Origin of the sequence: Ruminococcus sp. (assembly GCF_019423705.1) — a bacterium.
Classification (GTDB): Bacteria; Bacillota; Clostridia; order Oscillospirales; family Ruminococcaceae; genus Hominimerdicola.
This window is the reverse complement of sequence record NZ_JAHZAX010000012.1, coordinates 1-57,671: the sequence shown is the minus strand read 5'-3', so window position 1 is coordinate 57,671 and position 57,671 is coordinate 1. Positions and strand designations below refer to the sequence as shown.

Below are 57,671 nucleotides of genomic sequence, written 5' to 3'. Positions count from 1 at the left end.
GACGGCACAGGTGAAAAGGACGGCGTTTACTTCCAGTATTGGGACGATGAAGCAGGCAAGCCTGTTGTGAACGAGGGCGAGGACGGTCTCAGACACCTTGATTACGTCATCAAGCAGGCGGAAGACCACAATATGAAGCTCGTTATAACTTTCACAAATTACTGGGAAGCATTCGGCGGAATGGGTCAGTATGTAAAGTGGTATCAGATGTCACAGGGCAAGAGCGTTGGCAGCAGCAAAGTTGACGAAAAGGACACCTGCGATTTCTACACCAACGAGACTATCAAGGGCTGGTATAAGGACTATATCAAGACCCTGCTCAATCATACGAATTACTACACAGGCGAAAAGCTTATGGACTCAGAAGCCGTTTTCTCTTGGGAGCTTTCAAACGAGCCAAGATGTACTGTCGACGAGTTCTGCAAGGACGATATCCTTTACAACTGGGCAAAGGAAATGTCAGCATATGTAAAGTCTATCGACCCATATCATATGGTGTCTGTCGGCGATGAGGGCTTCTATAATCTTGGCTATCAAGAAGCTGCAAAGCAGAATTTGCCTTCAGCAGCATATTCGGGCTATTATGGCGTTGACTTCAACAAGCTTATGACTATCGACACAGTCGACTTTGGTACACCGCATATGTACGTTGACCAATGGGGCTTCGACCTCGGCGACGACGACCTAGAGTGGATAAAGCGCCACGCACAGACCACAGCTTCCGCCGATAAGCCTGTTATCTTTGAAGAGTTCGGCCTTACCGACAAGACAAAGCGTGACGCCGCTTATTCAGATTGGCTCGATATCGTGACAGGCGATTATTACGACGGTATCGAATATCAGGGCTTCAATTACTGGATGATAGCTTCCTATCTCGATGACGGAACGCTTTATCAGGACTATGACGGCTACACAGTTTATGGCCCTGAGAACATTGAAAAGACAGACAGCACAAGAACTCTTATGATGAACGCTGCTGCCAAAATGGAAAAGAAGAATATTGTCAACACTACTGACAGATCTACATACAGCTTTGACAGAAGCAAGTCTGAGGACGTTGTTATAAACGTTTCGATGAAAGAGGGCAGCATAAGCGGCGTTGAAGTCGGCGGCACAAAGCTTTCATCAAGCGATTACACCATAAGCGGAAATACTGTAACTATCAAGGCTTCCTACCTCAAAAAGCAGGAGCTTGCAAAGTATTCCTGCAAGATACTCACAACGGGCGGCAATCAGCCTAAGTTCAATCTTACAGTCAGCGACAGCTCTATCCCGAAGCCTGTTATCTCCCCTGAGATAATCTCAGTTGACGTAAATCCTAAGAAGTGCAGCGATGTTGATATCACTATCGACCGCAAGACAAGCGAGTTCAGAGGCATTATCTGCGACGGCAAGGCACTTTCAGAGGGCACAGATTACACAGTTTCGGGCGATACAGTAACCCTCAAGAGCGCATATCTCAAGACCCTTTCAGCAGGCACAGCGACTCTCACATTCGATTTCTATGAGGGCGAGGACAGAGAGCTTACAATAAATGTTTCCGATACCACAGGCCTTGACGAGCTTGACACATTTGAGAACTATTCGGACGATAAGGCACTTTGGTCGGCATATTCAAGAAACACAAGCGGCAACGAAGTTTCACTTTCACTCGTTACAAAGAACGGCTCAAAGGCGCTTGCTTTCGGATATGATATCGGCTCGCCGAACGGCTACTGCGGATTAAATCACCCGATCGCAGTTAGAAACGCTTCCCAATTCGCAGGCGTAGAGCTTTGGGTAGAGGGCGACGGCACAGGCAACAGCCTTACAGTTCAGCTTAGAGACGCAAACGACAATTACTTTGAAGCACAGATCGCACTTGACTTTACAGGTGGAAAGACTATCAAGATACCATTCTCAGACTTCAAGGCACCAAGCTGGCAGTCGGGCGGAACGCTTGATACATCAAAGCTTGATCAGTTCTCATTCTATATGGGTGGCGATTCCTCGACAACAGGAACAGTTTATATCGACGATGTTGTTTTCTATGAGGACGGACAGACTGAGAAGCCACATCTTTCCACAAAGTCTGGCACATTTGACGCTGACGCTCCAAGCGGCGTGAGAACAGACCTTGTGCTTTATGGCAAGAGCGTTGATTCTATCACAGTAAACGGCAAGAAGCTCGCTGGCGGTTCTGATTATTCCACAAACGGCAGTCAGATTATGCTCAATGAAAGCTGGCTCAAGGCCCTTGCAAACGGCAATTACACGCTTACATACACATTCTCAGACGGCAGCACAGATACTTTTGCGCTCACAGTCAAGAACGTTAAGTCATCGCACACCCACAGCTACACTCTCACATCAACAAAGACTGCGACTTGCGAAGCTGACGGCGAAAGAGTATACACTTGCTCCTGCGGCGAGAAGTACACAGAGACTATCCCTGCAACAGGCCACAGCGAAAGCGCTTGGATAATCGGCAAGGCAGCCACAGCAACAGAAAACGGCTCAAAGCATACAGAGTGTACAACTTGCGGCAAGGTCCTCAAGACAGAAGTTATCCCTGCAACAGGCGAAGTGAGCGACAAGAAGGAAACTGTTATCTTCACAGGCTCGGCAAAGACATCTGGCTGGGGTCAGGCTATCACACTTTCCACAACAAAGGAAGGCGGCAGCTTTGACAGCTCCGTTATCGAAAAGGACGGCTATTTTGAAGTTCAGTTCAAGGGCGGCTCAGACAAGGCTGAGGTCATTCTTCAGAGCTGGTCAGGCGGCGCAGGCTGGGCAAGAGTTTCCCCGACAGAGGTAACGGAAAAGGACGGCGTTGTATACGCAGAATACAGCTATGACGACGTTGCGGCAGCATTCGGTACAACAGATTTCTCAAAGATCGACCGCTTCCACGTTGGCGCAGCTAACGGCGACATCGAAGTTCTCAGCGTTAAATACATCGTTGAAAAGTCGACAGAGCCGGTAGATCCGGTAGACCCTGTTGACCCGGTCGATCCAGACCAGCCGGAGCAGGATCCGTTCGTATCTATATTCTGGGGTGCAAAGTCCTGCGGTTCTTGGGGTCAGGCGGTTTCAGTTATGACTTCAAGAAATTACGGCAGCTTTGACGTTTCAAATCTCTCAACAAAGGGCTATTTCTATGTTGAGTATTCGGGCGCAGAGAACGAGCTTGAGCTTATCCTCCAGAGCTGGTCAGGTGGCGAGAGCTGGGCAAGAGTTCAGCCAAGCGAAACAGGCAGCGCAAACGGCCATTACTATGCAAAGTTCACCTATGCAGACTGCATAAAGGCATTGGGCGCAGGTCTTGACAAGCTCGACCAGCTCCACGCAGCAGCAAGAAACGGCAGCATTACAGTTTACTCGGTATGCTATTGCACACCTTCTAAATAATTTTGCTTTATCCATTAAGGCGCCACCGCACAAGGATTGTGCGTAAGATACGAAAGCAGATTGCGTGCCTTGTGCGGTGGTGCCTTAAATACCTTTGTGCAATCACTTGCAGGAAAAGACAGAGAGCGTAACAGCTTTCTGTCTTTTTTCTTTGGTGACATAAACGGGCGAACGCTGTTCGCCCCTACCGAAATGGCTCTATTCTTTGCATATGATACTATATCTGACGAATATTATTTCACATATGGTATTTGCGAGACTTTATATTATACTATATATAGCGTATAGACAAATATATATGTGATATCCTACAAAGTTGGCACATAAGTGCGAACTAACTGTAAACAAAGGCGTTTGCATATTGAACGGGCTGAGAAAATAATATATAATGGTTGTTGTCGGCCGAGGCAGGGCGGCACATATTATAATAGTATATAGGAGAGAAGAGTATGAAGAAAATATTGGATATATTCCTGCGAGCGTTTATGACGGGAATAGCTATCGCTATCGGCGGCACGGTCTACCTCAATTGCCCTAATAAGTATCTCGGTGCGTTCCTGTTCGGCACGGGGCTGTTCGTTATACTGAGCTTTGGGTTCAATCTTTTTACAGGCAAGGTGGGCTATGCGGTGGAGCGTGAGCCTGCATACTTGGGTGAACTTGGTATCATATGGCTCGGCAACTTTGCAGGTGCGGCGATGTCGGCTCTGCTCATAAGCTGCACAAGGATATCGGGCATAAGCGAGACCGCCAAAGGTCTTTGCGATATAAAGCTTTCTGACGATCTGCTGAGCATATTCATCTTAGCATTTTTCTGCGGAATCTTGATGTTCATTGCGGCAGACGGCAACAAGAACATCAAAAATCCTGTGGGGCAGATACTTGCCATATTCCTGCCCGTTGTGGTCTTTATTCTCAGCGGCTTTGAGCATTGCATTGCGAATATGTATTACTTCACCCTCGCAGGAGTTTGGAGCGCAAAGGCTTTCGGCTATCTGATAATAATGTCCCTTGGCAATGCTTGCGGCGGAATGTTGATACCGCTGGTTAGGAAAGGGTTTGTTAAGGAATAAAATATGATGTCACGGCGTTGGCGAACTTTTATTTGTCTGCCAACGCCTTTTTGTTTAATTATTTTTCTAATCGTCGTTATTCACAAAATATCGAAAAATCGACAAAAATTTCAAACTTTAACTTGTAATGAATTGAACATTGGTGTATAATTAAAGTGACACCTTTAGCAATAAATAACTTGTCGAGGTTAAATGTTCAGAGATCGTAGAACGGGAGCAAAGATTATGAAGAAAAAAAGGGTAGCGGCTCTGCTTACGGCAGCGGAAAAGAAAAGGAAAGCACCAAGAGTTACGATAACGTGCTCAATAAGGATAATCCTGTAACTATCACCATTTGGCACTATTATAACGGCGTACAGCTTATGGGCTTTGACGAGGCCGTGGAAGAGTTCAATAACACAGTCGGGCTTGAAAAGGGCATTATCGTTGAGGCTTATTCAAAGAACTCCGTGTCGGAGCTTGCCGACAGCGTTGTGTCTGCCGTTAAAAAGGACAGCGGCGCAGATACTCCGCCGGATATCTTCCAGACCTATGCCGAGACCGCCTATGTTGTCGATCAGCTTGACGGCCTTGCCGATATGAGCAAGTATTTCACAGACGAGCAGCTTTCCGAATATATAGACGGCTATATTTCCGAGGGCGAATTTGCCGGCGACGGTTCGCTGAAAATTTTCCCCATAGCAAAGAGTACGGAAGTTATGATGCTCAACCGCACTGATTGGCAGAAGTTTGCCGATGCAACAGGCGTTACCACTGACGACCTTAAGACTTGGGAAGGTATTGTGGACGTTTCCGAGAAATATTATAACTATACCGATGAGCAGACCCCTGACGTGCCAAACGACGGCAAAGCTTTCTTTGGCAGAGACTCTATTGCAAACTATATGAGCATTGGCGCAAAGCAGCTTGGCAGCGAACTTGTTACCTTGGATAAGGACGGCAACGCTACCCTCAATGCGGATAAGACCGCCCTCAGAAGGCTTTGGGATAACTACTATGTTCCGTATGTAAAGGGCTATTTCACCTCGCAGGGACGTTTCAGAAGCGAGGACGCAAAGATAGGCACTATCATCGCCTTTGTCTGCTCAACAACAGGAGCGCTCTATTTCCCGACGGAAGTGACCATCGGCGATGATGACACATATCCTATTGAGTGTACAGTTCTGCCTGTCCCAAACTTTGAGGGCACAGACCCTTATATCGTCCAGCAGGGCGCAGGCCTCAGCGTGCTCAAATCTGACGAAGCACACGAGTACGCAAGCGCAGTTTTCCTTGAGTGGTTCACACAGAAGGATAGAAATATCAATTTCTCTGTTGAGTCGGGCTATATCCCTGTCAAAAAGGACGCATGCGACTATTCACAGATAGAAAAGGTGTCAGCCGACGCAGGCAAGGAGCTTTCGGATATCTGCAAGGACACACTCAGCCTCGCTATCGACGAGATAAAGGATTATAACCTTTACACAATGCCGCCTTTCAAAAATTCCGCAGACGTGAGAACTTTCCTCGAAAGCCGTATCCAAGATACCGCACAGGCAGCCTATGACGAAGCTTCCGAAAAGATAAGCGGCGGTGAGGATAGGGAAAAAGTTCTTGCAGAGTACACAGGCGATGAAGCATTCGATAACTGGTATGAATCATTCTGCAAAGACCTTGAAGCCATAATCGAAAAATAGGAAGAATTGATAAATTGATTTTTAGGGGCATATTTGTTTTATGAAAAAAACGACTGATACAAGCAGGCTGACATTTAGAAAAAAGCAGAAAAAGCAGCACCCTTTCTTTGTTACGCTCTTTTTGTCAACGCTTATCCTTTCAATATTGCAGTTTGGCGCTTTTCTCGGCACGTTGTTCATCGGTGGCGAATTTTCCTATATCAAAAAATACGCCTATGACTCGATCTCCGAAAAGACCGAGAACAGAAAAAACTATGTCGAAAACACCATCGCAAATAAAATGCCCCTTGTTTATGAAGCCGAGAAGGATATCAACAGCATTACTGAAAAGGTCCTTGCGGAAAAGAACGTGGGCTTGGAAGCACTTTACACAGACAAGACCATAAGCAAAGCCATACTTAATAACAGCACTGAGACCCTTGTGACAATGCTGCGCCGTGGACTAATAAACGACGCTTTCATCGTCCTTGATACGGGGGACCTTTTTGACGAGGAAGGCAGCGACGGCGATACTTTGCCAACGGTCTATATCCGTGACGTCAATGTAACGAACGGCGCTGAAACAGATAACAAAAAGCTTTTCCTAGAAGCTGGCAGCGCCGATATTTCTAAAGACTATAATGTAATGCTGGACTCCGCTTGGACTGCATATATGCAGCTTTCCGGCGGCGAGGACGGCGATTTCGACTTCTACTATAAGACTATCAACACCGCACGGAACGATCCTAAGATAGACGTCGCCGACCTTGGCTATTGGAGCAGCTTTTCGTCTATATCCAAAACAGGCAGAAAAAGTATGCGTTATACTCTGCCCCTTGTGGCGGACGACGGCACAGTTTACGGCGTTGTGGGCTTTGGCCTTATGGAAAAAACTATCCTAAGCTATCTGCCGGGCAACGACCTGCCTAACGACCGCTCCTGCTATATCTTGGGCGTTGATACGGATAATGACGACAATTATCACCCTGTTTTGCACTCGGGCGCAATGTATAAAAGGCTGGTGGGTGAGGGCACAGTTTTAGGTCACGGCAATCAGATAGCAAAGAACGTGTTCGATTTCAACGCAAACAGCAGTATTGATGTGCCGACTGTTGGCTCCATAAAGGATATAAACATCTACAAATCTGACTCGCCATACAAGTATTGCAAGTGGGCGATAATATCGATTTCCGAAAAAAGCGAAGCGCTGAATATCTACAACAGCCTTGTAAAAATGTTCGTGATATCGTTTTTGATCTCTGCCGCTGCCACTATAATCGGTACTATAATAATGAACCGACACGTCACAAAGCCTGTTTCGAAGATAATAAAGACCCTTGACAACAGCAAAAACAGCGATAATGTTATCGAGTTCGCTTCTTCGGGAATACGAGAGATCGACCACCTGACAGAAGCCATCATCCAGCTTGAAGTCAACGTGAGGGAGCAGTCATCACGAGTTTCAAAGATGATCAGTATGTCCACCGCAGGCATTGGCGCATTTATGTACGACACAGCTAAGAAAACCGTTTTCATAAGCGAAAGTATGATGACCACCCTTGAATGTGATACTCTGCCGACAAAGGATACTACCATAACATTTGACAGGTTCGCAAGCCTTGTGGACAGTATAGATCAGAAAAACGGCACAAAGATAGGTGATTTCTTTGATGAGATATGCGCAGCCGCTGACGAAGCCGTTATCACAAGACAGTTTATGCTCCGCACCGATGAGAGCAGTCAGAAATGGTATAGGCTCAGCCTTCGCCGTGACAAGACCAATATATTGGGTCTTGTGCAGGACGTTACCCAGTCTGTAATGGAAATGAAAAAGGTCAAGTATGAGCGTGACTATGACGTGACGACAGGGCTTCTCAACAGGCGTGCATATTATCACAAGATAGAGAAAATGTTCCGTGAGCCGAAAAAGCTCAAAACTGCGGCGTTTATAATGTTCGATATCGACAACTTGAAATACGTCAACAATACCTACGGCCACGATTTCGGCGATGATTATATCTCCGCCACCGCAAATGTGCTGAAGAATTTCAATTATCACGGCGGCGTTGTGGCAAGAATGTCGGGCGATGAGTTCAACGTTTTCCTCAGCGGCTTTGACAGCAAGGACGAGATAAGAGCCATCGTTGAGGACGTGCGAAAGAAGCTTGAAGCAGGATATTGCATACTGAGCGACGGTTCGCATTACAGGCTGAGAGCCAGCGGCGGTATCTCTTGGTATCCCGACGACTCCACCTCATATGAAATGCTTATACGCTTTGCAGACTTTGCGATGTACACAATAAAGCACTCCACAAAGGGCAATATCGCCGAGTTTGACATTTCAAAATACACAAAGGACTCTATCCTCATCACAGGCGTTGAGGAAATGAACCGCATAATCGACACCGAGAGCATAAAGTACGCATTCCACAGCATAATCTCGGTCAAGACGGGTAAGATCTACGGCTATGAAGCCCTTATGCGTCCGCAGTCGGAAGTGTTCAAAGCGCCCCTTGACTTCATAAGGATAGCAAAGACCAGCGCAAAGCTTTACGAGATCGAGCGGCTGACTTGGAAGCTTGCCCTTAGAACGTTCCGTGAGCTTGTGGCAAACAAGTCCTTGTCTGGCGACACAAGGATATTCATAAACTCCATTTCAAACTGCATAATGAAACACGATGATATAAAAGAACTTGAGACGGAAAACAAGGATATACTGAAAAATATCGTCCTTGAAGTTCTCGAAAGCGAGGAAGCCAACATTGATTATGTGAACGCAAAGCAGGGCTGGATAAAGAGCCGTGGCGGACTGACCGCACTTGACGATTTCGGCAGCGGCTATAACAGCGAGTATGCGCTCATAACATTGAAGCCTGACATCATCAAGATCGACCGCTCCATAATAAGCGGCTGCGACCGTGACGAGGGCAAGGCTGACATCATCACAAAGCTTGTGCAGATAGCTTCTACAAAGAATATCCTAGTCCTCGCTGAGGGCGTTGAGACACAGGCGGAGCTTAAAAAGGTCATAGAATGCGGCGTTGACCTGCTGCAAGGCTTCTATTTCGGCAAGCCGACCTTTGAACCTTTGCCGTGCTCAGAAGATGCGACGGAGGAGATATTGAAGTTTGCGGGAGAGTTGGGGAAATGATATAATAGGTGTATTGGTCATATCTTGACAAAACTGCAAAAATGTGATATGATTTTTAGGTAATAATTTTAGGGCAAAGACGCTCCGTGTTTATCCACGGGGCGTTTTTTATTTTTAGGCTTTTAGGCGGTGATAAAAATGACAAGCAAAACAAGCAGCAAAAAGCGGCGAAGAGCGCTCAAAAGCCGCAATATCACCATTTGCGCAGTTGTGATATTCCTGCTCATAACCGTGCTGACACTTATCAGCGCAAGATATATGAGCGAGTGTATAAGCCGTGAAAACGCCGCCCAAGTCAATCGTGGGGAGCTTTCCGATTTGGGGCAGGAGCTTGCAGACGCCTCTGACTATCTCACCGACGAGGCAAGAAAATTCTCCGTGACAGGGGATGTTAAGCACCTTTACAACTATTGGTTCGAGGTCTATGAGGACAAGACCCGTGACCGTGTCATAAACAGCCTTTCAGCCCTCGATCCTCCCGAAAACGAGAGCCAGCTTCTTGCCGAGGCGAAAAAATATTCCGACACCCTTATCAAGACCGAAACGATCTCGATGAAGCTTATGCTCACCGCCGAGGGCATAACCGCTGACCAGTATAAAAATGGCAATGGCGATATCGACAGCAAAATAGCGGAATATATCGCACTTGTGGAAAACACCGAAATGCCCGAAGAATACAGCGGACTGACCCCTGCGGAAATGAAAGAGCGCTCCCGTGAAATGCTTTATGACAGCTTTTATAATGATTCCAAAACGATGATAATGTCGCCTATCGACCGCTTCCGCCACGCACTTAACAGGCGGCTCGATGCCGAGGTGGAAAACGCCGCCGCAGGCCGTGAGACCGCCTCGATGATACAGCTTGTGTGCTCCGTCAGCGTGCTTGTGATAATCGGCATAGTGCTTATCGTTTTTGAGCAGCTTTACGTCCGCCCCATAAACGATTATTCCGAAAGCCTTGATACCGCCGAACTCGATCTTTCAAACGTCCGTGTGTCGCCAAAGGGCGCATATGAGCTTTTCCATTTCGGCGAGCTTTTCAACCGTCTTTCTCAAACGCTGCAAAACGAGCTGAAAAAGCGTGAGCAGGCGGAAGCTCAGATGAAGCAGGCAAAGGACGAAGCCGACCGTGCAAACAGCGCAAAGAGCGACTTCCTCGCACAAATGAGCCACGAACTGCGAACGCCGCTCAACGCCATAACAGGCTATCTTTATCTGCTTTCAAAGACCGATCTTGAGGACAGCCAGCAGCGCTATGTCAAAAATATCGACACCGCTTCCGAAAATCTGCTGGGGCTTATAAACAATGTTCTTGATTTTTCAAAGATCGAGTCGGGCAATCTCCAGCTTGAATATACCGATCTCGACCTTGTAAAGCTGCTGGGCGATACCTATTCCATTATGGAAAGCGCCGCACTTTCAAAGGGCATTGCCCTGCGGCTCGATATTTCGGGGGATATCCCCAGCTTTGTCAGCGGCGACCCTCTGCGGTTGCAGCAGGTGCTTGTAAATCTGCTTGGCAATGCCGTGAAGTTCACGGAAAGCGGCGAGGTGGTGCTTGGCTGCAAATGCCTTGAAACAAAGGGCAGAACAGCCCTTGTGGAATTCTCCGTCACCGACTCGGGCGAGGGCATTGCACAGGACAAGCTTGAAAGCATTTTCGAGCCGTTTATCCAAAGCGACGCAGGCGTAACAAGACGTCACGGCGGAACAGGTCTCGGTCTGCCCATATCCCAGTCTATCGTCAAAGCGGCAAGCGGCGGAAAGCATAAGATAGAGGTCGTTTCTCAGCTTGGCAAAGGCTCGACTTTCACATTTTGTATGCCCTTTGACATCGCCGAACCGCCAAAGCCTCAGAGCGATAACGCCCCCATTGACGGTGAAGCCGCCGTCCAAGCCCACATACTTCTTGTGGACGACAACAAGGTCAACCTCGATATCGAGCGTGAGATACTTTGCACCTATGGCTTGCAGGTGGATATCGCCGACAGCGGAATGAAAGCTATCGACTATTGCCGCACACACCGCCCAGATATGATAATTTTGGACCTTCATATGCCCGATATGGACGGTTATGAGACCGCACGGCGCATAAGAGAGCTGGAGGGCTTTGGCATAACACCAATAATAGCCTTGACCGCCGACGTGGTATCGGGAATAGAGCAGAAAGTCTATGCCGCAGGAATGGACGGCTATATCTCAAAACCATTCCGCCCCGACGACCTCAGAAAGATGATATACAAATATCTCCATATCAGCAGGGCAATGCCTCAAAAGTCGGCTGAGCAGGGGGACGAGGTCTTTGACTGCGTTGCCTGCCTTGACGCCCTTGGCGGCAGCAAGACCATACTTTTTGATATCATCAAGCGCTTTATTTCCGAACATAGCAGCGACTGCGATTATATCTGTCAGCATATCAAAGCAGGCAATTATGCAAACGCAAGGATAATTCTCCACGATGTTATAGGAATTTCGGGCAACCTTTGCTGCAAAAAGCTTCACGAAAGTTCAAAGGCGCTCAGCGATATGTTGAAGTCTGATACGCCGCAAAACGCCGATACAGCAGACTTTGAAGCAGATTGGCAAATGGCAGTTAAGCGTCTGGGAGAGTTTTTGAAACTCACAGAAGACGGCACGGCTCGATCATCAGCGCAAGATCGACCAAAATTCGTCAGCGAACTTTTAGAACTCTGCGCAAATTTCGATATCTCAGCGGCGGACTATTTTGAGCGCCACAGGGGTGAGTTCAAAGACCATATGGACAAAACAAAATTCCGCAAACTTGAAGAATACATAAACAAATACGACCTTCTCAGCATTACACAGTCTGAGGAACTTTGGAGGTGAAAAACGTGTATAAAATACTCTTGGCTGAGGACGACGCCGATATGCGCTTTATCTATTCAAGAATGTCCGTTTGGAAGGACAGCGGCTTTGTTATCGCAAAGGAAGTCTCCAACGGCAGGGATGCCCTTGCGGCGGTGAAAAGCGAAAAGTTCGACCTTGTGCTAACGGATATCAGAATGCCTTTTATCGACGGTATTCAGCTTCTTGAAAAGATGAACGAGCTTGGCATTTCAATCGCCGTGGTGTTCATAAGTTCATACGATGAGTTCGAGTATGCCCGAAAAGGCCTTGTGCTTGGTGCTTTCGATTATCTTTTAAAGCCAGTCAACGAGCAAAAGCTTGGCGATATGCTAAAGCGTGTGGGCGATAAGCTTGCAGAGCAAAAAGGTCAGAACACTTTCGCCGACAATGTGCTTTGCGCACTTGAAGCCCTTGGCAAAAGGGCGGAGGACAACTTCACTCAGGATATCTGCGCATATTTTTCAAACACAAGCTGCCGTGATATCTCCGTGGAGCAGGCGGCAGAGCATTTCGGCTTCAGCCGTGACTATTTCGGCAAAATGTTCCGCCGACAGCTAGGCGAAAGCTTCAGCCGCTTCAGCACCCTTGTGAAGATAGAATATGCCAAAGAGCTTTTGCGGCAAAGCGGCTTAAAGACCTATGAGATAAGCGAAGAGCTTGGCTATTCCAGCGCAGATTATTTCACAAAGGTGTTCAAGGATATAACAGGTCTGTCCCCTGCGCAGTATAAACAGCGCAAATAATACCGACTTGTCTGAAAAATATAGGATTTTCTCTGATTTTTAGTGTTTTTATCTTCCACTCCCTGTGCTATACTATAAGCACAGGAGGTGATAGAAATGGACAATTTCGTTATAACCATTGCCCGAGGCTTTGGAAGCGGCGGCAAGCAGATAGGACTTGCGCTTTCAAAACAGCTTGGAATCCCCTGTTATGAAAGCCAGATACTCAGTATGGCTTCAAATTACAGCGGGATAAACAAGGATCTTTTCTTTCAGGTGGACGAAAAGCTGAGAGGTTATCACCTTATCAAAAGGCTTATGAAATCCGCCAATAAGGATGATATCGTCGAACCGACGGACAAGAGCTTCATTTCTGACGTCAATCTTTACAACATTCAGGCGAAGATAATAAAGGAGCTTGGCAAGCAGCAGTCCTGCATTATCATCGGAAAATGCGCAAATCACCTGCTGCGTGATTATGACAACACAGTCAGCGTCTATATCGAAGCGCCGAGGGCGTTCTGCGTGAAAAACGTTATCGAGCGGCTGGGCGTCACCGAAGAGGAAGCCCACAAGATGATATATCAGACGGACCGCTACCGTGCCGATTACTATAAGTATTACACCGGCGGCGAGACCTGGACGAACCCCGTGCTTTACGATATGACCCTTAATTCCGACCGTATCGGAATGGACAAATGCACAGAGCTCATTATCCAATATCTGAAAATTAAGCTTGGCGATGATATCATCGACAAAAAGGGCACAGCTGAAAACGACAAGGCGCTCAAACAGCTGGGATTGTTCTAATTGAGCAAAAATCAAATATCACAACAATGAAGTTGGTTTATCTGCAAAAGGAAAATATCCTTTAGGTCAGAGAGCCAATTTTTTTATTGCCATTAAAAATGAAAATAGGAAAGTAAAAAGAAAACAGTAAAATGAATTGGAGGAAAACACTATGAAAAAGACAAGAATGAAGAGATTTTTAGCGGTGCTTTCGGCAGCAGCCCTCACGGCAACAATGCTCACAGCCTGCGGTTCAAGCGGCGGCTCAAGCAGCGGCGACGGCGATACGGTCAAGGTCGGACTTCTCCATTCGCTGACAGGTTCAATGGCGATCAGCGAAAAGTCAGTCCGTGACGCCGAAGTCCTTGCTATCAAGGAGATCAACGCAGCAGGCGGCGTAAACGGCAAGCAGATCGAGTACGTCGAAGAGGACGGCGCTTCCGAGCCTTCAACATTTGCAACAAAGGCAGAAAAGCTTATCGACAGCGAAGGCGTTTCAACTATTTTCGGTTGCTGGACTTCATCATCAAGAAAGGCTGTAAAGCCTATCGTCGAGGAATACGGCTCTCTGCTTTGGTATCCTGTTCAGTATGAAGGAATGGAAAGTTCCACCAATATCGTCTATACAGGCGCCGCACCAAACCAGCAGATCGTCCCTGCCATCGACTATCTTCTCGAGCAGGGCTATAAGAAATTCTTCCTTCTCGGCTCTGACTATGTTTTCCCGAGAACAGCAAATATGATAATCAACGCACAGCTTGAAGCTAAGGGCGCTGAGGTGGTCGGCGAAGAGTATGCCGATATGGATCAGACAGATTTTGCCGCTATCATCTCAAAGATCGAAGCCGCAAAGCCTGACGTTATCATCAATACCCTCAACGGAACAGGCAACGTTTCATTCTTCAAGCAGATGTCTGAAAAGAACTATTCCAGCAAGGAATATATGACAATGTCATTCTCTATCGCAGAGGAAGAGGTCGCAACTATCGGCGCAGATATCCTCAAGGGTCATATGGTATCTTGGAACTATTATCAGACAACAGATACAGAAAAGAACAAGGACTTTGTAAAGGCATATAAGGACGCATACGGCGAGAACAGAGTAACTTCCGACCCTGCGGAAGCCGCATATGACGCAGTTTACCTTTGGAAGGCAGCCTGCGAAAAGGCAGACAGCTTCGAGCCTGAGGACGTTATCAAGGCAGTTGAATCGGGCGAGATCTCATTCGACGCACCTGAGGGCACAGTAACTATCCAGGGCGATAACCACCACCTTGTAAAGCCTGTAAGGATCGGACAGGTCGGCGACGACGGACTTATCAATGAAATTTACGCAACAGACCCCGTTGCCCCAGACCCATATCTTTCAACATATGACTGGGCTGTCAAGGCAGGTATCCAGCCTCTTGAATAAGCAAGATCTCAAGCAAATATCTCCCTAATAATAAATCCTCTGTAAGTATCCGATATTGCACAGTCCGCCAAAGGGCTGTGCAATATTAGGGTAACGAAAGGACGTGGCAAAATCTATGGATCGTTTCATAAACACTCTGTTCAACGGCGCCAGCCTTAGTTCTATCATACTTCTAACCTCTCTCGGCCTTGCAATAACCTTCGGCCTTATGAGGGTCATCAATATGGCTCACGGCGAGTTCGTTATGATAGGCGCATATACGACATATGTCGTTCAGCAGATATTCGTAAAGTATTGTCCCGAAAGTATTCGTGACGTTTATTATTTTATCGCCATACCCGCAGCCTTTGGTGTGACCTTCATCCTCGGCAGCCTGCTTGAAAAGTTCATAATCTCCCGACTGTACGGACGAGAGATCGATAGCTTGCTTGCGACTTGGGGCATAAGCCTTATCTTGCAGCAGGCGGCAAGAAGCATTTTCGGCACACAGGGCGTGAACGTCACAGCGCCGTCATTTTTAAACGGCGGCATAAAGATAGGCGGCTGCACATTCTCTTATAACAGACTTTTCATTATCCTGCTGGTGGCGCTTTGCCTGCTGCTGGTATGGTTTATTATGTATAAGTCGAATTTCGGCAAGCAGATGAGAGCCGTTATGCAAAACCGCACAATGGCAAAATGTATGGGCATTAACTCACGAAAGGTCGATAACATCACCTTCGCTATCGGCTCAGGTCTTGCAGGTATCGCAGGCTGTTCCGTTGCTCTTCTCGGCTCGATAGACTCAACTGTCGGTCAAAGCTATATCGTAAACAGCTTTATGGCAGTCGTCCTCGGCGGCGTCGGAAAGCTTCTCGGCACAGTTATCGGCTCTGTAATAATCGGCTCAGCCAGCATTTTCACAGAAAATTATACTTCGTCCACCATCGCAAAAGCTATCGTTCTGCTTATCGTGATAATCTTCCTGCAAAAGCGTCCGCAGGGACTTTTCGTTATCAAGAGCAGAAATCTTGACGAGTAAGGAGGTGTTCTGGTCAATGAAACAAAATGGACAAAATGCGTTAAGCAGATTTTTCAAAAAAAGAGGAGCTGCCGTAAGCTTCCTTATAATAGTCGCAATACTTGGCATTATGCCCCTGCTTCTCAATGCCGGAATGCTCTCCGGCTCATCGACGGTGCTTTTCCTCGGCAAGTGTATGGCGTTCGCCATCGCCGCAATGGGTATCGACCTTATTTGGGGTTATACGGGCATTCTTAGTCTCGGCCACGGTCTATATTTCGCTCTCGGCGGATATTGTATGGCAATGTACCTAAAGCTCCAAGAAACAGGGGGCAGGATAACAGACTTTATGCACATCGGCGGCCTTGACGAGCTTCCGCTAATATGGAAGCCCTTTAATTCCTTTGCGCTGACACTTATCCTTATCATCGCCGTGCCGTCAATAGTTGCCTTTGTTATCGGCTATTTCATCTTCAAAAATCGTGTAAAAGGCGTTTATTTCTCCATAATCTCACAAGCGCTGACCTGGGCGGCTTATTCTATCTTCATCGCCCTTTCAACATACACAAACGGCAACGTTGGTATCACCGAGATCAAAACTATCTTCGGCAGCATAAAGGGCAACCTCCACCGCACAGAAATGTTCAAACTCTATTACCTTTCTCTTATCCTTATGACCCTTATCTTTGCCCTGTCAAGATTTCTCGTCAGCCGCAAGTTCGGCAAGCTTCTCATCGCAATAAGAGACGGCGAGAACAGAACTTATTTTTCTGGCTATAAAGTAAGCGCATTCAAGAACTTCATCTATGTTCTCTCCGCTGCCTTTGCAGGTATCGCAGGCGCAGTTTTCGTAAACTTCAACGGAAGCATAACTCCGTCCCAAATGACTATCTCATATTCTATCACAATGGTTATATGGGTGGCAGTTGGCGGAAGAGGTACTATCATCGGCGCTGTTATCGGCGCATTCCTCATCAATCTCTGCGAGTATAACCTCAGTTCCGGCAGTATGGTAGAAATATGGCAGTACATAATCGGCGCAGTTTTCTGCGTGACGATCATCTTCTTCAAGAGCGGTATTGTGGGCATTGTGAGCGAACAACTCCCAACACTTTTCCGCAAACTCAGATCAAAGGACGGCAAAACAGCTTCATCAAAAGCAAAGGAGGCGGCGTAAAATGAGTGCAAATGTCAATACCAATACGCAGGACGTTGTCCTTGAGATAAACAATATCTCCGTTTCCTTTGACGGCTTTTACGCCCTCACAGAGGTCAAAACAAAGGTTATGCGCAACAGCATACACTTTTTTATCGGCCCAAACGGCGCAGGCAAAACAACGCTTCTCGATATAATCTGCGCCAAAACAAAGCCCACCTCGGGTACAGTAATATTCCACCCCAAGGGCAGGGAAGCCGTAAGGCTCACAGGAATGAAAGAGTATAAGATAGTCCAGCAGGGCGTGGGAAGAAAATTTCAAGTGCCATCGGTCTTTGTCAACCTCACCGTGGAGGAGAATATGATACTCTCCCTCAAAGGCCACAAGGGCATAATGGATTCAATCTTTAGAAAGCCCTCAAAGGAGGATATGGAAAATATCCGCTCCACACTTCAGCGTGTAGGCCTTGAGGACAAAGCAGACGAACGTGCAGGCAGCCTTGCCCACGGACAAAAGCAATGGCTTGAGATAGCAATGCAGCTTGTGCAAAAGCCAGAGATAATAATGCTCGACGAGCCTGCCGCAGGTATGGGCAAGCCCGAAACCTTCCGCACAGGCGAGATACTAAAGGAAATAAAGAAAGAGTGCACAATAATCGTCATCGAACACGATATGGACTTTGTAAAGCAGGCCGCCGATATCGTCACAGTTCTCCACGAGGGCAAAATGCTTATGGAGGGCAATATAAACGACGTCCTTGCGGACAAGACAGTTCAGGCGGTATATTTGGGAAGAGGGGGCGAGTAAAAATGCTCAGTATCAAAGATGTTGACTCTTATTACGGCGAGAGCCGTGTGATAGAAAATCTCAGCTTTGAGGTGGAAAAAGGCAAGATAGTCGGACTTATCGGCAGAAACGGCGTGGGCAAAAGCACCACCCTCAAAAGCATAATGGGCATAGTAAAGACCCTGAAAGGCGAGATTATTTTCGACGGCGATGATATCATCAAAAAGCCCGTCTATGAGCGTGTAAAGCTTGGTATCGGCTATGTGCCTCAAGGTCGTGATATCTTTCCGCAAATGACCGTTGAAGAGAATATCGAACTTGGCCTCCAGCCAAAGGGCGGCAAGGGCAAAGTCCCCGACTATATCTATGACCTGTTCCCGATACTTCCGAAATTCGCCAAGCGTAAAGGCGGCGACCTTTCGGGCGGTCAACAGCAGCAGCTCGCCATTGCAAGAGCCTTGGCGGCCGAGCCGAAAATACTTATCCTCGATGAACCCACCGAGGGAATACAGCCCTCGATCATACAGGATATCGGCGCAGCTATAAGAAAGATCAACGAGTGGAAAGGCATAACCGTCCTGCTTGTTGAGCAGTATCTTGACTTTGTTCTTGAAAATACCCACAAGCTTTATGTAATGGAAAAGGGCGAGATAGTCTATTCCAATGAAACAAAGCTTGCAGATAAGGACGAAGTCCAGCGGCTTATGACAGAATGATATTTATTAACAGATAACGGGTGATAAAATGTTTGAAAAAGCTGAAATACTTATCGTTGACGATATGCCCGAGCACATCGCCTTTGCAGGGAGTATCCTGCGCAATGAGGGCTTTCGTGTCCTCGGTGCGACCAACGCACAGTCGGCGTTGAAGCTTATGGAAAAAAGCCAGCCTCACCTTATCCTCCTTGATATCAAAATGGAGGGTATGGACGGCTTGGAGCTTTGCAGGCAGATAAAATCCTCAGAGCAAACAATGGAGATACCCGTTATATTTATGACCTCCGAATCCGACCCAGCCGTAATAAAGCAGGGCTTTGAGCTTGGCTGCTGCGACTATGTTGTAAAGCCCTTCACAAAAGAAGAATTTCTCGCAAGGGTCAAAACTCACCTCGAGATATATCAGAAGCGCCGTGAGCTTGAGGCGGCAAACAACGAGCTGAGCCTGTTTTGCTCCGCCATATCTCACGATCTCCGTTCGCCGCTGAACGTTACCCAAATGCTGGCGGACACTCTGAAAAAAGAGATACTTTCTGGCAATACCGAGGACGCCCTCAAGATCGCCTCTATGATCGAAGGCAAGACCTCAAAGCTCATTACGATGATAGAGCGGCTGCTGAGCTTCTCAAAAATGTGCAGCATAGAGCCCGAGTATGAGATCCTCGATATGAACGCCCTTATCAGGGATATCTTCGACGAATGTAAATCCGCCGAGCCTCAGCGCAACATCACGCTGATCGAAGGCAGCCTGCCGCAGGTGCAGGGCGACGACGTTCTCGTGCGAATGCTAATAAAAAATCTTATGACCAATGCATTCAAATTTACCCGCTACAGGCAAAACGCAGTCATAACCGTGTCATCAGTCCCAAATGAAAATTTCGCTGTCATATCATTTAAGGATAACGGAGCAGGCTTTGATATGGCATACGCCGACAAGCTTTTCGGCGTGTTCCAGCGGCTCCACCTTGATGAAGAATACGAAGGCAGCGGCATAGGTCTTGCCACCGCCGACCGAATAATAAAACGCCACGGCGGCAGGATAGAAGCCCACGGCGAAGTCGACAAAGGCGCAGAGTTCGTGCTTTATTTTCCAAAATAAAATTCTTGCCCATAAAAGATCACCAAAGCTTTTTACAGCCTTGGCGATCTTTTTTATCTTGTACATTTGTTAAAACAATAAAATATAACCTGAAAACGTTTTCTTTAACTGCCAGCTTAACGAATCAATTTACAAATATGTTATACTTATTCTATAAAGAACACAAAAATGATCTGTTGCAGACAAAATAAAAAAAATCACGGAGGAGAAGGTTATGAACAGTAAGAAGATAATATCGTTATTGCTGTGCTGCGGATTGGCTTTTCAGTCAACGGCTTTCGGCGACCTGCTTTATAACGAAAGCAGCGCTATAAAAGCTTCCGCAGAGGAAAACAGCACCGAAGCAAGTTCAGCTTCACAAAATGCTGAACGCAAAAACGATCAGACAGATCAGCAAACAGCACAGTCTGCCGATGGCACACAAACAGCTGAGACAGAGGAAAAAACTCAGCACGCCTATGACCCTATCGCAGATATGGAAGCTCAGCAGGAATATCGTGACAGCACGGAGATCGTTCAGGGCAGAATACTTTTCTCGCTGATAGATTATCGTGCAGAGGGCGAAGAAGCGTCCTATCTTGACGATGAAAGCGATATCTGCGCCGAGTATGACCTCGAGGACGTTCAGTTCGTCCTTGACACAAAGGCAGAAAATACCGAAGCAAAGGACGGCAAGACCCCGTATAAAATGTTCTATGAAGCCACAACTTCTGAGGACGTCTGGGCGCTGGTGGATAAGCTTGAAGCTGACGACCATTCGTCACCGAAGCCTACCTCACCGATAAGGACGGCAACAGGATAGACAAGGTCAGCGGCGCTCAAACCGTTAAAATGCACGTCAAGTTCAATCGTGATATGGCTTCCGATATCCAGCCTATGGTAACATACGGCGGAAGCGAGCCTTATACTGATTTCGCAGTATCAGGCGATTGGGCGAACGCCCGTGAATGGGTCAGCGAGTTCAAGATCGACCCTTATATCGACTTGGGCACAATGTATATCCGTGTCAAGGGCGCAGCCGCAGCCGATGATAAATGGCTCGTCACAGGCACGGACTGGGGCAGATTTAAGTTCGAGATCACAAACAGCTCCGCTCAGTCAATGTCCCTCACAGGTGAAGGCCAGCTTGGCAAGAACGCCCTCAACTGGATGCAGGACGATTACGACACATTGGCAGGCTATAACATTTACAGATCAACAAACTATGACCCGTCCGCAAAGCCCGAAACTCAGTCATTCCAAAGAGTGAACAAGTCGGTGCTCAATGCCGATGAGCTGTCGTTCATTGATGAAAATGTTCAGCCTGGCACAAATTATTACTATTATTTCACAGTAGTCGATACCGACCTTAACGAGTCCAAAGCTTCAAATGTTGTAAGCTGCTGCCCGGCAGAGGGTGAACCACCGGTAATAAACCATACCCCTGTCACAGCCCTCGAACCTGATAAGGCGATATCTATCACAGCTGACATTACAGATAATGTAAAGGTGGCAGGCGCAGCGCTCTATTATAAGAGCAAGTCCGACGATAGCTGGAAGTCAGTCGATATGCGCAATACCACAGGCTCGACCTATAAAGCAACTATCGCCGCCTATGAAGTTTCCGACGAAGAGCTTTATTATTACATCACCGCCACCGACGGCGCAAACGCTGGCTTCTGCGGTACAGCAGACAAACCTAACGTGATAGCTCCGCATTATAACAAGGTCATTGATAAAGCTGTTCCAGCAACGTGTACATCATCTGGCAAAACGGAAGGCTCCCATTGTGCAGTATGTGGAAAGATTCTCAAGGCACAGACTGAGATCCCTGCAACTGGTCATAAGTATGGCGATTTTGTTGTCACAAAGCAGCCTACTTGCACAGCAAACGGAACAAAGACTAAAACCTGTAAATCTTGTGGAGACAAAATTACAGAGGCTATACCAGCAAAAGGTCATACTATCGTGATTGATAATGCAGTCGCAGCGACCTGCACGACCGCAGGTAGGACAGAAGGTTCACATTGTTCAGTCTGTGGAGCAATAACTCAAGAGCAAGTTGCGATCAAAGCCACAGGTCACAAATCCAGCGCTTGGATAACAGACAAAGCTGCAACCATCGGAGTTAAGGGCAAGAAGCACAAGGAGTGCACAGTTTGCAAAACAGTCCTTGAGACGGCAGATATACCAGCCATCACAGTCACAAAGCAGAGCGTTTCCAAGGCTAGCGTAACACTCTCGACTTCAACATACGCTTACGATGGCAAGGCAAAGCAGCCATCTGTTACAGTTAAGCTCAACGGCAAAACATTGAAAAAAGGCACAGACTATACAGTATCTTATAGCAACAACACCAAAGTCGGCACGGCAACTGTAAAGATCACCGCCAAGGGCAACTACACAGGCACTATCTCAAAGACGTTCAAGATCAAGAACAATTTTGCGAAATCAACAGTTTCTGGCATTGCAACAAAGACATACACGGGCAAGGCTCAGACACAGAAGATCACAGTCAAATTCAATGGCAAAACTTTGAAGAGCGGCACCGACTACACCTTGACCTACACAAACAACACCAAAGTCGGCACAGCCACAGTAAAGATCACAGCCAAAGGCAATTATACAGGCACGATCACAAGAACATTCAAGATCAATCCGCCTAAGACCAATATCTCAAGGGTAACTGCAAAGAGCAAAGCTCTTGTTATAAATTAGATCAAGAATAATGCCGCCACAGGCTATGAGATTCAGTATTGCACAAATTCATCTTTCAAGAGCCCTTCAAAGACAACGATCACAAATAAGAGCTCTATCACAAAAACGCTGTCGGGTCTGAAAGGCAATACAAAATACTATGTAAGAATGCGTACCTACACCACCGTGAACGGCACGAAGTATTACAGCGGCTGGTCTGCCACAAAGACCATAACAACTAAAAAATAACAAGCTAGATTTTTCCCCTTAAGATCAAATAGCAAAACATCATAAAAAGGACTGCCGTGAGCTTTCACAGCAGTCCTTTTAAGCTGTAGAAAAACGCCAAAATAACGGGCGAACGCTGTTCGCCCCTACATAAAAACAGCGTATTTACGCCAAATGTAGGGGAAAATTGTTGTTCGACAAGGCTCACAACAATTTGCGTCCTCGACGTCCCGCTTTTGTCGAACTTTTTCAACAAGCTTAGCAAGCGATCACATAAGATCACTTGCTTTTTTATATATCCTGCCTACCCCACCTTCAGCGCCGCCAACACCGAGAACATCTCCCCAGGGTCAATAACAATGCTTCCGCCGTACTTCTTTGCAATGCTCTCGATGATCGAAAGCCCCATTCCACGATCTTTGCCCTTGGTGGAAACAAACTTCTTTCCGCTCTGCTTAATGTTCTTGTCGTAGCTGTTCACGCTCTTGACGAAAAAATATCCCGAGTCCGTCCAGGAGGTTATGTTTATCTCTCCGCCACCTGCCGCCGTAACAGCCTCTACCGCATTGTCAAGCAAGTTTGAAAAAATACTGCAAAGATCAATGTCTCTTATGCCAATAGCCTCTTCGCACTTCACCGAAATGTCCATCTTCGCACCGATCTCGTCCGCCGATAGCTTTTTCGATACTATCACTGCATTGATAACAGGATTTCCGCAGTAGTATGGTATCTGCGTTGCCTTGAATTCCTCCAATGTCTGCGCAAAAAGCTCTCGTCCGTTGCTCACCGTGTCAGGACTGTTTATCACCATCGAAAGGGTCTGAAGCGTGTTGCTCATATCGTGCCTGTATTTGCGCAAAGAGTCAATTGACTCCGTCAGATTTTCATAGTATTCGTATTGCATCTTTTCAAGCTGCATCGCCTGATCTAAAGATAATTGAAGCTGCGCCTTTTGATGATTGTCGATTATGGACTTGATAAAGAAAAGGTCGGTTATCAGCCAAGCAACGCCCGTGAACGCCACAACTTTCAGTATGCTTATCTTGCTCTCAAATGTCGCAAGATTAATAAGGAACATACTGCATATGATAAGCTGCAACCCCAGCACTCCGCCGAATTGCCATATGGTCGTGTTTATCGCAATACCCGATAGCTTGTTCCATAAAAGTATTGCCGCAAACATAAATATCACAACGCTTATGGAAGAGAATAACCGCACCATCGGCGTGGGGACGTGTGTCGTCGCACTTTGCAAGTCCATTCCGTTAAGATAAAATACCATCGCACAAAACAGATCGCTCAGCACCATAGCACTTGTCAGCAACAAATAATATTTCAGCACCCTAGTCCAAGGGTCAGTAGTGAAAATGTACATCAGTGTGTAAAGCACTACCTGTGTCAGCACAAGCGTTATCATACTTGTATAGTACATCATATCAAAGTAAAGCTTTACAGTCAGCGTGACAAATATGCACAAACTGTATCCCATAAGCCCCTTCCAGGACTTCCATTTAGGCGTAAGCGATCTGTATACCGAGTAAGCAAATGGAGTGCAGGTCACCAGAGATATCAGCGAGTATATAAAAAATGTCAGCATTATATCCCTCCCTTGTATCTGAAAAAGCTCTCCATAAATTCCACCTTTTTCGTCCTGCCAAGAAACAGCGTCGCCCCATTCACAAGATCGACCTGCCCGTGTTTCTCATCAATGGTGTGAATGTAATCAGCATTCACAATGTAGCTCCTGTGGCATTGCAGGAACTCTTTTGGCAGATCGTCCGCTATCTCGGATATCTTGCCGTATATCTCCTTGACAGTTCCGTTACGAAGATAAAATATCAGCTTGCGCTTGAAGCTTTCAATGTAAAGTATCTCGCTGCATTTTATTTTAAGTTCCTGCTTGTTGCTGGAAAGACTTATGCACCGCTCATTGTCTTGACTGTCCTGCGTCATCATAAGGGAAAGTATCCGCCCCACAACAGCTTTGTCCACAGGCTTTGAAACATAGCCGTAAGGTCTCAAAGCCGACGACTGCATAAATATCGCCTGCGAATACTTGTCCGAAAATCCCGTCACAAATACTATCTTTATCTCAGGATAAAGTCTGCTGAGCATATCAGCGAACTCGATCCCGTTTTTGCCCTTGTCAAGCTCAATGTCAAGAAAGAAAGCGTCGCAGCTGCATTTTCCGCTGCTGAGCAGATTTTCCGCCTGCGAGTATGTGTCAAAGCACCTTATCTCCGGCTCGATCCCTCTGCCGGCGAAAAACGCCTCGATACAGTCCTTTAATTCCGTCACCGCCGCAATATTATCATCATATATGAAAATTGTCGGTCGCTTCATCACAATAATACCCCCTGCACAATATGGTATGATCCAAGTATTATTATACATTTATTTTGGATATAAGTCAATTAATGGGGTATTAATTGTGCATATTTTGGCGTATTATTTGTATTTTTGTATTTTTGCAAAAAGAGAATGATCGGCTGCTGCGAAAATGCACCAACCGATCTGCTCTTGATGATAAGGGGACTAATATAATAATGCAAGCGAAACTTGCCTTTTGGGTCGGTGTTATGAGTTCCGACCTTGTAATACAAGCATAGCAACTCCTACCGCAAAAGTCAACCAAAATGTAATGAATGTCGTCAAAATGTAACGAACGTCATCGAAACTGGGCGATTATGTAAATCTACACCATTGCACAGCAACTCCACCAACGAAAATATGAATAAAATGTTTTCGCCCTTTTCGTAAATTCACCCTTGAAATAGGTGATCATAATTGTCAGAATAGATAATATCATCAGGGAAGTCTTTGACCCCACTTGTGCATTTCGGAAAAAAATTGAGCCGAACTTCTCAGCAAACTTGACAAATCTCTACCTCGTGAGTATACTGTTTACAGCTTGAAAACATAAGCGATAGTTAGCTAGTTTTAACCGCTAATTAAAATCAAATAAATATGTAAAAAATCACGCATTTTCGCATAAAAAAATAGGGCATAACATTCTGTCATACAAAACACAAAGTATCGGGCGACCGCAGGTCGCCCCTACACGACAATTGCAAATGTAGGGGACGGCGTTCTCGACGTCCCCTTGGATGGCGTCCTCGACGTCCCACTACTTCGGATCATTTCAACAAGCATATATGCCTAAAAGCTAATCATAAAGTGACACTTGAGAATTTAAAGGATATAGATAAAATGAAACATATGAGAAAAATGATACTTTCTGCGGCTTTGTCAATGCTGATCTCAGCAACCTTTGCAGGCTGCTTGAACAATGTCGAAAGCTCCACAGCCCAGCACGAAGTTTCCAGCGAGCCCATCGCTGCAGACGAAAGCCGCTCCATCGACCTGTTCGCAATGGATACATATATGACCCTCACAGCATACGGCGAAAACGCCGAAAACGCACTTTCGCTTGCTGAGGATAAAATAAATGAACTTGATACGCTCCTTTCAACAGGCAATGCCGAAAGCGAGATTTACCAGCTCAACCAAAAAGGCTCCGCAACCCTCTCCGATACCTCTGTGCTTCTTTTGCAGCGCTCTTTCGAGATAAACGAATCCACGAACGGCGCTTTCGACCCTGCGGTCTATCCGCTTATGGAGCTTTGGGGCTTTACAACAAAGGACTATAAAGTCCCCACAGATGACGAGATAAAATCCACTCTGCCGCTGACAAGCCTCTCGAACGTGTCTCTCGATAGCACCACAAATGAAGTTAAATTCACGGTGGAAGGCACAAAAATAGATTTCGGCGGGATCGCCAAAGGCTATACCTCCGCACAAGTAATGGAGCTCTTCAAAGAACAGGGCGTAACAAGCGCAATGGTGAGCCTTGGCGGCAACGTCCAGCTTCTCGGCACAAAGCCCGACGGCTCAAATTGGCGTGTGGCAGTCCAAAACCCCGAAGCGGACGAAAACTACCTCGGCATAATCGAAGCCAGCGATAAAGCCATTATAACCTCAGGCGGCTATGAGCGCTATTTCGAGCAGGACGGCAAGGTCTACCACCATATCATCGACCCCCAAACAGGCTATCCCGCCGACAGCGACCTCAAGTCCGTCACCATAATAAGCCACGACGGTACTCTCGCCGATGGCTATTCCACATCGCTTTTTGTAATGGGCCTTGATAAGTCCATAGACTTTTGGCGTGAAAACAGCGACGATTTCGACGCCGTCCTCTATACCACCGACGGCAAAATTTACGTCACAGAAGGCATAAAAGACAGCTTCACCTCCGATTACGAATGGGAAGTAGTCAACAAGTAATAGACAAATTTATTTTGCCGAAATATCACATTATTATTGACATTTGATTAAGAAAGTGATACAACTATGTTGTTGGCTATAATTTGCCAAGGAAAAAATAGTAGGAGGAATGATTATGAAGAAAATTCTAGCAACGCTGCTTGCGGTGTCGCTGACCTTTGGCTCGGTGGCTTTGCCTGCGGCTGAAAGCGGCACATTTCTGAAAGGGGTAGCTATTTCGGCTAGTGCGGAAGAGGGTGACTTTAGGTACTACGAACTTGATGACGGAACTATCGAAATAAGCGGCTATAATGGCGAAAACGAAAACGTTACCATTCCAAGTGAAATTAACGGCAAAAAAGTTACAAGTATCAGTCAATATGCTTTTAGTTATTGCGAGAATCTTAAAAACGTAATAATACCAAATACTGTCACTAAAATTGTCAATGGTGCTTTTGATTATTGTTCCAGCCTTACTGATGTATATTACACAGGTTCGGTAGATGAATGGAATAATATACAAATTGATGAATTCAGCAATTCTAATCTGCTAGATGCCACCATTCATTACAACTACGCACCTCACACCCATTCATACACTTCGAAAATAACCAAACAGCCTACTTGCACAGCAGAGGGCGTAAAGACGTACACCTGCGAATGTGGTGACACCTACACCGAAACAATCCCAGCAACAGGTCACACAATGGTGTATGATCCAGGCGTTCCGGCAACTTGCACAGAAGATGGTCGCACCAGCAATACATATTGTTCCGTTTGTGGACTTGCGGAACATCCTGTAAAACTGATTCCAGCCACCGGCCACAAATCCAGCGATTGGATAATCGACAAAGCCGCAGCTATTGGCGTTAAGGGCAAGAAGCACAAGGAGTGCACAGTCTGCAAGACAGTCCTCGAAACTGCCGATATCCCAGCGCTCACAGTCACAAAGCAGAGCATTTCAAAAGCAAGCGTTTCGCTTTCGACGTCTACTTACGCATACGATGGCAAGGCAAAGAGACCGTCTGTTACAGTCAAGTATAACGGCAAAACTTTGAAAAAAGGTACGGATTATACTGTTTCATACAGTAATAACACCAAAGTCGGCACGGCAAAGGTAACTATCACAGGTAAGGGCAACTATACAGGCACGCTCACAAAGACATTCAGTATAAAGAATGACTTCACAAAGGCTTTCACAGGCAAGGCTCAAACACAGAAAATTACTGTTAAGTTTGGTGGCAAAACTTTGAAGAGCGGCACAGATTACACAGTTTCTTATTCCAACAACAAGAACGTCGGCACGGCGACCGTAAAGATCGCAGGCAAGGGAAATTACACCAAAACGATCACAAAGACATTCAAGATCAACCCTGCAAAGCAGGAGATCAAGAAGCTTTCCGCAAAGTCAAAGGGCTTCTCCGCAACTTGGGTAAAGAAGGGTTCAGCAACAGGCTATGAAGTTCAGTATTCAACAAATTCAAGCTTCAAGAACGCTTCCAAGACAACTATCACAAGCAAGAACACATCTTCAAAGACAGTTTCAAAGCTCAAGGCTAAGACAAATTATTATGTAAGAGTTCGCTCCTACACAACAGTTAAGGGCACAAAGTATTACGGCGCTTGGTCAACAGCAAAGACCGTAACAACAGGCAAATAAGCCTGTAAAGTTCAAGCTTTCTGCTAAACTTACATACAGAAAAACTGAGGCTTTTCCGTTATCGGATAGCCTCAGTTTGTTTTAATTGTAGGTCACAAATTTGGTGGCTACGTATTATTTTTATCACAATAGTAAGCAACTTGCAGAACTGCTATTTGTTCTTTTTATAATCTTTAGAAATGACTTTGTTAAAATATTGTGGGTCATACCAATAACATCCTTGACAAGTTTTTGTGTCTTCATTTCCAAGGATAAATCCCTGTGAATAGCCTAATGCTGTAGCATTATAACGTTTCCCGGTTTTGATACACTTATTACAATGCCCCCGTTTTGCATCATTGGCGGCTTTTGATAATGGCTGGAAATCGCTTTCTTTTTGTGTTGATTTATCTTGATTAGATAAAACGTCATAATGACCATCTTTATGGTCAACTTCAATTTGAGTGCCGACATCTAAAATGGCACATCGCTTTTTAGAAATACTATCAATAATTTCTTTCTTAATACAACGGTAACGTTTAATAGACTTGTTATTAGCACCATCTAATTTAATAGATGCCACCTTACCTCTTTTATGCTTTCTGATTATGACATACTTCTTACCAAGATAACTAGTATCAGATCTTGCCCATTGACACCCATTAGTGCTTTGAAAAGCAGGATGTATATTCTTTAATTCATCAATTGAGATTTCCTTTGAAAACCAAGAAGAAGCGTCATTTTCTTGTGGCTCCATTTCAGCATACACTTCAAACAACATACCTAATGTTTGAGGTGTTAATGCTTCATCTCGACAATTGTTCTTCACGTAATTAAGAATATCCTTGCGGCTATTTTCGGAGTCACTGATCATATCTTGAATTTTCCTATTAACATTGGTCATTGTTACCGCTCCTTCCGTTAAAACCTTGTTTGGTAAAACGCATAAGAGATTTGTCATAATACTCTTTTGAAAGTTCACATCCAATAAAATTACGATTTGTATTGTAAGCTGCAACTGCTGTTGTGCCAGAGCCTGAGAAGCAATCGCATACCAAATCTCCTTCATTTGAATGTTTAATGATCAAATCTTCAATAAGAGCCAAAGGTTTCTGCGTTGGATGAAATCTGCCCTTATCATGGCAAATTGGATAACGATAAATACCATTGTCGTATTCAGAATGGAATGTAGGTTTGCCGCACTTGACACCAACTAACGCAATTTCCCGTGAATTGGTGAGATAGTTAGTTTTACTATTAAGTGGCACGGGATTAGTTTTTAACCACTCAATATAACGCAGTTGTTTGAATTTTGCATTATCAAAGTATTCTTTAAGAGTTGTAATTTTCCAAAGATCGTAAAAGCAAATAAGAGTTCCACCTTTTTTTAAAACTCTGTAACATTCTTTAATTACGCCTGCTAAATTATTGAAACCATAATCCCAATCGCCAAAATCCATAAGAACCCTAAATCTGTCGGTGTCCCTGCCTGTTTCCTCACCGGACGCAAAATTTGTATCTCTGGAAACTTCGTAAGGCGGATCAATCAAAATGAGGGAAATAGAATTATTCTTTAATGATGCTAAAAATTCAAAGCAACTTTCATTAGATAATTTAATTGACAAATTAGGCTTGATTCTTTGATTGCTTCTAATATATTCGCTTTTTGCCATATTTTATTAACCGCCCTCCTGCTAGTCTTTTTCCTGTTCTTATTATACAATATATATTGTTATTTTTCAATACTATAGTGACAATTTATAGATAACCATATATCATTTTCTCATGAATGAAATTAATTTGATGAAGTAGATTTGTATTTTCTGTGCATAGCGCGAGAAGTAGTAAACGCCGCCAAAAGCACAAGCGTCAAAAGCACCACAGCCACCGCCATCCAGAAGCACAGCACAGGCAAGCTCCTGTCCGAGAATGTGTCGTAATAGCCTTTGAGATAGATAAACGCTATCAGCGCAGGCACAGCGTAGGTCATATAAGTGCGAATGGAGTTCGGAATGTGCCTGCCCTCGCCCATGTTGGCTTCTGCAATGAAATTTTCCCAGCCCCAGCCGTTTTTCTTAACGCAGAACAGCACACACACCAGCGAACCCAGCGGCAGGATATTCGATGAAACAAGAAAGTCCTCAAAGTCCATGATCGTCGTGCCGCCGCCCAATGGGTGTATGCCCGAAAGGCTCGAGAACCCGAACACAGCAGGTATAGTCAGCACAAAGATAAGCACAAGGTTCATAAGCAGCGACTTTTTTCTGCTCCAGTTCCAAAGCTCAACGCTCATCGTGATGATATTTTCAAACACGGCTATAACAGTGGACAAAGCGGCGAAGGACATAAAAATGAAAAATCCTGCGCCCCATATTCTGCTGTTTGCCATATTATGAAAAACATTCGGCAACGTGATAAAAAGCAGCGAAGGCCCAGAGTCAGGCTCGATACCATAAGCAAAGCAGGCAGGAATAATGATAAGCCCGGCCACAATGGCAACCGCCGTGTCCAGCACGATAACGCTCACCGACTCGCCAATAAGCGTGCGGTCTTTTTTGAGATAGCTTCCGAATATCTCCATCGTGCCCATACCGATACTCAGCGTGAAAAACGCCTGCGTCATCGCCGCAAACAGCACCGATGTGAATCCCTTTTCAAAAAGCTTGTCAAAATCAGGCACAAGAAGGAATTTAAGCCCCTCGCCAGCCCCCTTGAGCCGAATGGAATTGACCGCCAGCACAAGCATAAGCGCCATAAGAAGTATCATCATAACTTTGGTTACCTTCTCGATACCGTTTTGCAGTCCAAGAGCGCAAACGCCGATACAAAGGGCTATTACGGCTGCGGCGAACACCAGCATAAGCCAGGGCGATTGCTGCATATTGGCAAAAGCCTCAGCCGTCGCCTGAGTGCTCGACCCGTCGATGGACCCCGTGATATACTTGAAAGCGTAATACAACATCCACCCCGTCACCATCGTGTAGAACATCATCAAAAGGTAATTTCCTGCAATGCTGGTGTACTTTGTCATATGAAAGCGGCTTCCGGGCTTTTCAAGCTTGTTGAACGCCTGAGAAAGGCTTCGCTTGCTTCCACGTCCGATAGCGAACTCGCAGATGAGTATAGGCAGCCCCAACAGCACAAGGCAGATGAGATAAAGTATCAGAAAAGCACCGCCGCCGTTTTGACCGCACACATACGGAAATTTCCAAACATTTCCCAGCCCGATAGCGCACCCAGCCGAGACTAATATAAATCCGAGCCGAGACTGAAAAGTGGCTCTGTTCTTACTTGATTTTTCCATTATAATTTGTATCTCTCCTGTTTTATTCTTTAAAGCGCCGAAACGCAATGCAATAACTATTATATAATAAAATTATACTTTTGTCAAATGTAGGGGAAAATTGTTGTTCGGCAAAGCTCACAACAATTTGCGTCCTCGACAGCCCACTTCTTGTTTGATATGTTTTAAAACAAAAGCGTGTCAAACCCTTGACATACTACAAATTATGTTATATAATAAAAATAGAGAAAAGGCAGATCGTATAGACGGTTGCCTCAAGAATTGTATTATAAAAATAACCGCAACTTTTGGCGAAGGGCGGTTATTTTTTTATGTTTTTAATCAACTCTGTAAGAGCAATTATCAACACGATAGTTAAGACGAAGTAAACTAAGTCCATTCTATCACCTCCGTTTCCATATCCTATTTTGCTTGATCTTGCGACCGCAATATTCAGACTATGTACGTTTGGAGGACAACCGCCTACCGTATAGACCTACCTTTTCCGACATAGATTATAGCATAAATATAAGATTTTGTCAAATGCAGAGTGCAAAAAAGGAGCTAACAAATGCTTCATTCTGCCGGGCTACAATTGCCCCTAGAGAACACATTCATCAGTTCCTAGTAATAGTATAGCGTATCCGGCAGAAAATGTCAAGACCGCTGCTTGACATTTTACATAAAAACGAGTATAATAGTACCAGCAACAGAAATCTGTTGAGCAGGCAGCAAAAACTGTCGAACGGCCTGACGAAACTTGATAGTCGTAGCAGACCGTCAAGCGATGAAGTGCGTGCTTATTCGGGTGAGTACATCACGGAGCTTAGTTGAAGGTTGCATATCAGCCTTGACCCGAATAGACTTTTAGTCGAAAACAAAATGTGACTGATAAGACCTACGCCTCTGCGCAGGTCTTTTTTAGTGCCAAAAAGGTTGACATTTAAAGCAAGATAAGCTATAATATTACCGAGAGAAGTTATCCGTAGCTTTTCTTAGTGCGGCTGACACTTGAGGGACACATTAGAAATTAATGGCGTGTATCCGAAACTCCGAAGCTCACCGCTGCTTGAAAGTATAGTATGCACCAAACAAAAAGCCAAAGCTCTTTGTTAAAAGTTGGTCGACCGGAGCGACTATAAAGATCAGCCGGTATGAAAATAAAAGCGGCAGCCTGACTGCTCGCTTGTGTATAGTAAACCAAAAAGGCGATAAACTGTATCACACAGTCTATCGCCTTTTATTTTGCTCTACAAGCCACAAATTATCAAATTTATCAGTAGAAAAATCCCAAAGCCGTGTCGCCAAGCCAGTCGCCAATGCTTTCAAATAGATCAGCCGCCGCACTACTCAAATAGAACATCATACTGAACGCCATAGAAATCAGCCATAAAAAGCCTATCAAAACACCGCCCTGCAACCCCGTCAGCGAACCATTCTGAATGTTTTTCACAAGCACGATAGTTCCGCCGATAGCGATAAGCACGAATGCGCTGCCGATTATGTATTGCAAAGCGACCAGCACCTCAGAAATAAAATTCAGTATAAAAGCAAGTAAGTATAACAAGCCTTTGAGCACAAAAGCGACTATCAGAAAAACCAATTTGAACGGCAATAAAAGTATCGACATAACATTTCCCCCACATAAACGCCATAAAGACGGACTTCTTCATAACTTTTCCACAAATATTTTATCATAAAAATCGACCCAAGTCAATCACCAAATAGAAATTTTTGCCGACAATCGGGTGCGCAATTTATTCATAGATCCCTGTGCAACCCCACCAATTTCAAACACATCAATTTGTGCAAACAAATGAAAAATAATTTAATTTGGCAACATTCGAGCAATAGTTGCATTTTTTATGCAACTTTCAAGGCATTTTTCGGGATAAGTAGAAAGACATTTGTAGAGTGGCAAGGGAAACGAGGGCAGCACCAAACAAAGATTGTGCGTAAGATGCGCCGTCAGATTTTTCGTCAGATAGTGCAGAAATTCCGCAGGCATACTTTATGTATGTCAAGGGATTTATGTGCTATATGACGGAAAATCTGTAAGCAGATTACGTGCAAAGCCGCTAGGCGGTCTTTGTTTGGGGCTGCCCTGTGGACTGAGGTCTTAGGAAACTCGACGTGATAGTTTTGGCTGGCGCATCTAAGGACTTGCACCCAAATGTTGAGAACGGATAATGGGGGTAAAGAGTACGTAACCAAGGGCTTTAACTGCATTTGATATTCTCCACCCAGCAACTTGAAAATTGAATAACATATGGTAGGAGCGCACAGCGTGCGCCCGTGGGTATAATATGTTCTGTTTGCAACACATCAAACGGACTTTGTATGGTTTAATCCTTTGTGCGGTTTAACGTCTGTCCAGCCCTATGCGAATTAAAAATAGCGAATAAAAAAGACTTGACAAAGTGGTTTTTCGGTTGTATAATATAACTGTACTACAAGAGATAATACAGTTAGTACAGCAAGGACAAATGAAACGAAACAACAAAACAACCAAACAGGAAGGAGGTTTTGAGGTGATAACCCTTGATCTGACGGGAAGAGCGCCGATCTATGAGCAGATATGCGATCAAATAAGCAGCCTTATTTCAAAAGGCGTGCTGAAAGAAAATGACAAATTGCCAAGCTCACGAATGTTGGCGAAAGAGCTTGGGCTAAACCCGAATACCGTGGCAAAAGCCTATGGCAGGCTTGAGCACGACGAGATAATCTATTCGGTGGCCGGCAAGGGCTGCTTTGTGGCACGGCAAAAGGGCTCGATAGAGAAAAAATTGCTCGATGAATTTTGTGCCCGTGCAAAGGCTGCGCTGGCAGCAGGAATAAGCCTTGAAACGCTTTCCGAACGGCTTGAAATGCTGGCGGAACAGGAGAAACGGGAGAGGAGTGGGGAAAATGATAAAAATAACTGATCTGCGGCTGACATTTGAAGGAAGAAAGTCAAAGTCGGAAGCGCTGAAAGGCATCGACCTTGAAATACCCGAGGGAACGATATTCGGCTTTATCGGCTCGAACGGCGCAGGAAAATCAACGCTTATGCGAACGGTGTGCGGAATTTATCGCCCCGATAGCGGCAGCGTTACCATCGACGGACGGGAAGTCTATGACGACCCCAAAGCGAAAGAGCAGATTTTTTTCGTCAGCGACGATACAGCGCAGTTTGCAGGGTTTACCCTTAAAGAGATAGAACGCTTTTACAAATCCTGCTATAAAAATTTTTCTGAGGAGACCTTTGAAAGCCTTACAAAAAGGCTGGAATTGCCCGAAGATCAGCGGCTTGCGCAGTTTTCAAAGGGTATGAAACGGCAGGCAATAGCTTGTGCTGCCCTCGCCTGCAATACAAAATATGTGCTGTTGGACGAAGCTTTCGACGGCCTTGACCCTGCAATGAGAAAGCTCATAAGGCAAATGGTCGTGGATAACATTTTCGACCGTGGGGCGACTATAATAGTTTCCTCACACAATATCACGGAAATAGGCGAAATTTGCGATAGAGCAATGCTCCTCCATAAAGGCGAAGTGGTGTTTTCAAGCGACGTTGACGATGTGAGAGAGCACTTTGAAAAGGTGCAAATAGCCCCTGCAACAGGCGAATATTCCCGTTCACAGCTTGAGCAAACAGGGGTCGATGTGCGAAATTTCAAGACCGTTGGCAAAGTCGCAACGGCGATCGTGAAGGGCGAAAAAGAGGATATAACTTCAAAGCTTTCCACCCTTTCGCCAGTCCTGCTGGAGCTTGTGCCGATGACCCTTGAGGAGATTTTCATTTACGAAATGGAGGTGCGTGGTTATGCGGTCGGCGACAATGAATAGGGTTCGAGAGGCCTCACGGCGAGAGTTTAGTGTGAACAAGCGGCTGTTCCTTTTTACCAATATCGTCCTTTTCGGCGGAGCGATAATAATGCTTCTTGTGACAAATATGCTTGGCAAGCCAAAGGCTGATTATTACAACTTTGCTTATTATTTTCAAAACTTCACCGAATATGACCGAGGACCGACCTATATATGGTCGTTTTTGGTGGCGATATGCGGCGTTGTTGCGGTTCTGTCGCTGTTCAAAGAGCTTTACAGCAAAAATAATGCCGATCTGATCTTTTCGCTGCCATACAGCGCAAAGGAGCGCTTTTTCTCCAAACTTGCGGCGCTTTTCAAACTGCATATCCTGCCTGTGATATTTTGGAATATCCTGTTTGTTATCGGCATATTGTTGTTCGGCAGATTTACATTTTCTTACGGCTTGAAGTACGGCGTTATGTACGCCCTGTCGTTCATCGCCCTTGTGATGTGCGTTGATCTTGTCGTAATGTTCTGCGTAGTATGCTGCGGAACGCTGTTTGAAACGATCTACACAGCGTTGATGATCGGTGCTGTTCAACTCATATTGCCGCAGCTTTTTTACTATGCGATGATAAGGCCGTTCTACATTAATTACAGCGTTCGGCTGGACGAATTTTTCAGCAAGATACCTGCCTGGTCGATAGGAGCCATAGATTTCAGCAGCTATGATTTTTCTGCAGACTATATCCTGCCGCTGTGCGTGAGCATTTTTGTGTCGGCAATAGGAATGGCGCTGACCTACTTCCTTTATAAAAGGCGTGACGGCAGAGCAACAGGCAAACCGATCGTGTTCAAAGGCTTTTTTGAGCTTGTGATGTTCCTAGGCGTATTTTCAGCGCTGCTGTTGATAATCTCCAATACGGAAAACATTGGCTTTGTGGTGGCTATCCTGCTTATCTATCTCTTCGTGCGTTTCATTTCTGCAAGGGGAGTTGTTGATGTAAAAAAGGTGCTGAAATGGCTTGCAGCCTTTGTCGGTTACTGCGCTGCGGTGCTGGTGATATCTGTGGCATCATATTTCAACGACGGCTTCAACGGTATGCCCGATAGGTCGGTGATAGGCGAGTATAACAAAGCTATCATAGTGATTTCCGACAATGACAGCCAATATTTCTTCCATTCAAAGGCAAATGGTGAGCCATACACAAAGCAGCAGGCTGAGACTATCTTAGACATTTACACAACTGCCGCTGACCAGCGTAAAAAGAACCTTGGCGATTATTTCAAACTGTTAAAAAACAACTATCGCTCCGACAAAGGCGCAGACCTTGTGCTGTGGTGCGGAAGCTCTCCCGACCGTTTATCGAACACCGAGGCAGATGGTATGTACAGCATTGGCATAAGAGTTGACGCCGATCATTTTGATGAAATGCTGACGAAGCTGAAAAATTGTGATTTTTTAGAGCAGAGTGATATCCTTGATGATGATATCGGAGAGGAATGAAGACTATAGATAAGGAACATAGTTAAGAATGTTTCATTAATTTCTTTTAACACGTATTGACATTATACGTATAGTATGCTATACTATATATGTAATGCGGTGTCGGGAATGACGTTTAAAGAAATGGAGAAAATACTGAAAGAGGACGGCTGGTTTTTTGAGGGTGCGAGAGGTTCGCATTTTAAATACAAGCACCCGATAAAAAAGGGAATAGTTATAGTGCCTAATCACAAGGGCGATATCCCTAAAGGAACAGCAAACTCTATTTTGAAACAGGCTGGGCTGAGATAGGCTCTGCTTATCAAAGAAAGGTGGTATTTGTATGTTAACTATGTATCCTGCTTGCTTTTATAAAGAAAAGGAAGGCGGCTATTCTGTAATATTTCCTGTGCTGGGAATAGCGACTTGCGGCAATGATCTTAACGAGGCAATGAATATGGCTATCGACTGTCTTGCTGGTTATATTTATGACTTGAAAATAAATAAAGAACCTGTTCCTGCTCCTCCTGCGCTGGAAAGTATAGACGTAAATGCAGAATATGATGAATATGAAAGTGCATTTGTAAATATGGTCGCCGTAGATGTTGATGAATATGCTAAAAAGCACTTTGAGAGATCGGTAAAAAAGACATTGACGATCCCGTCTTGGCTTAATGATCTTGCGATCGAAAATGGTGTTAATTTTTCGCAGGTTTTGCAAAATGCCTTGAAAAATCAGCTTCACGTGAACTGAACAGAAAAATAAAACCAGCCCCGTTCCGTAAGGTTCGGGGCTGATCGTTTGTTTGTATATTGCATATTTATCCCTCCTGCGGTTTTATTTTGTTCAGATTTTCAAATTAATTATATCGCAAAATAATACCGCCGTCAATAAGGGTTAAATGCGTTGATTTTTGTCGATAGATATGATATAATCAAAGTGTATTTGCATTATTGAGTTTGTTGATATGGGGGCGTAAAAAAATGCTTGATATTGCGGTGTGTGATGATGAGCGGCAAATTGCTGAGGCTATCGCTGAATTTGCCGAACGTACCTGCGGTGAGCTTGGCAGGGAGCACAGGGTGACGGTTTATACTGACGGGAAAAAGCTTCTTGAGGAGCGAAAGAATTTTGATCTTATTTTTCTCGATATCGAAATGCCGGGGATAAACGGCATTGAGCTTGCAGGGCTTATAAGAGAATACGATCACAACGGACAGATAGTTTATGTGACCAATTATAGAGATTATATGCGAAAGGCCTATCGTGTCCACGCTTTTGATTATCTTTCAAAGCCTGCTTCTTATGAGGATATTTTTCAGATAATAAGCGATTATATCGGGCTGAGAGACAAGGCGGAAAGCAGGCAGATAGAGCTTGTGACCATAAACAATGAGAACATTATGATAAGCGAAAGCGATATGATATACATATCCTGCGGACACGTCAAGCGGTCTGTTATCGTTATAACAAATCGTGGAGATCATATTTGCAGGGGGCGGATAAATGATATTTTCGCATTGCTTGACAAAAAAGATTTCTTTATGCCGCATAGAAGCCACATTATAAATCTCAGAATGGTGAAAAGCTTTGTGAAAAACAGTCGGGTCATTATGATGAACAATGACGAGATACCGCTTTCGAGGGGAAACAGTCTTGAATTTGAAAAGCGGCTGGCGGAAAATATGCTTGAAAGGGTAAGTGTGAGAAGCTTATGACGGCGGTCTTAAGAAACTGGGTCGCAAGCGAGCATTTTTACGCTCAGCTTTATGTTATCGTAAATTCGCTTTGCGATGTGCTGGCGTATTTTCTTACATACTGCGTATGCGGAAAATTATTTGAACGCAGGGTGACGAAAAAGCGGATAATATTTCCTGTGATAATGGTCGCTGCGCTGTGGCTTGTGGCTGTTCATCATTTGAGCGGAGTGAACTTTTTCAATGCGCTTTATATGCTGGTGTCCTTTGAGCTTATGTGCTTGTGCCTTTACAAGGTATCAATAAACACGTCAATAATAGTGAGCTTTGTGAGCTGTGTATACGGCGTGTTTTTGGACGTTATCGTGACTGTGATGATGTGCGTGGTTATGAAAATGAATTTGTATGACTATTCACATTCGGACAAATGCAGGACCATCGGCTGTATTTTTATCGTTACGCTATGGCTTTTGAGCTACAAGATATATTCGGCTGTGAATATCGTCAAGGGCGAATCGGTTTTGACGGCATATGAGGTCGTATTCATTATCTGTTTGACGCTGTTTCAGTTCGTTATAATCTATCTTGTCACGCTGCTTTCGGGGGATTCTAATGGTATAATTCTTACCCTTTGTATGATAGGATTTACCATAATAGACTTTTTTGTTGTGCACCTTATGGAGCTGCTTTCAAAAAGCTACAAGACCAGATATGAGCTTGAGGCGGTTAAGACGCAGAACAAGATACAGCTTGACCATTACGAGGAGCTGAACCGCAGATATATCGAGACGGGGTGTATGCTTCACGATATCGAGAAGCACATTTCGGCGATAGAGAGCCTTGCGGCGGAAAATTCCTCAGAGGCAGGAAAATACACGGCGGCGCTGAGGCGTGACATTATGAAGCTTGGCAATGTATTTGACTGTTCAAACAGGCTGCTCGGTGCGGTGCTCAGTCAGAAGATATCTTCGGCGGAAGAGCTTGGCATAAGGGCGGAGACGGATATACAAAACCTGTCTCTTGAATTTATGGAGGAGACTGACATAACGTCGGTATTTGCAAATCTGCTGGACAACGCTATCGAGGCCTGCAAGGAGGTCGGGGGCGAAAAAGTCATTGTGCTGAAAATGCAGCAGATAAACGAGCTTGTGCTCATAAGCGTTGAGAACACATTTTCGGGAAAGCTTTCAAAGCGTGGTGAGAATTACAGGACGACAAAGGCTGGTCACAAGGGGCTTGGGCTTACAAGCATAAGGCTTGCTGTGGAAAAGTACGGCGGATATATTACCACGGGTCGATCGGGCGACAGGTTTATTGCTAATGTGGTTATTCCGATAAGGGCATGATGTAATGAGCTGTCTGACGAAAAAAGCCGACTTTCGCAAAAAAAGCAGATCAACGGGCGACCAAAGGTCGCCCCTACTTATATGTCGTGGTAAAAATGATCGTTATGGCAAATTTCTATATGTGCAAATGTTAACAAAATATCACAAATATCTATATAATTTTGGCTATAAATAAGTTGTATCATTAAATCATATAACAATGCGGCGCAGGCTGTTTTGTTCATAATTTCCAAAATATAATAACGGAGGAAAAGAATATGTCTACCAGATCTTACAACGAATTTTTACCAAGCTATTCAATTGGCGACGACTGTTACAAAGAGATACCCTATGTTACCCGACGTTATGGAAAAAGGGCTGTTGTTATCGGCGGCAAGACGGCTATGGAGAAGGCCAAGCCTGAGCTTTTGGCGGCTGTGGAAGGCTCTGACATCGAGCTGACAGATTTTATTTGGTACGGCGGAGACTCGAATTACGAGAACGTTGAAATGCTCAAAGCTATGCCCGAGGTGCAAAATGCGGATATGGTTTTCGGCGTTGGCGGCGGACGTGCTGTTGACACGGTAAAGACCCTTTGCGACAGAATGGACAAGCCGTTTTTCACTTTCCCGACGCTGGCTTCAAACTGTGCTTCCTGCACGGCTATTTCGGTGATATACAACGCTGACGGAACTTTCAAGGAATACGCTTATCTTAAAGCGCCTGCTTTGCACACTTTTATCAACACGAAAATTATTGCCGAGTCGCCCGAAAAGCTTTTCTGGGCTGGTATCGGCGACGCATTGAGCAAGGAATATGAAGTTGTTTTCGCTTGCCGTGACAAGGATATGATACACACGCCTTTGCTTGGCAAAGTGCTTGCGACGGCTTGTACGGAACCGCTTATTTCATATGGCAAAAAGGCTTTGGAGGATTGCAGGAACAATGTTTCTTCAAAGGATATCGAGCAGGTGGCACTTGACATTATCATCACGGCGGGACTTGTTTCAAACTTTACTGTTCATCAGAACAATCCCGACCCTAAGGACGATTATTACTACAACTCATCGCTGGCGCATTGCGTTTATTACGGCGCTTCGCTGTTTCCAAAGTGCGAACACAAGCATTTGCACGGAGAGATCGTTTCATTTGGCGTACTTTGCCTTTTGACTTATGACGGACAGCTTGAGGAGCGTGAGCGCATTTTTGAATTCAACCACAGCATTGGTTTGCCTTGCACGCTGGGGGAGATAGACCTTGGCGAGGAGGACGTTGCGGCCATCGCTCACAAGGCGGCGAGCGTTGTTGAATGGACTTATGTGCCGGGTGAGCCTACGGAGGAGAAGTTTGTAAAGGCTATTCTTGACACGGACAAGGACGGCAGGGAATTTCTTGGTGGGAAATAAGGTGCGATAGACTGGCAAAAAAACGGGCGAACGATGTTCGCCCCTACAAATAAACGACGCATTTATGTGATTTGTAGAGGAAAATTGTTGTTCGACAATGCTCACAACAATTTGCGTCCTCGACGTCCCATTTGTTTTGACATTGACGTTTTTGAATAATAAATTATAAAGGCTCGTCCTGCACGTTTTGTGTGGGGCGAGCCTTTTTGTATGTGTTTCTTTTTAATCGTCTGAGCCGACTTCTGAGAGCAATGCATTGCGGCGGTGGGCTAGTATTTCGTCTTTATGCTGGTTGAAATACTGATCGTAACGGTCTCTGCCGAACTTTTGGACTAGGTTCGAGTTGAAGTTTGATATCTTGGCGTCAAATTCGTCATCGTCTGCAACACGGAGGTTGTTATAATCACGCATTTCATACTGTTTGCCTTTGCGGTCGTAATCGAGGACGTCGAGGAGCATTGCGGTATTGAAACGTGACTTCACATCGGCGTGGCTGAGCTGCTTGGCGGCTTCGGAGCCTGTCATATAGACGTGGTAGATATGCTGATCGAGGTCGAATTTATATTCATAGCCGCCCTCTTTTCTTGCGGCGTTGATAATGGCTTTTTTCTGCTTTGTTTCGGGCTTTGAACGGCCTTTGAGACGGGTGAGGAGACGATAGGTCTCATAGAAATTTTTCTTATCGTAATCGCCGAAACGGATATTTTCGTTGGCGGTATCTTTATCAAGGTCTTGGTTCAAAGCTTCGCTGTCGAGGACTGTTTTTGCGGCGATGGCGTTCCAATAATTGCGCAGGAAAACGCCTTGGGTATGGTCTTGGTCAAGCTCTATTCTAAAATAGCCGCAGGTGGGATAGAGGGAATAGGTGGTCTTATCGGTCTGATTTGCACGGCTGAGCCTTTGGACTTCTTCCTTTGCGCCACGGGCGCTTATTACAAGCACTCTGCCGATAATTCTTACGATACCGATGATAAAGTTGCCGATTATGACGAGGGGGAGGATAAAGCCCCACATTATTGCGAAAGTCATTCGCAGGGCGAGGAGGATCACAAAGAGCGGCCCCCATATTGTCATACCGAGGTCGACCTCGTATTCCTCACGGGTCATTTCGTCCTCGAGGAGGACGACTTTTGAGAACTGATTATAGACTGAGCCGAAAATATTGAAGCCTTTTCTGCCGACTCTGAAGGGGAAGCCTGCGGCGAAGAGCCAACAGAGTGCGCCTGCGATCAAGGCGGTGAGCCAATAATAGTTGACGAATTTTGCCTGCTTAAAACTTATTTCTTTATTGAGAAAGCTATTGACAGGCTTTTGCAGGAAGGTGACTTTTGAGCAGATGGTCTTGATGGAATTGTCGATATCCTTATAGGTGGCTTTTTCGCCGTCCTTGACGATATCCAAAGCGCTGGCGGTTGTGACGGTCTGGGTCGAATTTTCGGCTATGTACTTATCGAACCTGTTATCGTCCCCTGCGAGCTTTGGGACAGCGAGGGCGGTTATGACGATCGCCACGATAAGTATTACGGTCTGCATAAGTGCGGTGATAATGCTTTTCATAACTTTTTCCTTTCATATTGATTTTCTATTTATTACTTCTATCAGCATTGTTAAAAGCAGGTAGCAAGTGGATTTTACCACGATTTGTGGATATCCAAACAAGTGGGACGTCATTTTATATGCGAGCAATGTCGAGCAGATAAAATTCGCCGTCCCCTACAAGACTGTTTATTAACACGCTGAATTTGTATTTATAGTCCTATTATAATATAACTCGGGCGATCAATCAATAGTTTTTGCAAAAAAATCGGCGGATTTTTTATTGTTTTGGCGTTGGGCGGATATCTTGATTACGGGGGTTTTATATGGTATAATTATCTTAATAAGATATCGGCTATCGGACAAAGTGAGCAATAGGCGTATTTATGCGCTTTTGCAGGCTGTTATCTTGATATGATAATTTTGATCGGACAGGATAAGATAAAATGAAAAGAACGGTAATTGGAATTATCGCCCACGTTGACTCGGGCAAGACGACACTTTCAGAGGCAATGCTTTATCTTTCGGGCGAGATAAGAAAGCTCGGCCGTGTTGACCACGGGGACGCTTTTCTTGATACTGATATGATCGAGAAAAACAGGGGCATTACGGTGTTTTCTAAGCCTGCAGAATTTAGTTACAAGGGTGTGTCGTTCACGCTGCTTGACACGCCGGGACACGTTGATTTTTCGGCGGAGACTGAGCGGGCTTTGCAGGTGCTCGATATGGCTGTGCTTGTCATAAGCGGAACGGACGGGGTGCAGAGCCACACGCAGACCCTTTGGCGGCTTTTGCGGCGGTACAATGTGCCGACCTTTGTGTTTGTGAACAAAATGGATCTTGACGGGGCGAACAGGGGCTTTGTTATGACCAGCCTTGACGGTCGGCTGGGGTCGGGGTTTGTGGATTTCTGCCGCAGCCGTGAAGAGGTGGCAGAGGACTGTGCTGTGTTTGACGAGGGCATAATGAACGAATTTCTTGACAGCGGTGAAATGTCTGTGGAGGCTGTTTCGTTGGCGGTGAAGGAGAGGCATATTTTTCCTTGCTTTTTCGGCTCGGCATTGAAGTCTCAGGGTGTTGAGCGGTTTATGGACGCTTTGGCGGAATACTGTCCTTGCTATGAAAACGGCGAGGGTGGAGAACTTAGCGAATTTGGCGCAAAGGTATACAAGATATCTGAGGACGGCGGTGCAAGGCTCACGTTTATGAAGATAACTAGGGGAGCGCTCAAAATACGCAGTCTTGTGGACTATATGACCGCTGACGGCGAGGGCGTTTCGGAAAAGGTGGCGAGGATAAGGGTATACTCGGGGGCGAAATTTCGCTCGGCGGAGGTGGCTGAGCGTGGAATGGTCTGCGCTGTTGAGGGGCTTACAAAGACTTACGCAGGGCATGGGCTTGGAACGGAGAGCGATTCGGCATCGCCGTTGCTTGAGCCTGTGCTCACATATCGTGCTGAGCCTAAGGAGGATATCGACGCACACACTTTGCTTTCATATTTTCGGTTGTTGGAGAATGAGGACCCTCAGCTTCACGTTGACTGGAACGAACAGCTCAGCGAGATACACGTCAGCATAATGGGCGAGGTGCAGCTTGAGATACTGAAAAACATTTTCAAGCGGCGATTTGATGTGGATATAGATTTCGGTGAGGGCAGTATTGCATACAAGGAGACTATTGCAGAGGAAGTTTATGGTTACGGTCATTACGAGCCGCTGCGGCATTATGCGGAGGTGCATTTGAAGCTTGAGCCGTTGGAGCGTGGAAAGGGTTTGCAGTTTGCAACGGAATGCAGCGAGGATATGCTGGATAGGAACTGGCAGAGGCTCATTTTGACACATTTGCAGGAGAAAAAGTATCTTGGTGCGCTGACGGGTTCGCCTATCACGGATATGAAGATAACTCTTATGTCGGGCAGGGCGCATTTGAAGCACACCGAGGGCGGCGACTTCAGGCAGGCAACTTATCGTGCGGTAAGGCAGGGTTTGCGCAGGGCAAAGGGGGTACTGCTGGAGCCTTTTTACAGCTTCACGCTGGAAGTGCCTTCGCAGAATGTTGGCAGGGCGATAACGGATGTACAGAATATGGGTGGAAGCTTTTCTGCGCCGGAGGTCACGGGGGAATTTTCGGTGATAAAGGGAAGTGCGCCTGTATCGGAAATGCGTGGATATCAGCAGCAGGTGGTGAGTTACACAAAGGGGCTTGGACGGATAGTTTGTTTGCCGGACGGATACAGGGAATGTCACAACGCTGAGGAAGTTATCAATGCGTTTGGATATGAGGCGGACAGCGATCTTGAAAACACGGCGGACTCGGTATTTTGTTCACACGGGTCAGGGTACAATGTCAAGTGGGACGAGGTGGAAGAGCATTTACATTTGCCTGCCGAGGGTCGGCGGAGGGAAGCTGTCGAGGCTGCGCCTGTTGTGAGAAACAGGGCGGAGGATTTTTGCAGGCGTGCTGTGGCGGACAAGGAGCTTATGGAGATATTCGAGCGGACTTACGGCAAGATAGATCGTGACAAGCGGTATGCGATGAGGACGCCTAAGAAGTCGGAGAGTTCCGTAAAATCGGGGAAGCCTAGGCAGGTATACTCTGGGAAAGAGTATTTGCTTGTGGACGGATACAACATAATTTTCGCTTGGGAGGAGCTTAAAAAGGCGGCTGCGGAGAGCCTTGATCTTGCGAGGAGCATACTTATCAACAGGCTTTGCAACTATCAAGGATACAAGCAATGCGAGCTAATACTTGTATTTGACGCATACAAGGTGCGTGAGCAGGAACGTGTTGTGGAGAATTATCACAACATTTCCATTGTTTACACAAAAGAGGCTGAGACCGCTGACACTTACATTGAAAAGACTGCGCACAAGCTCAGCCGTGAGCACAAGGTACGTGTGGCGACTTCCGACGAAATGGAGCAGGTCATCATAATGGGCAGCGGTGCGTTCAGAATGTCCGCTCAGGAGCTTCACGAGGACGTTGAGAGGGTGGAACGGGAGATACGGGAGTTTATTGAGGGAATGGGGTAGGACAGAGGACAAAGATACTTGTTTTCTTATATGAACACAATATAATAAAGTAAAAATTGTCACCTTATGCTATTCAATAGTAAAGGTGACTTTTTATGGGCTTATGACTTTATTTTTGTATATTACGACAAAAATAAGGACTATTTCCTGTGAAATCTTGATTTTTATCTCAGTATATACTATAATATATTTATATTTACTGTAATAATTTCTTTATTCGAGGTATATAATGAGAAAAATAACTACAAATTTGAAAAGCGTATGGTTTGCTTTTTGCATACACGTTGGTATACCATTTTATAAAACAGTAGAGAAAATTAAACGAGACAGGCGCAGCATATTTGGTTTTATATCAATGATGATATTTGCTGTCTTATTCTTTTTATCGTTAGTACTGTTGTGTACGTCTGTTTGGATAAGGAATTATCTTGGCAATATAAGTATTTCTTCGATAATATTTACGCTTAGATACGCTGGCGGAGGTTTGACTGCGACAAATGTGTGGATGGTATTTGTAAATTGCCTTTTGCTGCCTATTGTGTTTACATATTGTTTCACAAGGTATGGCCTGCTTGTTTTGAGGTACAGATCTGTTGAGTATGAGAACAGGAGTGGTCAGTCGCAGACTATGAAATTTAAGGAAAAGGACTGGGTCGCTTATGAGGTGCTGCTGATAATTCTGTCGGTTTTGGCGGTATATACTTCGTGTTTGTTTTTGCCGTACGTTGATTTTATAAAAAATCAACGGAGCGACACTACTATTTTTGAAGATTATTATGTTGAGCCAACAGACGATAATGTTATTTTTCCAAATGATAAAAGAAATCTGATATACATTTATCTAGAGTCAATGGAAAACACCTATATGGACAAGGCTTCTGGTGGTGATTTTAAGGAAAACTACATACCTCGACTGACAAAATTGGCTGATGAAAATACATACTTTTCAAACACAGAGTTGCACGGCGGTGCGTCTGTATTTCCAAATGGTACAAGCTTCACAATGGGTTCTTTAGTCAGTCAGACGACGGGAGTCCCTTTTATTGCAGATGTTAATAGCAATGGTGATATGGAAAATGTAAAAACTATTCTTCCAAATGCGGTAACGTTAGAGGATATTTTAGCAAAGCAGGGGTATGAACAGGTTTTGCTTCAAGGAAGTGAGGGCACATTTGCAGGTGTGGATAGGTATTGGAGAGAAGGCAAAAGCTCAAAACTTATAGATTATGATGAATTAGTAAAAGAAAGAGTAGTTCCTGAAGATTATTATGTAAACTGGGGAATAGAGGATCAGAAGATATATAACTATGCAAGAGAAAAATTACTTGAACTATCTGACGACGGTGCGCCATTCGCTTTATCGTTATTCACGATCGACACTCATTTCCCTAATGGCTACAAGTGCGAGCTTTGCGAGGATAACTTTGATGAGCAATATGAGAATGTGATCTGTTGCGCAGACAAGCAGGTGTCAGATTTTGTTAGCTGGATAAAAGAACAGGATTTTTATGAAAACACTACGATAGTTATTGTAGGCGATCATCTGAGTATGAAAAATGAGTTTTTCAGAGACGAGAAATATATCAGGACTACATACAACTGCATAATAAATGCGCCTGTTCAGGCTTCAAGGACAAAAAACAGGTGCTTTACAAGCGCAGATATGTTCCCGACTGTTCTTACCGCCTTGGGTGCAGAGGTAAAGGGAGACAGATTGGGACTTGGAACAGACCTTTATTCAGATACGCCGACATTGTGTGAAGAATTGGGAGCAGATAAGCTTTGCGAGGAACTAAATAAAAAGTCGGACTATTATTACGAACATTTTTGGGGCAACGATCAATTGTGATATTTGACAACGTTTGCGGCATATTGCCCGAAAATTCTGCTTTGAATATCCAAATAACTTGATGAAATGTCCGCAAAACGTAGAAAGTGCTTGCCGAAAATAATAAATGCGCTTAACGCTTAAAAAGAAGAGCAGGCACAGCCCTCGGCGATAAGGTGCGGACACTATACATTTTTGCATTTTAGTGCTATAATAGCTTTAGTGATCTTGCATTTATGAAAAGGGGCTATTATAGTAATGAACAAAGATGTTGTGAATATTTTTGATACAGAGCGTTTTGAGGACGAAAGAGGTTTTCTTTCGGTTATTTATGACAAGGGATTTCCTTTTGATTTTGAGATAAGGCAGATAAACCAGGGATATAGTAAAAGTGCATACACTCTTCGTGGTATGCACTTTCAAGAAGAACCTTATTCGCAGGCCAAGATAGTTACCTGTCTTAAAGGTTCGATATTGAGCGTTGCGGTGGATCTGCATAAGGAAAAGACTTTTGGATATGCTTACAGCGAGGTCTTATCTTTTGAGAATCATAAAATGATGTACATACCAAGAGGCTTTGCTCACGGATATCTGACTTTGGAAAACGACACGCTTATGCAATGGTGAACGGACGGCGATTTCTGCAAAGAGGCTGCAAAAGCTGTTCGATATGATGATCGTGATATCGTATGGCAGGGCGAAAGCTGGGTCAATGGTGTGGAGTACATAATATCTGAAAAAGACAAAAATGCGATGAGTTTGCAGAATCATTTAAGATCACACAGGTGATGTATTTTGGTTCAAATGGTCCAGATACCAGTTTATTGTATTTGTGATACCGACGTCGAATGATACTGTTGGTTTCCAGCCGAGTTCGGTGTTTATTTTGCTGAAATCAATGGCATAACGCAGGTCGTGACCTTTCCTGTCGGGGACGTATTGAATAAGGCTTTCGGGTCTGTCAAGCTTTTGACAGATAAGTTTGACTATATCTATATTGCTTTTTTCACAATCGCCGCCGATATTGTATATTTCACCCGACTTTCCTTTGTGGATGATAGCGTCGATAGCTGCGCAATGGTCGGATACATAGAGCCAGTCACGGACATTCAGGCCGCTGCCATACACGGGCAGCGGCTTATTTTGTGCTGAATTTGTTATCATAAGTGGGATCAGCTTTTCTTCAAGCTGATTAGGACCGTAGTTGTTTGAACATCTCGATATGGTAACGGGAAGTCCGTAGGTTTTATGATAAGCAAGGCAGATAAGGTCTGCGCTGGCTTTTGAAGAGCTGTAAGGGCTTGAAGGCTTTAGTGGAGAGAGTTCTGTGAATTTCAAACTGTGATCGTCAAGAGGGAGGTCACCGTAAACTTCGTCGGTGGATATCTGATGATAACGTGAAATGCCAAACTTCACGCAGGCGTCCAGTAGCACGGTAGTGCCAAGTATATTCGTTGTGAAGAAGATATCGGGAGATGTTATTGAGCGGTCAACGTGGCTTTCTGCGGCAAAGTTGACGACGATATCGGGAGCGTAAGTTTTGAAGACATTGAAAATAGTTTCTTTATCGCAGATATCTGCTTTTACAAATCTAAAATTGCTGTTATCGGCGGCTTGTGACAAATTGGACATTTTGCCTGCGTATGTCAATGCGTCAACGCAGATTATTTGATGATCTTTGTGGTTATCAAGGATATAGTTTACAAAATTGGAGCCGATAAAGCCTGCGCCGCCTGTTATCAATATGGTCATAATTTACCCTCCGCAAGAATTTGATGATTTTATTATAGCATATTTTCAGACAAAACAAAAGCTTTTTCACATTAATGGGCTGCAAATATTGACTTTATACGTCAAAAGTTATATACTATATAATGTAAATAGACTGCTTGGAAAGGAGCGTGTGGGCTATGGCGAAAAGTGAATATTTTTCTTCGAGATCATCGTCGGTAAAGTCTGAAAGAGTGCTCTATACACCTTCGGTTTTTGCCAGAACTTCGCTGCTGCATTTGCAAGAGGCCGGTTCACTTCAAGCGCTCAAGCCGCACTCGTCCTCCAGAAGCGGGCTGCTTTCATATCTTTGCTTTGCTGTTATGTCGGGCTCGGGGGAGCTTTTATATGACGGCAAGGTATACGGACTGAAAAAAGGCGATGTGGTTTTTATTGATTGCAGGAAGGATTATTCACATTACACAAGCGACGATCTTTGGAGTTTGCGGTGGTGTCATTTTTATGGTGCTTCAATGCAGTCGATATATGAGAAATACAGAGAACGTGGCGGTCAGCCTGTTTTTCATCTGGTGGGGTTTGATTCGGTGACGGAGCTGCTTTCGCAGTTGTATGTTCTTGCAAATTCTCCCGACTATATACGGGATATGAGGATAAATCAGACTCTGAGCTGTCTTCTTACCTTGCTTATGGAGGATTCTTGGGATCCAGAAAACAGTCTTGCTTCAAAAAAGCGAATGAAACTTGGCAGCGTAAGAGCTTACATTGATGAGCATTACACGGAGAAGATCACCCTTGACGGGCTGGCTTCTGTATTTTATATAAACAAATTTTATCTGTCTAAGATATTTAAGGAAACATATGGAATGACAATAATCGCCTATGTTGAGCAAAAACGTATCACAAAAGCCAAAAGTTTGTTAAGATTTTCTGATAAGACTGTTGACGAGATAGGTTATGAGGTGGGAATGAGCGATGCTAACTATTTCAGCAGGCTTTTTAAAAAGATAGAGGGGATAACGCCCTCGCAGTTCAGAAAGCTTTGGTGATAGTTCAACGTTTGTTAACAAAACCAATATTGTGCTATAATTAATTTACTTATGCCGTTTTAAACGACAGCAAAATATTGTATAATATTCATTGCTACGACAATTAAGACCATTTAATGGCTGAATATTGAAAGGAAAGGTACAATTTATGAAAACTGCGCTTATTACAGGTATTACAGGACAGGACGGTTCATATCTTGCAGAATTTCTGCTTGAGAAGGGCTATGCTGTTCACGGTATAACAAGACGTGCTTCTATCGCCAACACAGGAAGGATCGAGCACATTATTGACAAGATCAAGCTCCACGACGGCGATCTTACTGACTCAACTTCACTTATCAGGATCATCAAGGAAGTTCAGCCGGACGAGATATACAATCTTGCGGCACAGTCACACGTTCAGGTATCTTTTGATGTTCCGGAGTATTCCGGCGACGTTGACGCTATCGGCGTGCTTAGAATACTTGAAGCTGTAAGAATGCTGGGTATGGAAAAGACAACAAAGATCTATCAGGCTTCTACTTCTGAACTTTACGGTAAGGTAGAGGAAGTTCCTCAGAGAGAGACAACGCCTTTCCACCCTTACAGCCCATATGCTATTGCAAAGCAGTATGGTTTCTGGATGATAAAGGAATACAGAGAAGCTTATGGTATGTTCGCTGTAAACGGCATTCTTTTCAATCACGAGTCAGAGCGCAGAGGCGAGAATTTCGTTACAAGAAAGATCACTCTTGCAGCAGGCAGGATCGCTGAGGGCCTTCAGGATCATCTTGAGCTGGGCAATATGGATTCTCTTCGTGACTGGGGCTATGCAAAGGACTATGTTGAGTGTATGTGGCTCATTATGCAGCAGGACGAGCCTGACGACTTTGTTATCGCAACAGGCGTTCAGCATACAGTAAGAGACTTTACTGAAAAGGCATTCGCAGCAAACGGCATTGAGCTTCGCTGGGAAGGCAAGGGTCTTGATGAAAAGGGTTACGACGTAAAGACAGGCAAGATGATGGTTTGTGTAAATCCAGCTTGGTTCAGACCTACTGACGTTGACAATCTGTGGGGCGATCCTACAAAGGCTAAGACAGTCCTTGGCTGGGATCCTCAGACAACAAGCTACGAGCAGCTTGTAAAGATAATGGCAGAACACGACAGGGAGCTTGCTAAGAGAGAAAAAGCCCTCAAAGAAGCAAACAAGTAATTAGGAGATGCTTTATAAATGATGGAAAAGAACGCAAAGATATATGTTGCAGGACACAGAGGAATGGTCGGTTCTGCTATCGTAAGAGAATTGCAGAAGCAGGGCTATACAAATATAATCACAAGAACGCACAAGGAGCTTGATCTTTGCAGACAGGACGCTGTTGAGAAGTTCTTTGCAGAAGAGAAGCCTGAGTATGTGTTCCTTGCAGCGGCTAAGGTCGGCGGCATTGTGGCCAATGAGAATGCTCTTGCTGATTTTATGTATGACAATATGATACTTGAGATGAACGTTATCAACTCAGCTTGGAAGAACGGCTGCAAGAAGCTTGAATTTTTAGGCTCGTCTTGTATTTATCCGAGAATGGCGCCTCAGCCAATGCAGGAAAGTTGTCTGCTCACTTCTGAGCTGGAAAAGACGAATGAAGCTTATGCGCTGGCTAAGATATCCGGTCTTAAGTATTGTGAGTTTCTTAACAGACAGTATGGCACAGATTACATATCGGTAATGCCTACGAACCTTTATGGTCCTAACGACAACTATCACCCGACGCACAGCCACGTTCTTCCTGCGCTTATCAGAAGATTCCACGAGGCAAAGGAACAGGGTCTGCCATACGTTACTTGCTGGGGCGATGGTTCACCGCTGAGAGAGTTCCTTTATGTTGACGATCTTGCTGATCTCTGCGTGTTCCTTATGAACAATTACAGCGGAAACGAAACTGTAAACGCAGGAACAGGAAAAGAGCTCACTATCAAGGAGCTCACAGAGCTTACGGCAAAGGTCATTGGTTACACAGGCGAGATCAGATGGGATCCGAGCAAGCCGAACGGCACACCGAGAAAGCTTCTTGATGTAAGCAAGGCTACAAAGCTTGGCTGGACATACAAGACAGAACTTGAGGACGGCATAAAGCTGGCATATGAGGATTTCCTCAACAATCCGATGAGAGCTGAAAGATAAAATATTGACAATACCGTGCAGGCAGACGATCCCTGTGCGGCATTGCCGTATAAGGGAGAATTATTATGAATATAGTATTGCTGTCGGGCGGTTCCGGTCAGAGACTTTGGCCTCTTTCAAATGATATCCGTTCAAAACAGTTTATAAAGCTTTTCCATACTGAAAACGGAGAGCTTGAATCAATGGTACAGCGTGTTTACAGACAGATCAGACTTGTTGACAAAAATGCGACTGTTACGATAGCTACGTCGAAATCGCAGGTATCGGCTATCCACAATCAGCTTGGTTCGGACGTTGGCATAAGCGTTGAGCCTTGCAGGCGTGACACTTTCCCTGCTATTGCGTTGGCGGCGGCTTATCTGCACGATGTCCAGAAGGTCGATCTTGATGAATCAGTTGTGGTTTGTCCTGTTGACCCGTATGTTGAGCCTGATTATTTTGAAGCTCTCGAAAAGCTTGGGGAATATGCTGAAACGAGCAAGTCAAATCTTGTGCTTATGGGAATAGAGCCTACATATCCAAGCGAAAAGTACGGATACATAATCCCTGCCAACGGTGATGAGGTCAGCCCTGTAAACAAGTTCAAGGAAAAGCCTGACCGTGAAACTGCAGCAGAGTATATTTCACAAGGCGCATTGTGGAACGGCGGCGTTTTTGCGTTCAGATTGGGATATGTTATAAAGCGTGCTCACGAGCTTATTGATTTCCGTGATTATCAGGACCTTTATAAAAAGTATGAGACCCTTGAAAAGATAAGCTTTGACTATGCGGTCGTTGAGCACGAGCCGTTTATCGAAGTTATGAGATTTTCGGGTATGTGGCGTGATCTTGGGACCTGGAACACTCTTACAGAAGCAATGGACAGTCACAGCGTCGGACAGGCTCTTTTCAACGACAATTGCAGCAATGTACACGTTGTAAATGAGTTGAATGTTCCTGTGCTTTGTATGGGACTGAAAGATATCGTTGTTTCGGCAAGCCCTGAGGGTATTTTGGTATCGGACAAGGAGCAGTCGAGCTACATAAAGCCTTTTGTGAATACGCTGGATCACAAGGTTATGTTCGCTGAAAAATCCTGGGGAAGCTTTAGGGTGCTTGATGTTGAAAGCGACAGCCTTACTATCAAAGTTACGCTTAATCCAGGTCACGGAATGAATTATCACGCACACGAGTATAGAAATGAAGTGTGGACTGTTATAAAAGGAACGGGTAGGGCAGTAATAGATGGGGCTGAGTGCGTTGTCAAGGCTGGCGATGTGTTGGAAATGTCGGCAGGAACAAAGCATACTGTTATGGCTGAGACTGAACTTGAGATAATCGAGGTACAGCTTGGCAAGGATATCTCTGTTCACGATAAGATAAAATACGATCTGTAATATGCGACCGCATACTTGATTTTGGAGTATGCGGTATTGCCGTTATTACGTTAATTAATATAAATAAGAATGAGGTTAGATTATGAGTGCATCTGGTAAGAAATACAAAAATCTGTTTTTGCAGCAATCCTATTTTGATAATACTGATCTTTACAGCGAGATCTTAAAGCGTGAAAAGGCAAATGATGCTCACAAGATCGCTGTATGGGATTATGTTGTGCTTTCGGCTTCAAATGAAGCGCAGGCGCTGGCTTACAGAAATCAGATAGATTGGAGAATAAAGAACCACAGTCTGCCTGCGGAGACAAAATATGCTGTTATCCCAGATGTTGATGGAAAGAGAGTAGGTTCGGGCGGAGCGACGCTCAATGTGCTCAAATACATATCTGAAAACGATGATAGGGATATTTCAAAGCTGAAAATAATGGTGCTTCACAGCGGCGGAGACGCCAAGCGTACACCGCAGTACAGCGCTTGCGGAAAAATATTCTCGCCTGTACCGAGAACCTTGCCTGACGGAAGACGTTCTACGCTTTTTGACGAGTTTATGATCTCAATGTGCGGCATACCCGGAAGAATATCGAATGGTATGCTTGTATGCTCGGGCGATGTTTTGCTGTTGTTCAATTCTTTGCAGCTTGATTTTTATGAGGACGGAGCAGCGGCGCTTTCTATAAAGGAGACTGTCGAAGTCGGCAAGGATCACGGCGTTTTTCTTGGCAGCGAAGACGGTTATGTAAGACAGTTTTTGCACAAACAGTCTGTTGAAAACCTTGAAAATGTTGGTGCGGTCGATAGTCATCATATGATAAATATTGACACAGGTGCGGTAATATTCAGTGGAAATATGGTCAAGGATCTTTATTCGTTGGCTGATAATGATGAGAAATTCAATGAAATGGTGAATGAGCACGTCAGACTGTCATTCTATGCTGATTTTCTCTATCCGCTGGCTGAGGACAGCACGCTGGAGCAGTTCTACAAAGAACAGCCTGAGGGTGATTACAGTCCTGAACTTGACAAGGCTCGTGAAAAGATCTGGAACGTGCTGAACAAATACAGAATGAAGCTTATCAGATTTTCACCATCATCTTTCCTGCATTTTGGAACGACAAGAGAGCTTTTGAAGCTTGTAACTGATGAGATGGACAGCTATAAGGAACTTGGCTGGCAGGGCGTTGTGAACAGCAATTATCACGGGAATAGCATTGCGGCATCTAATTCCTACATAAGCATAAAGGCGAAGGTAGGAAAGGGTTGTTACATAGAGGACAGCTATATACATCACAATGCTGTTATCGGCAAGGGCTGTGTTATATCGGGCTGCACTATCGGAAAGGCAAGAAAAGGCAAGAACGAAAAGCCTGTTGTTATTCCTGACAATACTGTGATACACGGACTGAAACTTGCTGACGGAAGATTTGTTGTCAGAATGTACGGCGTCAACGATAATCCGAAGGAAGCAAAGCTTTTTGGAAAGGCGATCGACGAAACTCTTTGGACGAAGCCGTTATATCCTGTAAGAAACACCATATCAGAGGCTTTGGAATCGGTATTGAGCGGCGATGACAGCGGCGAGCTTATGAGCCTTAAAGACAGCTTTAACAATGCTGATGTGACGCAGATATTGCCTTGGCAGGAAAAGCTCAATGACAAGATCAAGATAGAAAGTCTTATAGAGGCTATCGACGCCAATGTTCCTGTAACAGAGGCGGTGGATATTTTCAGAACGGGAATATCACAGCGTGTAAACAGAAAGCTTCTTGAAATGGCTGAGAAGCTTGATTGCAGCGATCTTAATTCTTTCAGCAGAAAGATAAGGATATACTATTATCTTTCAAAGCTTATAGACGAAGAGAAAAACAGCGATCTATGTTTTGATACCATAAGAGACACGATACTCGGCAGCGCTTTGAAGGATATTGACTATCACGGCGAGTACAAGATCAAAAAGGACAAAGTTATAACAAGGCTGCCTGTTCGTGTGAACTGGGGCGGCGGCTGGTCTGACACTCCGCCATACTGTATGGAACACGGCGGAACGGTTTTGAACGCTGCTATAAAGCTCAATGGTGAATTTCCAATCGAAGTTACGATAAAGAAGATCAATGAAAGCAAAATTATACTTGCCAGCACAGATGTTGGAAGTTACGAGAAATTTACTGACATCAAGAAGCTTCAGGATTGCAGCAATCCGATGGACGCATTTGCACTTCACAAGGCTGCGCTGATCGCTTGCGGAATTATACCGTATTCGGAAGATATATCCATTGATGAGATATGCAGTCATCTGGGTGGCGGATTATATATGAACACCCGTGTGATAAATATTCCGAAAGGAAGCGGTCTTGGAACGAGTTCGATACTGGCAAGCGCTTGCGTAAAGGGATTATACGAGATACTGGGCGTAAAACTTTCTGACAACGATCTTTATAACACGGTGCTTTGTATGGAGCAGATAATGTCGACCGGTGGAGGTTGGCAGGATCAAGTCGGCGGAGCAGCTCCTGGAATAAAAATGGTAACGGCAGACAGGGCGCTCAAGCAGAAGATAATCTGTACGCCGCTAAGAGTAGGAAAGGACACACTTCACGAACTCAATGAACGTTTTGCACTCATTTACACAGGTCAGAGAAGACTTGCAAGAAATCTTCTCAGGGATATTGTAGGAAAATATGTTGGCGGAGACGAAGAAGTTACGGAAGTTCTTTACAAGATACAGCAATCGGCGGTACTTATGCGTCTTGAGATCGAGAAGGGAAGAGTTGACGGACTTGCCAAGCTGATGAACGAGCATTGGGAGCTTTCAAAGAGGCTTGACAAGGGCTGCACGAACACCTGCATAGATCAGATATTCCTTTCGATAGAAGATCTGATAGACGGTAAGATGATATGCGGAGCAGGCGGCGGAGGTTTCATACAAGTAATAATGAAGAATGGGGTTACCATAGATCAGATGCAGGAACGTCTTGACGAAGTATTCTCAGAGTCAGGAGTCGGTGTTTGGAAGACTGAATTTTATATGGGCTAAATTTTTAAAGGCAGAGGGAGCGTTGCGACGTTTTCTCTGCCTTTTTGTTTATGAATCATAAAAAATTGTCCAAAGCGCTTACATTTTGATATCGGAAATTATATGTATTCAATAAATTTTAGAAAGCAATTACAAATGGCTGTAAAAATATTGACTTTTTTGCGGAAAAATGCTATAATCATAAATGATTGATGAATAGTTTGTGTGGATATGATTTCATAAGAAATTGGATACGGAAAATGCTGGTGCGTTTGACGTGTTCGGTAATGTCTACACGAAAAAAGCGGTGGAGGTGTGGAATGCTGGGAGCGGAGTATGTT

Annotated in this window: 42 protein-coding genes (1 of these 42 running past the window's edge); 34 read left to right on the top strand and 8 right to left on the bottom strand. The window is 44.9% G+C overall.

Translation table 11 applies throughout. From position 1 onward, the window contains the following. The 16 genes from QZ371_RS10295 to QZ371_RS11610 all read left to right on the top strand — a co-directional run. A protein-coding gene (locus QZ371_RS10295; RefSeq protein WP_295212210.1) for a X2-like carbohydrate binding domain-containing protein crosses the window boundary here: on the top strand, positions 1 to 3,390 show its 3' portion. It extends 351 nt beyond the left edge of the window; only the last 3,390 of its 3,741 coding nucleotides appear in the window; its start codon lies beyond the left edge, outside the window; its stop codon occupies positions 3,388 to 3,390. A gap of 449 nt (positions 3,391 to 3,839) precedes the next feature. Next, on the top strand, positions 3,840 to 4,463 hold the full coding sequence (locus tag QZ371_RS10290) for a formate/nitrite transporter family protein (protein WP_295212200.1): 624 nt from the start codon (positions 3,840 to 3,842) through the stop codon (positions 4,461 to 4,463). Between the two features lie 299 nt (positions 4,464 to 4,762). Further along, on the top strand, positions 4,763 to 6,139 hold the full coding sequence (locus QZ371_RS10285) for an extracellular solute-binding protein (protein ID WP_295212198.1): 1,377 nt from the start codon (positions 4,763 to 4,765) through the stop codon (positions 6,137 to 6,139). A gap of 40 nt (positions 6,140 to 6,179) precedes the next feature. Continuing rightward, positions 6,180 to 9,269: a bifunctional diguanylate cyclase/phosphodiesterase gene (locus QZ371_RS10280; RefSeq protein ID WP_295212194.1), complete on the top strand. Its 3,090-nt coding sequence runs from the start codon at positions 6,180 to 6,182 to the stop codon at positions 9,267 to 9,269. A gap of 138 nt (positions 9,270 to 9,407) precedes the next feature. After that, positions 9,408 to 12,116, top strand: coding sequence for a response regulator (locus QZ371_RS10275; RefSeq protein ID WP_295212190.1), 2,709 nt, complete (start codon positions 9,408 to 9,410; stop codon positions 12,114 to 12,116). A gap of 5 nt (positions 12,117 to 12,121) precedes the next feature. Next, positions 12,122 to 12,880, top strand: a complete 759-nt coding sequence (locus QZ371_RS10270) for a response regulator (RefSeq protein ID WP_295212189.1) — start codon at positions 12,122 to 12,124, stop codon at positions 12,878 to 12,880. 96 nt (positions 12,881 to 12,976) lie between these two features. After that, a complete protein-coding gene (locus QZ371_RS10265) occupies positions 12,977 to 13,669 on the top strand; it encodes an AAA family ATPase (protein WP_295212186.1) in 693 nt (230 codons plus the stop codon). Positions 13,670 to 13,820: 151 nt separating this feature from the next. Then, a complete protein-coding gene (gene urtA, locus QZ371_RS10260) occupies positions 13,821 to 15,062 on the top strand; it encodes an urea ABC transporter substrate-binding protein (RefSeq protein WP_295212183.1) in 1,242 nt (413 codons plus the stop codon). Positions 15,063 to 15,177: 115 nt separating this feature from the next. Next, entirely contained in the window at positions 15,178 to 16,083 is a 906-nt protein-coding gene (gene urtB / locus QZ371_RS10255; protein ID WP_295212176.1) for an urea ABC transporter permease subunit UrtB, read from the top strand. Positions 16,084 to 16,099: 16 nt separating this feature from the next. After that, on the top strand, positions 16,100 to 17,239 hold the full coding sequence (gene urtC / locus QZ371_RS10250; RefSeq protein ID WP_295212171.1) for an urea ABC transporter permease subunit UrtC: 1,140 nt from the start codon (positions 16,100 to 16,102) through the stop codon (positions 17,237 to 17,239). Between the two features lies 1 nt (position 17,240). After that, a complete protein-coding gene (gene urtD / locus QZ371_RS10245; protein ID WP_295212169.1) occupies positions 17,241 to 18,026 on the top strand; it encodes an urea ABC transporter ATP-binding protein UrtD in 786 nt (261 codons plus the stop codon). Between the two features lie 2 nt (positions 18,027 to 18,028). Beyond that, on the top strand, positions 18,029 to 18,721 hold the full coding sequence (gene urtE / locus QZ371_RS10240; RefSeq protein WP_295212161.1) for an urea ABC transporter ATP-binding subunit UrtE: 693 nt from the start codon (positions 18,029 to 18,031) through the stop codon (positions 18,719 to 18,721). 28 nt (positions 18,722 to 18,749) lie between these two features. After that, on the top strand, positions 18,750 to 19,820 hold the full coding sequence (locus tag QZ371_RS10235) for a response regulator (RefSeq protein WP_295212151.1): 1,071 nt from the start codon (positions 18,750 to 18,752) through the stop codon (positions 19,818 to 19,820). A 214-nt stretch (positions 19,821 to 20,034) separates the two neighbouring features. Further along, entirely contained in the window at positions 20,035 to 20,622 is a 588-nt protein-coding gene (locus QZ371_RS10230; RefSeq protein WP_295212148.1) for a hypothetical protein, read from the top strand. Between the two features lie 29 nt (positions 20,623 to 20,651). Next, on the top strand, positions 20,652 to 22,517 hold the full coding sequence (locus QZ371_RS10225; RefSeq protein WP_295212147.1) for a hypothetical protein: 1,866 nt from the start codon (positions 20,652 to 20,654) through the stop codon (positions 22,515 to 22,517). After that, complete coding sequence (locus tag QZ371_RS11610; RefSeq protein WP_366558734.1) at positions 22,518 to 22,745, top strand: fibronectin type III domain-containing protein; 228 nt, start codon at positions 22,518 to 22,520, stop codon at positions 22,743 to 22,745. It abuts the gene before it with no gap. Between the two features lie 283 nt (positions 22,746 to 23,028). On the opposite strand, the gene QZ371_RS10220 is transcribed toward QZ371_RS11610, so the two are convergent. Both QZ371_RS10220 and QZ371_RS10215 read right to left on the bottom strand, forming a co-directional pair. Next, complete coding sequence (locus QZ371_RS10220) at positions 23,029 to 24,321, bottom strand: sensor histidine kinase (RefSeq protein ID WP_295212146.1); 1,293 nt, start codon at positions 24,319 to 24,321, stop codon at positions 23,029 to 23,031. Beyond that, positions 24,321 to 25,067, bottom strand: coding sequence for a LytTR family DNA-binding domain-containing protein (locus tag QZ371_RS10215; protein WP_295212145.1), 747 nt, complete (start codon positions 25,065 to 25,067; stop codon positions 24,321 to 24,323). The genes QZ371_RS10220 and QZ371_RS10215 overlap by 1 nt, the downstream gene beginning before the upstream one ends. Positions 25,068 to 25,934: 867 nt before the next feature. Between QZ371_RS10215 and QZ371_RS10210 the strand changes: the two genes are divergently transcribed. Both QZ371_RS10210 and QZ371_RS10205 read left to right on the top strand, forming a co-directional pair. Continuing rightward, positions 25,935 to 27,011: an FAD:protein FMN transferase gene (locus QZ371_RS10210; RefSeq protein ID WP_295212143.1), complete on the top strand. Its 1,077-nt coding sequence runs from the start codon at positions 25,935 to 25,937 to the stop codon at positions 27,009 to 27,011. Positions 27,012 to 27,126: 115 nt separating this feature from the next. After that, entirely contained in the window at positions 27,127 to 28,650 is a 1,524-nt protein-coding gene (locus QZ371_RS10205; RefSeq protein ID WP_295212142.1) for a fibronectin type III domain-containing protein, read from the top strand. A 151-nt stretch (positions 28,651 to 28,801) separates the two neighbouring features. Here the strand turns inward: QZ371_RS10205 and QZ371_RS10200 are convergent, their stop codons facing one another. The 4 genes from QZ371_RS10200 to QZ371_RS10185 all read right to left on the bottom strand — a co-directional run bounded on the left by QZ371_RS10200 (position 28,802) and on the right by QZ371_RS10185 (position 33,542). Further along, the gene (locus tag QZ371_RS10200; protein WP_295212141.1) at positions 28,802 to 29,533 is read right to left on the bottom strand and encodes a hypothetical protein; all 732 of its coding nucleotides are present in this window, start codon (positions 29,531 to 29,533) and stop codon (positions 28,802 to 28,804) included. Further along, a complete protein-coding gene (locus tag QZ371_RS10195) occupies positions 29,520 to 30,302 on the bottom strand; it encodes a site-specific DNA-methyltransferase (protein WP_295212140.1) in 783 nt (260 codons plus the stop codon). The genes QZ371_RS10200 and QZ371_RS10195 overlap by 14 nt, the downstream gene beginning before the upstream one ends. A gap of 122 nt (positions 30,303 to 30,424) precedes the next feature. Then, positions 30,425 to 31,933 (bottom strand): sodium-dependent transporter, encoded by a 1,509-nt coding sequence (locus tag QZ371_RS10190; protein ID WP_295212139.1) that lies wholly within the window; start codon positions 31,931 to 31,933, stop codon positions 30,425 to 30,427. Between the two features lie 1,255 nt (positions 31,934 to 33,188). Beyond that, positions 33,189 to 33,542: a hypothetical protein gene (locus tag QZ371_RS10185; protein ID WP_295212138.1), complete on the bottom strand. Its 354-nt coding sequence runs from the start codon at positions 33,540 to 33,542 to the stop codon at positions 33,189 to 33,191. A 901-nt stretch (positions 33,543 to 34,443) separates the two neighbouring features. Here QZ371_RS10185 and QZ371_RS10180 point away from each other — a divergent pair. From QZ371_RS10180 to QZ371_RS10145, 8 genes are all read left to right on the top strand, one after another. Further along, complete coding sequence (locus tag QZ371_RS10180; RefSeq protein ID WP_295212137.1) at positions 34,444 to 34,836, top strand: GntR family transcriptional regulator; 393 nt, start codon at positions 34,444 to 34,446, stop codon at positions 34,834 to 34,836. Next, positions 34,820 to 35,737 (top strand): ABC transporter ATP-binding protein, encoded by a 918-nt coding sequence (locus QZ371_RS10175; protein ID WP_295212135.1) that lies wholly within the window; start codon positions 34,820 to 34,822, stop codon positions 35,735 to 35,737. Before QZ371_RS10180 ends, QZ371_RS10175 begins: the two co-directional genes overlap by 17 nt. After that, positions 35,715 to 37,205, top strand: coding sequence for a hypothetical protein (locus tag QZ371_RS10170; RefSeq protein ID WP_295212134.1), 1,491 nt, complete (start codon positions 35,715 to 35,717; stop codon positions 37,203 to 37,205). Before QZ371_RS10175 ends, QZ371_RS10170 begins: the two co-directional genes overlap by 23 nt. A gap of 108 nt (positions 37,206 to 37,313) precedes the next feature. After that, positions 37,314 to 37,496, top strand: coding sequence for a type II toxin-antitoxin system HicA family toxin (locus tag QZ371_RS10165; protein WP_295212132.1), 183 nt, complete (start codon positions 37,314 to 37,316; stop codon positions 37,494 to 37,496). Between the two features lie 31 nt (positions 37,497 to 37,527). After that, complete coding sequence (locus QZ371_RS10160; RefSeq protein ID WP_295212131.1) at positions 37,528 to 37,938, top strand: type II toxin-antitoxin system HicB family antitoxin; 411 nt, start codon at positions 37,528 to 37,530, stop codon at positions 37,936 to 37,938. Positions 37,939 to 38,168: 230 nt separating this feature from the next. Then, the gene (locus tag QZ371_RS10155) at positions 38,169 to 38,903 is read left to right on the top strand and encodes a LytTR family DNA-binding domain-containing protein (protein ID WP_295212130.1); all 735 of its coding nucleotides are present in this window, start codon (positions 38,169 to 38,171) and stop codon (positions 38,901 to 38,903) included. Continuing rightward, the gene (locus QZ371_RS10150; protein WP_295212128.1) at positions 38,900 to 40,228 is read left to right on the top strand and encodes a sensor histidine kinase; all 1,329 of its coding nucleotides are present in this window, start codon (positions 38,900 to 38,902) and stop codon (positions 40,226 to 40,228) included. The genes QZ371_RS10155 and QZ371_RS10150 overlap by 4 nt, the downstream gene beginning before the upstream one ends. A 257-nt stretch (positions 40,229 to 40,485) precedes the next feature. Next, positions 40,486 to 41,613: an iron-containing alcohol dehydrogenase family protein gene (locus QZ371_RS10145; protein ID WP_295212127.1), complete on the top strand. Its 1,128-nt coding sequence runs from the start codon at positions 40,486 to 40,488 to the stop codon at positions 41,611 to 41,613. Positions 41,614 to 41,835: 222 nt separating this feature from the next. Here QZ371_RS10145 and QZ371_RS10140 read toward each other — a convergent pair whose 3' ends face one another. Further along, entirely contained in the window at positions 41,836 to 43,170 is a 1,335-nt protein-coding gene (locus QZ371_RS10140; protein ID WP_295212125.1) for a hypothetical protein, read from the bottom strand. 425 nt (positions 43,171 to 43,595) lie between these two features. Here QZ371_RS10140 and QZ371_RS10135 point away from each other — a divergent pair, with 425 nt between their 5' ends. From QZ371_RS10135 to QZ371_RS10125, 3 genes are all read left to right on the top strand, one after another. After that, positions 43,596 to 46,181 carry a translation factor GTPase family protein gene (locus QZ371_RS10135; protein WP_295212124.1) on the top strand — a complete coding sequence of 862 codons (2,586 nt, stop codon included), beginning with the start codon at positions 43,596 to 43,598 and terminating at the stop codon, positions 46,179 to 46,181. A 577-nt stretch (positions 46,182 to 46,758) separates the two neighbouring features. After that, positions 46,759 to 48,030 carry an LTA synthase family protein gene (locus QZ371_RS10130; protein ID WP_295212123.1) on the top strand — a complete coding sequence of 424 codons (1,272 nt, stop codon included), beginning with the start codon at positions 46,759 to 46,761 and terminating at the stop codon, positions 48,028 to 48,030. 237 nt (positions 48,031 to 48,267) lie between these two features. Next, positions 48,268 to 48,636, top strand: coding sequence for a dTDP-4-dehydrorhamnose 3,5-epimerase family protein (locus QZ371_RS10125; protein WP_295212121.1), 369 nt, complete (start codon positions 48,268 to 48,270; stop codon positions 48,634 to 48,636). A gap of 150 nt (positions 48,637 to 48,786) precedes the next feature. Here the strand turns inward: QZ371_RS10125 and rfbB are convergent, their stop codons facing one another. Beyond that, positions 48,787 to 49,761 (bottom strand): dTDP-glucose 4,6-dehydratase, encoded by a 975-nt coding sequence (rfbB, locus tag QZ371_RS10120; protein ID WP_295212120.1) that lies wholly within the window; start codon positions 49,759 to 49,761, stop codon positions 48,787 to 48,789. 158 nt (positions 49,762 to 49,919) lie between these two features. On the opposite strand from rfbB, the gene QZ371_RS10115 reads away from it, so the two are divergent. From QZ371_RS10115 to QZ371_RS10095, 5 genes are all read left to right on the top strand, one after another. Further along, positions 49,920 to 50,786 (top strand): AraC family transcriptional regulator, encoded by an 867-nt coding sequence (locus QZ371_RS10115; RefSeq protein ID WP_295212119.1) that lies wholly within the window; start codon positions 49,920 to 49,922, stop codon positions 50,784 to 50,786. 148 nt (positions 50,787 to 50,934) lie between these two features. After that, positions 50,935 to 51,981 (top strand): GDP-mannose 4,6-dehydratase, encoded by a 1,047-nt coding sequence (gene gmd / locus QZ371_RS10110; RefSeq protein WP_295212117.1) that lies wholly within the window; start codon positions 50,935 to 50,937, stop codon positions 51,979 to 51,981. Between the two features lie 18 nt (positions 51,982 to 51,999). Next, positions 52,000 to 52,944, top strand: coding sequence for a GDP-L-fucose synthase (locus QZ371_RS10105; RefSeq protein ID WP_295212116.1), 945 nt, complete (start codon positions 52,000 to 52,002; stop codon positions 52,942 to 52,944). 65 nt (positions 52,945 to 53,009) lie between these two features. Next, positions 53,010 to 54,320: a sugar phosphate nucleotidyltransferase gene (locus QZ371_RS10100; protein WP_295212114.1), complete on the top strand. Its 1,311-nt coding sequence runs from the start codon at positions 53,010 to 53,012 to the stop codon at positions 54,318 to 54,320. 82 nt (positions 54,321 to 54,402) lie between these two features. Beyond that, positions 54,403 to 57,351: an L-fucokinase gene (locus tag QZ371_RS10095; protein WP_295212112.1), complete on the top strand. Its 2,949-nt coding sequence runs from the start codon at positions 54,403 to 54,405 to the stop codon at positions 57,349 to 57,351. Positions 57,352 to 57,671 lie beyond the last annotated feature (320 nt).

Bases quoted from the DNA above. Each gene is read 5' to 3' on its own strand.
- QZ371_RS10100 (WP_295212114.1), top strand. From the start codon at position 53,010: ATGAATATAGTATTGCTGTCGGGCGGTTCCGGTCAGAGACTTTGGCCT.
- QZ371_RS10125 (WP_295212121.1), top strand. From the start codon at position 48,268: ATGAACAAAGATGTTGTGAATATTTTTGATACAGAGCGTTTTGAGGAC.
- QZ371_RS10290 (WP_295212200.1), top strand. From the start codon at position 3,840: ATGAAGAAAATATTGGATATATTCCTGCGAGCGTTTATGACGGGAATA.
- QZ371_RS10155 (WP_295212130.1), top strand. From the start codon at position 38,169: ATGCTTGATATTGCGGTGTGTGATGATGAGCGGCAAATTGCTGAGGCT.
- QZ371_RS10220 (WP_295212146.1), bottom strand. From the start codon at position 24,321: ATGCTGACATTTTTTATATACTCGCTGATATCTCTGGTGACCTGCACT.
- QZ371_RS10115 (WP_295212119.1), top strand. From the start codon at position 49,920: ATGGCGAAAAGTGAATATTTTTCTTCGAGATCATCGTCGGTAAAGTCT.
- QZ371_RS10160 (WP_295212131.1), top strand. From the start codon at position 37,528: ATGTTAACTATGTATCCTGCTTGCTTTTATAAAGAAAAGGAAGGCGGC.
- QZ371_RS10185 (WP_295212138.1), bottom strand. From the start codon at position 33,542: ATGTCGATACTTTTATTGCCGTTCAAATTGGTTTTTCTGATAGTCGCT.
- QZ371_RS10165 (WP_295212132.1), top strand. From the start codon at position 37,314: ATGACGTTTAAAGAAATGGAGAAAATACTGAAAGAGGACGGCTGGTTT.
- QZ371_RS10205 (WP_295212142.1), top strand. From the start codon at position 27,127: ATGAAGAAAATTCTAGCAACGCTGCTTGCGGTGTCGCTGACCTTTGGC.
- QZ371_RS10215 (WP_295212145.1), bottom strand. From the start codon at position 25,067: ATGAAGCGACCGACAATTTTCATATATGATGATAATATTGCGGCGGTG.
- QZ371_RS10150 (WP_295212128.1), top strand. From the start codon at position 38,900: ATGACGGCGGTCTTAAGAAACTGGGTCGCAAGCGAGCATTTTTACGCT.
- rfbB (WP_295212120.1), bottom strand. From the start codon at position 49,761: ATGACCATATTGATAACAGGCGGCGCAGGCTTTATCGGCTCCAATTTT.
- QZ371_RS10170 (WP_295212134.1), top strand. From the start codon at position 35,715: ATGCGGTCGGCGACAATGAATAGGGTTCGAGAGGCCTCACGGCGAGAG.
- QZ371_RS10210 (WP_295212143.1), top strand. From the start codon at position 25,935: ATGAAACATATGAGAAAAATGATACTTTCTGCGGCTTTGTCAATGCTG.
- QZ371_RS10135 (WP_295212124.1), top strand. From the start codon at position 43,596: ATGAAAAGAACGGTAATTGGAATTATCGCCCACGTTGACTCGGGCAAG.
- QZ371_RS10095 (WP_295212112.1), top strand. From the start codon at position 54,403: ATGAGTGCATCTGGTAAGAAATACAAAAATCTGTTTTTGCAGCAATCC.
- urtE (WP_295212161.1), top strand. From the start codon at position 18,029: ATGCTCAGTATCAAAGATGTTGACTCTTATTACGGCGAGAGCCGTGTG.
- urtC (WP_295212171.1), top strand. From the start codon at position 16,100: ATGAAACAAAATGGACAAAATGCGTTAAGCAGATTTTTCAAAAAAAGA.
- gmd (WP_295212117.1), top strand. From the start codon at position 50,935: ATGAAAACTGCGCTTATTACAGGTATTACAGGACAGGACGGTTCATAT.
- QZ371_RS10175 (WP_295212135.1), top strand. From the start codon at position 34,820: ATGATAAAAATAACTGATCTGCGGCTGACATTTGAAGGAAGAAAGTCA.
- QZ371_RS10200 (WP_295212141.1), bottom strand. From the start codon at position 29,533: ATGACCAATGTTAATAGGAAAATTCAAGATATGATCAGTGACTCCGAA.
- QZ371_RS10230 (WP_295212148.1), top strand. From the start codon at position 20,035: ATGAACAGTAAGAAGATAATATCGTTATTGCTGTGCTGCGGATTGGCT.
- QZ371_RS10195 (WP_295212140.1), bottom strand. From the start codon at position 30,302: ATGGCAAAAAGCGAATATATTAGAAGCAATCAAAGAATCAAGCCTAAT.
- urtD (WP_295212169.1), top strand. From the start codon at position 17,241: ATGAGTGCAAATGTCAATACCAATACGCAGGACGTTGTCCTTGAGATA.
- QZ371_RS10235 (WP_295212151.1), top strand. From the start codon at position 18,750: ATGTTTGAAAAAGCTGAAATACTTATCGTTGACGATATGCCCGAGCAC.
- QZ371_RS10275 (WP_295212190.1), top strand. From the start codon at position 9,408: ATGACAAGCAAAACAAGCAGCAAAAAGCGGCGAAGAGCGCTCAAAAGC.
- QZ371_RS10190 (WP_295212139.1), bottom strand. From the start codon at position 31,933: ATGGAAAAATCAAGTAAGAACAGAGCCACTTTTCAGTCTCGGCTCGGA.
- QZ371_RS10140 (WP_295212125.1), bottom strand. From the start codon at position 43,170: ATGAAAAGCATTATCACCGCACTTATGCAGACCGTAATACTTATCGTG.
- QZ371_RS10225 (WP_295212147.1), top strand. From the start codon at position 20,652: ATGCACGTCAAGTTCAATCGTGATATGGCTTCCGATATCCAGCCTATG.
- QZ371_RS10105 (WP_295212116.1), top strand. From the start codon at position 52,000: ATGATGGAAAAGAACGCAAAGATATATGTTGCAGGACACAGAGGAATG.
- QZ371_RS10145 (WP_295212127.1), top strand. From the start codon at position 40,486: ATGTCTACCAGATCTTACAACGAATTTTTACCAAGCTATTCAATTGGC.
- QZ371_RS10280 (WP_295212194.1), top strand. From the start codon at position 6,180: ATGAAAAAAACGACTGATACAAGCAGGCTGACATTTAGAAAAAAGCAG.
- urtB (WP_295212176.1), top strand. From the start codon at position 15,178: ATGGATCGTTTCATAAACACTCTGTTCAACGGCGCCAGCCTTAGTTCT.
- QZ371_RS10265 (WP_295212186.1), top strand. From the start codon at position 12,977: ATGGACAATTTCGTTATAACCATTGCCCGAGGCTTTGGAAGCGGCGGC.
- urtA (WP_295212183.1), top strand. From the start codon at position 13,821: ATGAAAAAGACAAGAATGAAGAGATTTTTAGCGGTGCTTTCGGCAGCA.